The sequence below is a fragment of the Secundilactobacillus silagei JCM 19001 genome (genome assembly GCF_002217945.1).
Lineage (GTDB): Bacteria > Bacillota > Bacilli > Lactobacillales > Lactobacillaceae > Secundilactobacillus > Secundilactobacillus silagei.
This window is the reverse complement of record NZ_BCMG01000004.1, coordinates 115,344-173,014: the sequence shown is the minus strand read 5'-3', so window position 1 is coordinate 173,014 and position 57,671 is coordinate 115,344. Positions and strand designations below refer to the sequence as shown.

The window sequence follows — 57,671 nt, the reverse complement described above, 5'->3', positions numbered from 1 at the left end:
GATTACCGTGAAGTCTGGGTCACCACCAGCCATTTAAAACAGCAAAATCTGTACCTGTTAGACCTTTCTTTTGAATAACACCAAAAATCCCATGATCAGTCGCAAATGACTAATCATGGGATTTTGTAATTTCATTAATGATTTGAGAAAGCCCCAAACAGCCAGCTTCCCAGTAGTACCACGGCCACGATGGCAAAAATACCAATAAAAGAAGACGCGAAGGCAACAATCAGGCCACCGACGATCAGAATTCCCAAAATGCGAAAAAGCCACCCGAACAGGCCAAGAAAAATCCGTAAACCAAAAAAGATAATGAGGCCTAACACGATCATTGTCATCATTTAACGTTCTTCCCTTCTCAATTATTATGCTGCTGCCAAGTCCTGATCAGCTGCTTTGACATCACCGGTGTTTTTTTAACGATCTTTTGCGCAACTGGTGAAGTCTGATACTGCGTCTGGATCCACTGGTTAGGAAACAGTAGCAAGATGTTCAGAACTAAAAACAGTAACAGGTAACGCACGATAAAGTTGATGGCAGCGCCAGCCAAAGCATTGACAGTATGAATCACCGGTAACCGGGTAATGAGATTTAGATCCCGGCCCAAATGACGAATCACTGAATACGTGAGGCCAAACAGCACCGTAAACACGATTCCTGACAGCATTCTTGGCATCGGCACTGCTGTATTAACAGAGGTAAACGTGTGGAACAGAAACTGTGCCAGTGTCTGACTAAAGATAGCGGCAACGATCCACGCCAAAATGTAAGCAATCAAAGACATCAAAACGGATACGAATCCTCTGCGATATCCTGAGATCAAGCCCAGCGCTAAGATAATAATAATGCCCCAAGTAAAAACCATAAAAATCCTCCATTTACCAAAAAACTGTTTAAACTATACTAGCAAACTATCAATCAAAACCGTCATTCACGAGCCAAAAAATATAAAAAATTAACTAATCGCAGTCCGTTGATTAGTTTCAATATCCAGAAAACAAAAAAGCCGTCATCATTGATTAACTAAAATCAATAATAACGGACTAACTATAAGATTGGGTATACTGGGCTCGAACCAGTAACTTACGGATTCAGAGTCCGTTGCCTTACCATTTGGCGAATACCCAATAAGTATCTGACAAGATAATAGTTTAACGGTTTTTAAAAATATTGTCAATAAGAATTGGAAAAATTACGGAGAAAATGCATAGTTAACGTGAACTAACGAATATTCAATCAGATATATTGACTTTTAGCGTGAAACCGTGTAAATTAGTATATTGTGTTAAGCCATTTAAATAGGTCAGATTCATAACCATTGCCCGCTGGTCAAATTGGTTAAGACATCGCCCTCTCAAGGCGGAGTTACGGGTTCGATCCCCGTGCGGGTGATATTGAAACAATCTGGAAGAATGAGCAAGCTCTTAAATGCTGTTATATCAGTGTTTGAGGGCTTTTCTTATATTCTCAAATAGCACAAATTCTCAAGAGTTTTGCATTTATTTTGCACCTTTAGAATTTAAGCCTCATTTCAGTGCAAAATATAGTTAAAAAATGCAAAATAAAAGTACACTCCGAACAATCTGATTCCATCAGTCAAAATGCACTTTTTGTGCACCGGCAAAATGAAACTAACCGTTCGAAGCGTACTTATTTTTTTAATGATTAATTATAAACGTTGAATTAAAGACGCTTGTTAAGCTTCTTGCCTAATTCTTCGTAGCCAGGCTTGCCAAGTAAGGCAAACATGTTGGTCTTGTAAGCTTCCACACCAGGTTGGTTGAATGGGTTGATCCCGTTTAAGTAACCTGAAATAGCAACTGCGACTTCAAAGAAGTAGATCAAGTAGCCTAACGTATAGGCAGACTGATCAGGAATATGGATATCCATGTTTGGCACGTTCCCATCAGTATGAGCCAACGTTACACCTTGAAAGGCCTTGGTGTTAGCAAAGTGCATGGTCTCGCCTTCAAGATACTTCAAGCCGTCAAGATTTTCAGCTTCCTTAGGAATATCAATATCATGGTTTGGCTTGTCAATGAAGACAACGGTTTCCATTAAGTTACGGAGACCTTCTTGAATGTATTGACCCAATGAATGCAAGTCAGTTGAGAAGTTAGCTGATGAAGGATAAATCCCCTTTTCGTTCTTCCCTTCTGATTCACCCATTAATTGCTTCCACCATTCGGCGAAGTACTGCATGTTAGGTTCGTAGTTTTCCAGCAGTTCAGTTGTGAAGCCCTTCCGGTATAAAATGTTCCGGTAAGCAGCGTACTGATAAGCTTCGTTCTTGGTCAGATCAGGATCAGTATAAGCATCCATTGCATCGGCAGCACCGGTCATCAATTGATCGATATCTGCGCCAGAAGCAGCAATTGGTAACAACCCAACAGCAGTTAAGACTGAGTAACGGCCACCAACGCCATCGGGAATAACAAAGGTTTCGTATCCAGCAGCATCCGCTTCCTGCTTCAAAGCACCGCGTTTCTTGTCAGTTGTAGCGTAGATCCGGGATTTAGCGCCGTCTGCACCATACTTCTTAACTAACAATTCCTTAAAGATTCGGAAGGCAATTGACGGTTCAGTAGTTGTTCCTGATTTAGAAATAACGTTCACTGAAAAGTCACGGTCACCGATCACTTTAATCAAATCATGCACGTACGATGGGCTCAGTGAATTGCCGGCAAATAAGATTTGCGGATTTTCACGTTGGTCATCTGGCAAGTAGTTATAGAACGTTTCATGCAGAAAATCAGTTGCCATTTTGGCACCTAAGTATGAACCGCCAATCCCAATAACAACTAAGACTTTGGAATCTGATTGAATCTTTTTGGCAGCTGCCTTGATCCGTGCAAATTCTTCTTTGTCGTAATCCTTAGGCAACGTTAACCAATCTCTAAAGTCACTGCCAGCGCCGGAACCCGTTCTGAGTTCTTCATCCGCTGCATTAACTAACGCCTGCATTTCTCCAAGTTCATTATCGTGAACAAACTTATCGAGCTTTGAAACATCAAACGAAATGTGTGCCATCTAACTGTACCTCACTTTTATTTTGATAACTCCATTATAAACGACTTGGTCGCAAAAATAAATGGCCTATACCGAAATTTTACTGAAGTTTATTATTTTAACATGCCCAAAAGAACGCTGCCGACGATAACAAAAATCGACCCAATTGTAATGTACACCATCTCGCGGCCGGTCTTTTTCTCGCCTAAGAGTAAAATACTCCCAAAAGTCGAGATGATGATCCCGCTTTGTGCCAATGAGTAACTGATGGCTAACCCAACGGCTGGAATCGACATAAACATGAAGAAGTTACCAACACCCCAAACTAAACCAGTCCCGATGTTTTTAACCATTGGTTTACCAAACGGTTTATTACGGGCGGCGAAGAGCAGGGCCCCGATCACCATACCAACTGATTGTGGCAGAAAAACCGCCTTGGAGTTCACGCCGGATGAATTAACGATAACCGTGTATAACGTGTACCCAATCGTGGAGAAGATCAACGCCCGCACACCGGCACCAGTGTTGAAGCCTTCTCTAGAAACATTAGCGCGGTCCCGTAGTGAAGTGAATACGATCCCGACAATTAAAACGATCATGGCAGTCGTTCCCACAACTAACATTCTGGTAGTTGTCCATTCGTGGAACAAGAGGACACCTGCCAACGTTGTACATACTAATTGCATCCCAGTTGAAACGGGCACGGTAACAGAAATACCAATGGCTTTCATTGACTGAAATTGCTGAAATTGACCAACGGCCCAAAACAACCCAGAAGCAATCCCAACTATCCAAACAAAACTTGTCAAATGCGGGTGGAAGTAGAACACACTAAAAATTCCAAAAAGCAGGGCACCAACCGTCATCCCAAGGGTTTGCTGGTATGAAGTACCACCCAGCTTACCACTAATTAATCCAATACTCCCCCAACAAACTGCGGGAATCAAAGCTAAAAGTATTGCCATGAAATTCACTCCGTTCTCTTTTCATAATCCAAAGCGTTTTTGAAAGCGCTTTATTCTCTTTTCATCTTTACTAGTGTACTAGAATTTTGTCAAAAAAAAAAGGATTATCTACAAAATCCTTCATTCTTAATCATTTTCTAAATTAGCTTTCATTATTATTCGGTTTCTTTTGTCGGAAAAATAACGGTAAAAGTCGTGCCTTGACCAGGTTTACTAGTCACTTCAATTTTTCCGTTATGCAGTAACACTAATTGATGAACAATGGCTAGACCCAGACCTGATTCCCCATACTTAGTGTTCGTCCGCGATGGATCCGCCTTATAGAAGCGCTCCCAGATATTTGCGAGCTGCTTTTTAGTCATGCCGATCCCCGTATCTGAAATCTTAAAGATCGTTTCGTGATAACCACGTTGCGCTAAGATCGTAATTTGACCATTTTCAGTGAACTGAATCGCGTTTTGGGTAATGTTGAACATGATCTGCACAAACCGGTCATAGTCCGCGTATACCTTAATGTCATCCCCACCCTGAATACTGATCTGGTCGTTTTTAGCCGTCGCTTTTTGCGCCAGCTGTTCTGCCAGGCGCTTCAACGTGTCAATCGCGTTAAACTGCTGCTTATTCAAACTGATCTGGTTATTGCGAATCTTTTCATAGTCCAAATTTTCATTAACTAAACGAATTAAGCGTTTTGTCTCATTTCTCATCAAATCGATACTTTGCGCCTTACTGTCTTCAGGAATCGCATCGTAAGCCAATCCTTCAAGCAACCCGTTAATGGTCGTCAGCGGGGTGCGCATTTCGTGTGCCGCATCCGCCATAAATTCCTTCCGGCGCTCCTCTTGGCGCTGAATCTCTTCCTTTGACTCCTGCAAAGAACGCGCCATGTTGTTAAAGTCGTTAGCGAGGTCGTCCACTTCATCACGATTTTTACTTGGTACCTGAACCTCGTAATTACCGCTGGCAACCTGATTAGTCGCCTTACGCAGCCGGTTGATCCGCAACGTTAAGTAACGGGCAATCAGAAAGGCTAACAAAATGGCGACAAAGCTGGCCGTTAACAGGGCTTTGGTTAAGTTGGAATTGATCTTAGCAATGTTGGAATTGATATTGGAAACGTAAGCTCCGACCTTGACGATTGCGACCAGGTGCTTGTGATGAGCTTGATCCGTATAAAAATAAGGTTTCAAAATATCGGTCATGGCTGGTTCAACCTGTCCGTTAGCTGGATGAGCCTGCTGATCAGTCACCTTTTGCACAATTTTTCCCTGCTGCAGTTTGTGCCAGTCGTTCGCTTTGATTTTAGGAATGTAGACATTATCGGGGAAGATCGCGGTATTATCACGGTTATAAATGGTAAAGTGCACGGATTGATTGCGCAGTAACACCTCACTGTTCAGCAATGATTCCGAATCAAAATTAACGTGCTGCGGATTGCTGGAAGAAACCCGCACAGATTGTTCAACTAAACTATTCGCGTATTTTTCCAGACTCGTCCACGTACTTTGATAAACGTACTGCTTGGTCATGCTGCTGAACGAAAGTCCCAGCAACACCAACACAATGGCAATCATTGACAATAAAGCGAGTAGTTGCTGGTAGACCAGTTTCATGACTCATCAGCTCCCGTATCGTCAAACTTATAGCCGACCCCCCAGACCGTTTGAATAATTTGCGGCCCGACTTTTTCAATCTTTTGCCGTAATTTTTTAATGTGAGCATCGACTGTGCGTTCGTCACCGTAGTATTCATAGTCCCAGACCAGCTGCAGTAGTTGTTCACGTGAGAACACCTGGCGGGGCTTTTGCGCTAGTGTCCGTAACAGGTCGAACTCTTTAGGCGTTAAATCATTGATCTGCTTGCCATTCAAATAAGCTTCCCGTGTCTTGCTGTTTAACTGAAATTTGCCCGTATCAATATCGAATTTTTCTTCCTCTTTAGTTGCCGAATCAGAAACGGTTTCGTGATCGGTGATTTTTCCACCAATTTTAGCACGCCGATCCAACGCCTTAATACGTGCGATCAACGTGATCGGACTAAAGGGTTTAGTGACGTAATCATCAGCTCCCATTTCTAGCCCCAGCACTTGGTCACTTTCAGAATCACGCGCCGTCAGCATAATAATGGGCACGGTTGGTGAGATTTTGCGGATCTCGGCACTGACCTGCATGCCATCCAGTTTCGGCAGATTCAGATCCAGCGTGATCATATCCCACTCATCCGGACTTTCATTAAACAGCTGAACCGCCTGCTCACCATCATACGCAAAGTGAGCGTCCCAGCCTTCTTTTTTAAAAAACATTTGCATCATTTCAGATACCGATTTGTTATCTTCAATCATTAATATTTTCATTTTGAATCCCCCATCAATAGATGATATTTCACTTTAATGTTCATGCAGCTGTTCGCATTTTAGTAACCGTTATCATTGTTAGTTGTATCGATTATCTGATTCATTATTTTCTACTTAATTAGTATCGTTCTTATTATACTCGAAGTGCACTATTCTTCACAAATCTAATATAAGAATGTGCTACAATCAACATAACAAAGTAACTGGAAAGGTGAACTGATTCATGACAAAAGCAATCGTCTTTTTTGACCTAGATGGTACCTTACTCAACGATAAAACCCAATTAGATCCTGAAGTGATCAAAGCAGTAGCACAGCTAAAAGCCAACGATGTTTTACCAGTTATCGCAACTGGCCGCAACATTTTCGAAATTAAAAATGTGATCCAGCAGACTCAAATCGATACTTTAGTTTCTGCGAACGGCGCCTACATCGTCTTACGTGGTAAGCCAGTCGATGTTACCGAAATCCCTAAGGACGTCATTAAGCGCTTGACTGCACTGGTTAAAAACCACGATGATGCTTACGCGACCCTGAATAACCAGACTGATCGCATCAACCGGATGATTGATAACGTCAAAAAAGTTTATCACTACATCAATAGCCCCATCCCCATTATTGACCCTACTTTCTGGCAGCTCTATCCCGTTCATATGATGCTGATCATTGCCACGGATGAAAATGACCAGGACTACAGAGATAGCTTTAAAGACGAACTGACCTTCTTTAGACAAACCCCGTACAGTATTGACGTTATCGGACCCGGTGTCTCCAAAAAAGCGGGGATTCGCACGCTGCTGTCCCGGCCAGAATTTAAGGACATTCCCACCTATGCCTTTGGTGACGGTAATAACGATTTGCCAATGTTTGACGTCGTCGACCACACGGTGGCCATGGGTAATGGCCTGCAGCCCGTTAAAGACGCCGCTGAATTTGTCACTACCGCTAACATTGACCACGGCATCGTCAACGGTCTCAAGCATTTCCAATTACTCTAATTATATAAACGCGATTAAAAAAACACCATGATCTCCAACGAATTGGAAATCATGGTGTTTTTATTTAGTGGAGATGGCGGGAGTAGTAACCCCACCTTTCTGGAATGCCTATACAGCAAGGGTTTAACACATATAAACGGATGCTTTTTAGAAATTGAATGCCATATTGAATGCCATCCGTTGTTTAATCAATAAAATATGCCAGTGGCGGTAGGTTGTGAGCTAGAGATATTCTAGCTCTTTTTTATGCTCAAAACATCCGCCTAATTTAAGTAACGCCTGCCGCTTCAATTCAAAGTAATACCCTCGTGATAGATGAAACTGTTGCGCAATGGTCGTGGCATCACATGATTGCAATTGAATGACCGCCTGCTCACGCTTGCTTAACTGTCTAAGACTGGCTTCAACTGTATCTGCGATCTGCTTAGCAGCGCAATACATCGGATTGTTTACCAGTTCTGCTGCCGGATAGCCTGCCCCTGCTCGCAATACTCGTAACGCTCGCTGATTATCTGCTAACACCCGTTTAACATCTTTAGCCTGCATCTTTTTCACCACCTACATGGCTTTATCCGATCAATATACTTGTATTATACAACTAATTTACCCGAATAATGACCATCTTTAGCTGTCTGAGGTGAAAAACGTTATCATTTGTTAGCAACCATCTGCGTACCTGAATCAAGTACGCTGTAATCAGCCACGGTACCAATGCCCTCACTTGCTTTGCTCTAGTGCCTTGATCTGCTGCTTAAGCCATAACTGGCGGTACTCTTTTACAGTAAACTCATCCGTCACCCCTGACGTTATCGCCATCATGGTACAGTTAGCAAAATACTCGTCTGCTAACCGTTTATAGGTATGCCAGTGCATTCTGCTTGGTCTATCAGGAAATATCTGCCGATACCCTTGCACAAAGTCGATCAGGCAGGGATTAAACTTCGTGTCTAACTTACGGGCTATCCGTACCGCCTTGTAAAAGTATTTTGTGTACGCATGATATGGTAGCTCCTGTAACTGGCAACCATACACTAAATGCTGACATTTACGACACGCCCAACGATCATCTTTAAAATACAGTACACCGTAACGCTTACCACATTGCGGACACACTAACCAATAGCGACAGCCACCGTAGTTACACGGCGTGCTTGCTACCTTGATTGTTTGCCCACTTGTGGGCATAGGCAATTCAGTTACTCCGTTCTGGCGGATGAGTGTTATTAGGTCTTTGATATTTAACTGCTGGTAGTTATTCAGGTTACGTTCGCTATCATGGTTCACAGTAATCACCTCACACTGAGTAGTAAATCATTAGGCAACTGCAACGGTAAACGCAACAAAACGCAACACTGTTGCAACGTAACTGCTGCGCTATCCGTTTAACCTCATCATGCTTCGACAACTACCTTTATAATGTGGACAAAAGTAGACAACCAAGAAACTTTATAATCGCTTCAATACAGTTATATATCGCATCACAATAGCATTTGTAATGTATTGCTCACGGTTACTACTCCCTGCCCTTGTTAAACCTTAGCAATCCTTAGCAACCAAGAAACATTTACCATCATTTCTATTACACCTTAACCTATCCTTTTTAGGGTGTCTGATTTGTCTGGATATAGCATGATTGGAAATTAAAAACGCCCTCCAATTAGGAGAACGCTCAATGATTATTGCCGTTCCATCTTCTTTGCTTCTTTCAGCACGATATGCGCCATCTCTTTCACCTCATCCGTAGCCATAGGGCTGTTCAAGGCTTCGTTGACAAGGGTATGGAAAACATAGCCATCAATTCCCCAACCTTTAGCCGTCCTCGTGAAATGACTATCAGCAAACGGGGCATACATCGGGTTCGCTTGCTTGAACGCTGCCAATGATGCCTGCTCAGTTACCTTACTGCCCTGCTGGTCGATCCAGCCATTATCCATTGCGGTTTGCGTTGGCTGACCGTTCTCATCAATCATATTAGCTGCTATCATATCACGAAAGATTTTATCCTTGCTGGCGTTGATCCCTTGCCTGCGCATAACAAAATACATCTGTTCAACTAACACTGGATAAGCCATCTTCATTTATCATTCTCCGTTCTGTTTAAGATTGAGTTTAATTCATCCGTTTGCTATTAAAGTGACTATCATTCATATCTATAATGTTTCTTTTAGCTGAATAACTGCCCCGTCACTTGTTGGGGTTACATCCAAAAGCTGGGTACCAAGCTCATGCCATAGCACCGGATCATTGACCGCCTTTAGCATATAGCTGTTAATATCTGCCCGTTCCAATTGGCTTAGGCTATGCTGCTCAGTGGCAATCTGCTTCTTATACTGGGCAATGCCCGCCTGCTTTTCCTCTGGCGTTTCCGCTATGAAGTAGCCAGCGTCCCGATTGTTTCGGCTTGCCATGATAGGAATGCCAATATTGCGTAAGGCTTCGATTGAATCAAATACACTGCGGTCACTTAATCCCGTAACGGCAATAATGTGCTTCTTAGTCGTTTTACTAGCCTGTCCTTTATGCAGGCAGCGCAATACGTTAATATCCTGCTCAATTAGCTTTCTCATGGCTAGTCCTCCATTTCATCCGCTAATAAAATGCCATTTAATCCGTCTGTGTTGATGTGATACCAATTGGTCGGATCATAATGCCCGTTACCGAAATGAGTAATCATCAAGTATTTGCGGGCTTCCAGTTTATCTAAATTATCCCGTACCGTTGATAAATTCCAGAAAGGCAGCCAAGTATGTAACTCCTGATTACTGATCCGTAGCCAGCTCTCATCATCTATCGTCTCGCCTTGTGTCTGCGTAAGGGTCGATAGTGTCTGCAATAGCATCGCCTGACTGACACCGATCTTCATTGCCAGTGATGGCAACACTAGTAATGGTCGTTCTTTAATTAATAAATCTGGTAGTTCATCAAACATATTGCACCTCTATTTTCTTTCTTTAGCGGAAGTTTCTTTCTTATCTGTCTTTGACTGCTACATAACTGGTTAATGCTTAATCTGTGCTTCCCTTTAGTTATCCTTACTAGCGGTTCAAGAAGATTGCTCTCTGTATTAGCAATGAAGTTAATTAGTCTTATCCACTCACTAGCTAGTAATCATTAAGAAGTCGTCTGTTGCTCACATGGTTCAAAAGGTAATTTTGAACGTAGTAATTGCTACGCTGGTTCTTTTATATCTGGTAATTTTAAACACTGGTTCTTTTAGCTTACCCAAAAACCATTTACCCAAAAACCGTTTACCCAAAAACCGTTTACCCAAATTTAACCCTCCCGCTGAATTTAAATAGGTAGGAATTTCCACAACGCCTACTAAGTTAAACTTAGGAGATATCACCAATCACCTTTAGATAAGGCAGAATAGAAGCTATCATCATTGGCTTTAATTTCCTCGACTGTTTCAAGTTGAAGCAAGTCCCAACGATTTAAAATACCAATGATGTAATTGAACGGTTTCTTATGCCGTCTAGCTTTCCATATCGCAAGGTTGACCACATCCCAATCATGAAGATCACTGTAGTTCTGCAATTTAAAAATTTGTTCGTTAGTCAATTCAATATTGTCATATGCCAATTTATAGTAGTCTATTGGTTTCAATCCTGATTGAGTATAGAAACGATCATTAAGTTGCTGATGGCTACCAAGTATCCGCTGGTTCTCAATCAAGATATACACGTTATTGAAATATTTTTGACTGTCGCTGGCTTTACTTTTACTGACAGTAATCAGGTCGTGTTCGCTTAGCTCTTTACGGCATCCGTACAACGTATCTAAGTTCATGCCTAGTTCACTCTTGATTAGTTCAATGCTGGGATGTGCTTTCCCCTGCATTCCGGCAAAACTGGCGAGGTAGGCATATAACACCCGTGTATTGCGTGACAATTTAGCATTTAACATCACTGACTTAGGCAAGTAGCCATAGCCACCGCCCTGCTCAATGAAGTTATTAGCGGTCAAGGTGTAGATCGGTGTAACGTGCTGATATTCTAGCCTGATTACGTCTGCTGCCAGTAGTTGCTTGCGATTATTGCGAAAGGTCTGTGAGGTCACACCTACGATTGAGTGAATGAACTTGGTTGACGGATGTGCCTGCAAGCTATCGGGATCAGCGAATACTGCCAGTAACCCGTAGATGGCTTTAGCAACCTTCGAGAGTTTAGGATCACGCATGACGGACTGAGCGACATAGCCATACCCGTTATTAGCTGGTGGCGTTCTTTCTGGCATACAACTGCCCCACTTTACTTACAGATCATATTGAATAACGGCATCATGGTATTGCCTGCATTCATGTGTTTCAACGTCTGCAAACTGCGATCCAGATTACTAATCTCTGTCTGCATTGACCGCTGTATCTGGCTCATATCGGCGCTGACATCACCGGTTAGCTTAGTCTTATCAACTAGCCTATCAAGCGTCTGTAATTGCTCACGCAAGCCGTTTAATGAATCATGTGCGCTTATAACAAGTTCTGTTTGTTTGTTCATACGTTGCCTCCTAAAAGCTGCCCTTGATTGCTGACAATCGCTGTCAGATTGTTAATCATCCGTTGATTATCAGTAACTGTCGCCTGAACCGTCTTACTGGGCTTTGAACTCAGTAACTCAATAAGAAACGAGCTGTTTTTCAAGGCTCCAATTTGTTTGTTATACATTGTTAGAAATTCAGCTAGTGTAAGCTGTGGCTCGATAGCCTGCTCTAATACCGTCTGTAAGCCTTTGAGTTCTGGTAGTACAATCCGGTATAGTTTAAGATACTGTGCTTGTGTCAATTCCATGTGTTAACTCCAATCTGAAATGGTTGTCGTATCATGCTATAATTGAACACGCAAAAAGGCATTGATCTGAATGCCCGTTGTTTAGTCCGTACTGAGGTCGCCAAACTTCTTAAGTACGGGCTTTTTTGTGCGCTCAATTGCATCATGCTTAGTCCTTTCTGTCGCCAAATTTGATTGCCATGCCGGTAAATGCACCAAATGCAAAACTAGCCAGCATACCAATCAACACCCAACTAAATACTGCGTCTGTCATGCTCTCACGTTCTTTCTATATTGAGATACCCAATAGCATTTAAACTGTCTGAAACCGCTGAAATATGTGTCATGAAGCTATAACCTACCGCCCACTGGTGAGTTATTTGCTTAAAGTTGTTTCAAAAATTCAGACATCTCATGCTTATTAGCTGTCCAAATATCGGGATCTCCCAAATAATGAATAGGCATATTATGAGCAATGAGCTGGTTCAATGAAGCCTGCGAAATGTGTAACCACTTTGCAATGTTCTTTTTCCCTGTGATCCAAGGGCTGTCGATGTTCGTTTGCTGGCGAGCGTCTGCTACTGCGTCTGTAATGGTCGCCATTACCGCCTGTCTTAGTTCATCCGTATATTGCGGATCGAGTACGACCTTTAGAGCTGGTGCTTCATCCATTGATAACGTCCCCTTTCTTAACTGGCAGGGTGACTTGATATAGAATGCCTTGCTTATCAAGTGCCTGTTTAATGCTGGCGTGATCCAAGTTCATTTGCAGCATAGTCACAACTTGAAACTTAACCTTTTGATACGCCTGCGCTTCATCCGTTGCCAGATACTCTGTAAGACTGTGACCGATTTTTACATGACGTTCACGTTTGAGCTTCGTGCTGCTGACACCTAACGCATATTGATAGATCAGCTTGTTCATATTGATGTAATCAAACGGCGGATGAGTGAAGTTAGAATTGTCATAGATCGCCTGATTTAAATCTTTAGAGATCGTCTTACCAGCATCAAATAGTACCTGCTGCCGGATCAGCTCACGCCTAATCTCAAAGAATTGCTGTACTAAGGCTTCTTTGAAGTCGGCAACTCGTGGCGTATTCTTTAAAAACGTAATCAGTAAGGTGGCTTGCTGTTCTGTTAGTAGAAATACTTTTAACTTCTGCCCACTTGGTGAAGGCTTCATTTTAAATGACGCCTTGCCGTGTCCTGCCCGCTTAATCCGATCAAAATGCTTTTTAACCTCAACATTAATTCCATGATGTGAAATGCCTGCATATTCTGCAATGACATCACTAGTCGTATAAGGCTGTTCATTTACCTGCTGCGAATCAATAAACACTAACTTCTCTGGCATTGTGATACCTCCTCGCCTGACGGATGCACATACTACTGAGTAACAGGATCAGAAATTATTAAATCATTTGGCGTTACTTCCAAGAAACTGCACAGCTTGGTAAGCGTATCAAGTTGAATGCCTTTAGAACGTCCGTAATAGATATTTGTTAGCGTTGCTCGACTAATCCCTGTGTACTTGTGTACTGTTTCAATATTCCAATGACGGGCATCTAACACTTGTTTAAGTTCAATTTGCATAAAATCACCTCACATTCATAAGCATATCTTTCTATAAACAGAAAGACTGCTTTCGATACTCTAAGAATACTCGCTCTTAAAAAATAAATCAAGAAGTGTATTCATTTTTGAAAAGTATCCTTGCTAAAAATGCTTCTCATGGTAGAATATCCATAGAAAGCGAGGTGATTATATTGATAAAGTTCGCACTTGATAAAGTTATGAAAGAACGAAATTTGACAATACAAGAAGTCATGAATGCTACTGGCATAACGAGACCAACTATTTCTCAATTATCTAGTGGAAAAGCAAAAGGCATTCAGTTTGATACCTTAAATAAATTGGTATCAGGTCTCAGACTAGAAACTTATGAATTATTTGATGAAATATATCCACAAGAACAATTAAGCTATAAAATCAATTGGATTGATTTAGACATGAGCGCTGATAAAATTGATGAAAATTTTACGTTTGATGAAAACGAACCACTTTTTGAAGTCAACTTTTTTAGTCCTGAAAATATACATGATGAATATTCAATATCATCTTTTCGTTTGCCTATATCTGTTTCTTTCGAGTCCACAATTAACACTTCCGATAACCAAGATGAAAATAAAATAGATACAATAATTTTTTCTTGCCTCTATGATTTTGTTGCTGATACAGATCTTCCGACACGTAACGACATGGCTTTAAAGGACTATTTCTCCACAACAAATAAAGCTCAGTTTGAAACCACTATCGGTTCAATCTGCTTTGACTGCATAAAAAAATTAAACCTAGCCAATAAACAAAAATTTGTGGTTTTTAGAAGTGATATTAATAATCTGATGAACGATGAATGGAGTACCAATTTTTCATGGAATGAATCATTACTAGCTGATCCTCCAACTTTTGAAAAATTCATAGATATTAAATACCATTAATTCAAATTTTTCCTACATACCTACCGCCCACTGGTACGAAAGGGAATGAATCACATGGCTACATTTAAGAAGTATGAAGATCGGCACGGCAATGAGCGCTGGTCATTTCAAGCCTATTTAGGCATTGATCCAGCTACCGGTAAAAGCGTTAAGACTACTCGCCGTGGCTTTAAGTATAAAAAAGAAGCCCAACTAGCCATGAACCGGCTACAAGTGAGCTTCGATCAAAAAGGTTTGCAGCATCCGCAACACATGACCTATCAGCAGGCTTATGACGGATGGCTGACTGAATACGTGAATACCGTCCGTGAAAGTACACTGGTTAAGACTACCGGCTACTTTAAGAACCATATTCTGCCTGCTTTCGGCAAACGCCGCATAGATAAGATCACTATTCCTTACACGCAGTCAGTCGTTAATGGCTGGGCTAAGGATATGACCAAGTATAAAACGATCCTGAACTATGCCGGTGCGGTGTTCCAGTATGCTATCAAACTGGATGTAATCGAAAAAGACCCAACTAAACTTGTTGTCCGTCCTGCCATCAAGCAAACAGTCAACAAGGATAATTGGGTCAATTTCTATGATAAGAATGAATTGAATCGCTTTCTAGCCTGCCTAGCCAATGAAGATGAACAGCACGGCAATCACCAAGCTAATACGCTCTTTAGATTACTCGCCTTTACTGGCATCCGCAAGGGTGAAGCATTAGCCCTAACGTGGCAGGATATTGATTTTACTAAGCACACGTTAAACATTAACAAGGCACTGACACGGGGCAAAAACTCCCGTCTGTACGTTCACTTCCCTAAGACAGTAAACAGTGTTCGTCTGCTAGACATTGACGCTGAAACGTGCAAAATACTGCGTAAGTGGCAACTGTATCAACGGGAGTATTTGTTAATGCTGGGCTACAACGCCAAGAGCAATGCTGAACAGCTTATCTTCTCGAACAGCAAGAATACTTTCCTGCAACCGTCTAAGATACGCATCTGGCTGATGCACGTTATCAACAAGTATCATCTCAAGTACATCACCGTTCACGGCTTACGTCATACGCACGCTTCACTGCTCTTTGAAGCTGGTGCCACGATCAAGGAAGTGCAGGATCGTTTAGGTCATTCAGATGTTAAAACTACGATGGATATTTACACGCACGTTTCTAAGTACGCTCGTAAGGAAACGGCTTCTAAGTTCTCACAATATATCAATGCTAAACAGTGAGTTTCTCAAAAGTGAATGCCATATTGAATGCCATTTGAATGCCATTGAGCGTTTTAGGGTAAAACAAAAGCCTGACAGAAATGCTGCTCTATCAGGCTTTGCAAGGCTTTATAGCACTTGCTGAATTTCTACAATGGAGATGGCGGGAGTCGAACCCGCGTCCAAGCATATCGCCACCCAGACCTCTACGTTTATATTCAGACTATTTAAAGTTCGCTGATCAATTCGCCGCCTGTCAGGGCCAAACATGAACAGCTAACCTGATTGATCTCTTCTGACGACTTCAGATGGGAGCCGCAAGCGTAAGCCCACTTAATTTGAGACCCGTATCAGACCCATGGGCGAGATCAGGCGGATCCTTACTTAGCGCTTATTAGGCAGCTAATGCAAGAGATTTTGAACTGTTATTTGCAGTTAAAAATTAGGTGAGGGTTTTAACGTAGAACCTCGCTACGAAACGCAGTCCAGACTCAACCTATACCTGTCGAATCCTTAACATCCCCATAAAACTACAGTATCTAGTTTAGCATACTAACTTCAACTTAGAAAGCTAAACGACTGCAGCTTAAACGATTAAAACTCCGTAATGGTCTCATCTTCTGATAATTCGAGCCACAGTGTCAGCGGCAGCGGATTAAAGTTCGACCACGATGACATGTCGTTGTAGGCACGTTCTAATAAAGTACACTTTTTATGTTTCTTAATCTCATCAAATACCGACAGAGCAAAAGTATTCTCTTCCAGATCCGAAATAACGGTTGGCATATGGTGTTGCCATTCAGCAATTAAATCTTGAAAAATGAGCAACTTACGAGCGTTTTTGATGGTGTAGTCCACCCCTTGAGTTCGCAACTCCGAAACAAAGTCTTGATACTCTTGCATCACAGCATCGCGGGCTTCTTCCCACTGCTGTGAATTATACGTTGGAAGCTTTGACATGTTATCCCTTCTTACCTGAAAATAAGAATCTTGTATATAAACTAATCAAGGCCCGTCAAACACTGACGGGCTTCTTAGCGCCTATGTTTCAGACTAATGAGTTTCACTGCATTTGTCAACACACTTATTTAGGTAGGAAAAATTAATCGCCGTTTAATTTCACGACCGTTACAATCAAGTGACCACAACTACACAGTTTAATTACAATTCAGGTTACCCCGTTGTCAGATACCCCCCTATCATGCTAAGTTGAAAGTAAAGAAAAGGGAGGAAGATTATGACATCAACAACAGATCATCGTTTTACGCGGATCGTCTTAATAACGATTGCCGCGCTATTAAGCCTATTTAGCCTAATGGCACTCAAACCGGCTGCAGCCTCTGCCGCCAGTTACAGTGTCGTTAGCAGTTCCAACATGGCTAAAACTGCCTACCACCGCTCATCGAGTAAGGGGGCTGTTTATAACATTAGCCACACCAGAAAAATCTCTAATTTGAGCAGCCATCCTAACACCACTTGGTACGCCACTAAAAAAGTCACCTTAAAGCATGGTGCTACTAAAGCCGTTTACTATGCGGTTAAGAATGGTGCCGGTAACATTTCCGGTTATGTTTGGCACAGTTATTTAAGTAAGGGCCAAGCCCCGGTTTACCTTAAGTACGCTAAATCAGCCGTTGCAATGAACGCTAAGACTGATAAAGTTTTATATTCTAAAAACGCCAATACACCACGGCCAATTGCCAGTATTTCGAAGTTAATGACGCTTTACTTAGTTGAACAAAAGGTCGCTAATACCGGTTCGACTTGGGATTCTAAGGTCACCACTTCCTATTCTGGTCTGAAACGCATGGGTGCTTCCAGCACCTATGGCGGTTTCAAGTTTAACCACAACACTTACACTGTTAAGCAGCTCTACCAAGCCGCTTTGATCGAATCTTCAAATAACGCTGCCATTGCGCTTGGCCAGTGGGTCGCCGGTGGTTCAACACCATCAGCTAACCACCATTTTATCGGTATGATGAACGCCCAAGCTAAGAAATGGAACTTAGGCCACGCTTCCTTTGTTTCCGCTAACGGTATGGAACAATCTGCTCTGCGCGGTTACGGCTACTCAGTCAGCGGACGCGATGCGAACATGGTTTCAGCCAAAGACGTGGCCCTGATCGCCAAGCACCTGATCACTGACTACCCAGCCGTTTTATCTGACAGCAGCCGTGGCAGCATGCGCGTTGACGGTCAGCTGCTTTACAACTATAACAACTTGTTACCGGGACGTCGGTACTACGATTCATCCTTAAAAGTGGATGGCCTCAAAACCGGGTTTACTAACCTGGCCGGCTACTGCTTTGTTGGGACTGGTCAAAAGTCCGGTCATGATCGTCTGATCACGGTTGTCTTACACGATGAAGACGAATTTACTGAAACGCGGTCATTGATGCAATATGTTTATGCTCGAAACCTGATTTAAATTTATTAGTCAACTAACAGCCTGTCCACTAGTTATTTTAGCGGACAGGCTGTTTTATTTTTACAGCTCAGAAACCATATCAGGTCGTGGTATGATTGAGCTGTTTAATAAATGGCAACTTCCCAGGTTCATTGATTGCTTGTTGCTCAAATAAGACGCATTTGAAAGGAACCTTCCTATGAAACAGATTTTAGTTGAACTCTTTGTTCTGCTGCTCACCATCCTGCTATTTTTATTTGGCATGAACCAGTTCCATCAGCCCAGCAAATCCCGGTCGGCGCTCCCAAGCAATATTCAAATTAATGTATATTCAAGAGTCCATATTAACAGTATATAGCTTAATTTTAACAATATAGGTAAATCAATATGTATATTAAACGTATTAATATCAAAATAATGAATCCTTTTTTATAGCTTTTAACTGCCTTTCTGGTATAATGATGGCAACTTAAAACAAGGAAGTGTTTGACGTGAAAATCGCATCAATCAATGACTTTAAAACACCGCACTTTGACTTTGACCATCTGCGGCCAATTGCCCAAAAAGATCTGCAGCCATTTGATCTTGCCGAACGCAGCTATCTGCAAGCGCACCACTATGCTGTTGCACTGCAAACCAACAGGTTAATTTAACCTGTAGCCACATATAGCCAGATAACCCCGCACATCAAAGCGTGAGTTATCTGGCTATTTTAGTTTAAATGCGATCTTACAAATTGAAGTATGACTTTATTCAGGATCATCAAGATCACGTTCAATATCAATGCCGTACAGCTTATTGACCGCGGCCTCTCTAGGTGCCTGGTGGACAACCAGAATCGTTGTCGCACCCTTGCTGCTCACGTAACCAGCAAAAGTCGTGACCTCTTCAACCACGTAGGCCAGACCATCTGAATGAATGATGTATTGACCAGCAACCGGCATCGTCTCAAAGTAGACCTTATTCATGCGGATGTAGTCATCACCATCGTGCAAGACTACCATAACTTTGTACAAACAAATCGCCCCTCTCTCAGCTTATTGTCATTAAACCACGATTAACGACATGATGGCAACCGATACAAGACGTAAAAACGCCCAGTTAGCTACTTTTAAACAATAATAAGCGAGATGACAAGTCGCCATCTCGCTTATTTTAACTGTCCCAATCAACATCATTAAATATCCGTTTGTTCCCGCGTACTGCTCTGTTCCCCAAACAGTTCAGTATCGGCTCGTACCAACGACCGAAAGCGTGTCATCGTCTCAGCATCAACTAGCTTAGCCTGTTGATCGAATTGCTTTACCAAGGCTCTTTGCACCACGGGGTGGCCTGAAAAATTTATCACATTCATCGTGATACCTCCAAAGCTTCAGGACTTACAAAACCTCTCCAACATCACAATTATTATAGCTCACCGTCACTGATTGGTCTAGTTATAACATCATGATTTTATTAAGTTAGAATTAATTTTAAAAAAGTTTTGCTGGCACGTTATTGAGTACATGACTAGTCAATCAATGATTCTTTAAAACGTCGCTCAGAAGCTTTTAATTAAAAATATCATAATTGGTATAGTTAGGTAAACAACGTTGCACTTTTGTCACCAATCCTATAGAATAATGAACAAGGGGGCGTTCAAATGGCAGAAGCCAAACATTATCTTCATCAATATGAAACCGAAGCCATCAATAACGATGGTGTCAACGGGGTGGCCTACATTCCTAATGGCTTAGCTGTCGCTGTTAGTCATCCGCTAAAAGACGCTCCTGGTACCAATCCAGAACAATTACTCGGTTTATCGCTGAGCACTTGCCTGTCAGCCACACTCGAAGCCATTGAAAAAGAAAACGGGCTTCCCCACTTAGCAGAAGTCCACGTTCACGTCAGCATGGTCAAGGGAACTGCTGGCTTAGAATTTTTGGTAACTGCCCGCATCCATATTCCGCATATCTCCCATACTCTGGCAGTCGACTTGGTTCAGCAAGCTGAACGTCGCTGCCCAGTTTCTAAACTCTTAAGTAATAGTGATAACTATACCGTTGAAGTAGTCGCTGGTTTTGACCAGTAACCAAATAAGCACCATTTGAACCGCCGTTAACCGGACGTCCAAATGGTGCTTTTACATGGGCTTTTTTCTTATAGCGTTTGAGATTTATTCTCCAAGTTAGCAGCATTACTGAACTCACGAATAAACTCTAGTAGATCCATAGCCCGGTCTTCACCAAAAATATCTAGCCAGCCACCAAACCGTTTCACAGCCACTTTAGCTAATATCGCTTCAATCTGCTGACCACGTGGTGTTAAACGCAAAAACTGCCGCCGGTGATCCGTTTCATCCCGTTGCTGATAAATATAGTCTAGCTTCAACAAAACTTTGATCTGCCGTGAAATGGCACTGCGGGTAACCCCTCTTTTATCAGCAATCCGCGCTAAAGTCACATTCGACTGCTGTGCAATATCATGCATGATCAAATACTGTTCGAACGACAATTTATACTTCATTGCTGGTTCAGACACAAAAGAATCCAGATATTTAAGCGACTTCATGTACACATCAATATATTCATCTAATAGCTGTGCTCGTTCCATTTTTCTCACCCTAATCATAATAAGCTTCTTATCATTAGCTTATCATTAACCCCAATAAATTACCACAGGTAAGCAACAACTCAAGGTCCATCAATACTTTAATCTAACATTCATGCTCAATATAGTATTAAAAAATTCATTAGTTATACCTAAATTTAATAGCCATCTAAGTTTAATCAGATTCCAAAAGAGTGTAAAATTAACGTGAACTCAAAACAAGGGGGCGAAACACATCAATTTAGTTGAAAAAATCCACCAAGTTGAATTGGGCAATTTAGCCAAAATCATTTCGCTATGTAAGGCGTTATCCCTAGATTACTTCTTGATTGGCGGATCCCTATTAGGGGCCATCCGCCATCAGGGCTTTATTCCCTGGGATGACGACATGGACGTTGGAATGACCCGACACGATTATGAGCAGTTCGCTAAGTATGCACCGGCAAAATTACAAGGTGATCACTACTTTTTGCAAACGGCCTATTCGGATGAAAACTATGGCTTTAGTTATATGAAATTGCTGGACCGTTACACATACATTGACGAAAAAGGGAATGCCAATAACGCACGTAAAGGCGTTTTTATTGATATTTTTCCTTTCGACCGGATTCCTGATGACCCGTCGCAAAGGCGCAGTCAGATCACCCGCTTCAAACTGCTTGAGAGCCGAATTATTTTAAAGGCTGGTTACGGGTTGATCGATACACCGTTACGACGGCTTAAGCCAGACCCAGGGCCCGATAAGCTTGAAAGTCTAAGCGAGCTAAAACGGCAGCGCGAAAACATCATGCGCCAATACGAACAGACCAATTCTAAGTACTATAAAAACTTAGCGTCTCAGTACAGCTATGACCGGGAGATCCTCTCTGGTACTGAGATCAGTAATTTGACCCAGGTGCCATTTGAATATCTACAGGTCAATGTCCCAACCGCTTACGACGATATCTTAACGCGGATGTACGGCGACTATATGACGCTGCCACCGAAAAACCAGCGAACGGAGAAACACATCAGCCGGTTAATCATGGATAATCAAGTTTTTTATTAAATTTTATTTTGGAGGCGATTTTTCTTGGCAAATACAACCCACTACTTTGGCACAATGATCATCTCGGTACAGGGCTTAGAGCTTCTCATCGTTGATCTCAAAACACTCAAAACAATCGAACGAGTCCACAAAGAGTTGCCGGTTGGAGATGATTTGTATCGGCATCAGCCCATTCGTTTTGAATTGGTCGATCAAATGACGACGGCGCTGCGTGGCTTTTCGCAGCTCCTGAACGATTATCAGGTGACCGATTTCCAGCTTTGGGGAAGCGAAGCCCTTTCCAAAGCCATTAATGCCGATTTTATCGCTGATCAGATCTTTTTAAAAACCGGCATTAAGTTAAACTGGCTGTCGATCAGCGAAGAAACTTATTATCGCAATCAGGCGGTACTAGTTGATCAGCATCAAAAGAAGCTGCAACCCAAGCAAGGTTTAAAGTATCTCGTTGGTATCAATTCTGGTAATACCACGATTACCGAATTCAATCAGCAATCATTTCTGTATTCCACCTATTATTCTCTGGGACCAGTCCGAATCGCTGAAGATCTGCAAAGTTTGCGTCAAAGTGCACCGAATTCGGTTGAAGTTCTTAGCGATTATATTGATAGCAAGCTTTCTGATTATAAGCGGCTACTCCCCAAAGAAGCCATTGACGGCCCAAGTGATCTCATCTTACTGAGTTCGATGCCTTTAAGTCAGATGACGTTTAAAGAAGCTCACCACCACACACTAACAGCAGAACAGTTTGAGACCATTTTTGATCAAGTCATCGATGCTTCAGATCAGTTTTTGACCGAACAGTACGGTGTGACAGAAGCCGATATTCCATTACTACTGCCAGAGATCCTATTAATTCGTAAATTAATTCACCTGACCCAGGCTACCACCCTGCATTTTTCTCATAATACCGTACTAGATGGGCTAGCAATCAACCAAGCGGTGCGTGAAGGCTACAGCAAGTCTGATTTCTCTGCGCAAACGATCACGGCTGCCACCAACATGGCTGACCATTACCGGGTAGAGCCCGTTCACTGTCAGTTAGTGACGAAATTTGCTCTGCACCTGTTTGACCAGTTAAAGCCGGTTCATCAACTGACTTCGCGGGATCGCTTGTTACTGCAAGTCGCTACGATTCTCCACGATGTCGGCGCCTACATCGATGCCCACGAACATTACCTGCATTCCGACTACATTATCCGTCATACCAGTATCATTGGTTTATCGGTTCACGAACGGCAGATCATCGCGGCAATTGCGCGCTACCATAGTGCCACGACCCCCAGTGAGGACTTAAGTCATTTTCAGCAACTAGATACCAGTGAACGACTCTTGGTTGCTAAGCTGGCTGCTATCCTGCGTCTAGCGGATGCATTAGACGATGACCGTCAGCAAAAGATCGGTCAAATTTCCGTTTCCATTAAAAGTCCGGAATTAATTATTACCGTTTACAGCAATGAGAATTTATCGTTTGAAAACTGGGAGTTTGCCTACAAGAGCCAGTTTTTTGAAGAAACGTTTGGTTTGAAACCACGATTAAAACAAAGGAGTGTGACTGCAAAATGAGTGATAAGAAAAACTACAGTAATCCAAAGTATTTTACCAACCGGGAACTCAGTTGGATCGATTTTAATGATCGCGTACTAGAGGAGTCACGGGATAAGGGCAATCCGCTCCTTGAACGCTTAAAGTTCTTAGGCATTACCCAAAGTAATCTCGACGAATTCTTCATGGTCAGAGTGGCTTCATTGGCAAAGCTGGCCGCGGTCAATTATCCCCAGCCTGATGCTTCTGGCCTGACCGCCGAAGAACAGTTACGGGCCGTCAACGTTCGGGCTCATGAAATGCTAATTAAACAGTACACGACGTTAAACCGGTCGTTGGTCCCGGCCGTTCAACAGATCGGTGTACACATCAAACGGGCCACCAATTTAACGGCCGAACAATTTCAGTTTATTAAAAGCTACTTCCACGATGAACTTTATCCGGTATTGACCCCGATGGCAGACGATAGTTCCAGACCGTTTCCCTTTATCGCTAACGATACGCTTAACCTGGCAATTCAGCTGACACCAAGCGATGGCGGTGACCATCTGTATGCTACCTTACAGATTCCCGACGTCTTTCCCCGGGTGGTTCGGCTGCCAGGCGAAGAAAATACCTTCATCCTGATTGAAGAAATCATTAAAACCTTCGTTGGTCAATTATTCGTGAACTATAACGTCAAGGAAAGCGTCGTCTTTCGGGTCATCCGGGACATGGATCTCGATGTTGCTGAAGAAGATACGTCAGACCTGTTAAAGGAAGTCCAACAGCAGTTAAAGCTGCGTGAACACGGTAAAGTGATCCGTCTAGAAGTTGAAAACACCATCAGTAAGAAACTGTTAAAACGCTTAAACAAAGAACTGGGGACCCCTGACTTCGCCGTTTATGAAACCAACGGTCCAGTTGATCTCACTTTCTTAGGTAAGCTGACCAGCCAGATCATCAATCATGATGATTTAAAGTATGGTAAGTTTACCGCCTATCAGCCAAAAGAACTCGATTCAAATCATGACATTTTTGCGGCAATCCGCAGCCATGATTGGCTGATGCAGCACCCTTACGATAAATTCGATTCAGTGGTCGAATTTATTCGGCAAGCTGCCAGTGACCCCGATACTTTAGCCATTAAAATGACGCTTTACCGGGTATCCGGTGATTCACCGATCATTCGCTACCTTGGCCGCGCTGCCCAAAATGGTAAACAAGTCACCGTCTTAGTGGAAGTCAAAGCCCGCTTTGATGAACAAAACAACGTGCATTGGGCGAAACAGCTGGAAAAAATGGGCTGTCACGTCATTTACGGTCTGATTGGGCTTAAGACCCACTGTAAGCTGTCCCTCGTTGTCCGTCGCGAACAGGGCGGTATTCGGCGCTATATGCATATGGGAACCGGTAACTATAACGATGTTACCGCCCACTTCTACACCGACATGGGTCTCTTCACGGTGAACAATGACATGGGCATCGACGCTACTAACATCTTTAACATGCTCTCCGGCTACTCCAAGCCACCCTACTTCCACCTCTTACACATCAGCCCTAACGGTATCCGTGACTTCATTTCCGATAAGTTAGCTCAAGCCGGTGCTGAAGCCAAAAAGGGCACCCCGGTCACCGTCCGGATGAAAATGAACTCTCTGTCAGACCAAAAAATGATTGAAGCGCTATACAAAGCGTCACACTGCGGCGTTCAGATTCATCTGATCGTACGCGGCATCTGCTGCCTTAAGACCGGCATTCCGGATGTGAGCGATAATATTACCGTGCACTCCATCGTGGGCCGCTTCTTGGAACACAGCCGCATCTATAGCTTTGATATTGACGGTCAAAGAAGCGTCTACCTCTCAAGTGCTGATTTAATGACGCGTAACCTCAACCGGCGCGTGGAATTACTGTTCCCAATTTTGCAGCCAGACCTAGCGGATCGCGTATTTCAAATCTATGACACGATGTGGCAAGATAACGTTAAAACGCGGGTCCTGCAGGCGGATGGCTCCTACAAGCATATCGATCGGCGCGGGCTGGTGCCACTGGAATCCCAGACGGCTTTTGCCGCGGATGCTACCCAGCGTGCCAAGCGTGCGCAAGCGGATGCTAAGCCAGCTACTCCAACCGAATTTCAACCGATGCTAAGTCCTGAAAACCAACCGAATCCTTTGAACTACGATGATGGGAGTGAATCAGACTAATGGAAAATTTTGCGGTGATTGACCTTGGTTCCAACTCGGCGCGCATGACGATTACTGAGATTGATGATGATGGCAGTTACGCCACCGTCAAACAAATGAAGGAATACGTTCGCTTATCTGAAAATATGGGTGAAGAAAAACTCCTGCAGCCGGAAGCCATCGAAAGAACCATGGCTGCCCTGCACGAGTTTAAGGATGTTTATTCCAAAATGAACAATGTCCGGCTTAAAGCGGTTGCTACAGCGGCAACTCGCCAAGCCGTCAATCAAAAAAAATTTCTTAAACGAGTCGAAACGGAATTGGACATCAAATTAGACGTTCTACCAGGCACTATGGAAGCCTACTATGACTATCTAGGGGTCAGTGAAACCCTTCCTGCAACGAACACGGTTATTTTGGATACTGGCGGTGGCAGTTCGGAAATTGTGCTGGTTCAAAACAGCGCCATCAGCCACCTCATCAGTATTCCCCTAGGCAGTGTTAATTTAACTCAGGAATACCTGCCGACCGATCAAATTCCCGCTGCTAGCCTATTTAAAGTCATGACGTTTGTTAACGATGTCTACAACAGCATCTGGTGGCTGCGTAACGGGCTAAATTTGCCCGTTATTGGTCTTGGCGGCAGCAACCGGACAATGGCCAAGATCAACCGGCGTTCGGACAATATCCTCGATTTTGAGGACATTCACGGCTATCGTTTGAGCCGGCACTCCGTTGATGAAACCTTTGCCAAAATTGTTAGTCAGGACTTAGAGGGCCGAAAAGCGATTCCTGGGCTGAGTAAAGAGCGGGCCGACATCATTGTCGGGGGATTAACGCCATTGACCTTACTGATGCGTTATCTCGATTCTGACCGCATTACCTTTTCTAACAGCGGTTTACGTGAAGGCATTTTATTCGAACACTTAAAAGAACTGCAGTTACAAAACGTTCACGAAAAGTCTGAGATCACTTTGAACCGCATTACACCTAATGAAGATTAAGCTGCACCCGTTCAGGATCCCGCAACGTCAATCAGTGATTAATTAAAAAAAGCTGATTACCAGTAAGTTATACTGGTAATCAGCTTTTTAATATACGGGCTAGATCAATCTTACCCATTTCGTTTATTGAACTAACTGCCCCGGCTGGGATCGAACCAGCGACCTCTTGATTAACAGTCAATTATTCTACCGCTGAACTACGGGGCAATAAATACGCCATGAGTTATTTATACCATAAATTCTCACAACGTGCAATTGTTTTTTCCTCAAATTTTAACCAATATGGTTTTCTTTTAAGACCATATCAACTTCGTGCTGAATCTTTTCTGGCTTGGCCCACTCCTCAAAGTGATCCATAGCCTCCGTTGGCATCTCATAGTTTTCGTTAATGTATTTCTCATATGCTTCAACGTGTGGAGAATGCGGAATATTCAATTGTAAAATGCGGACCTGTTTAATAAATCCACGTTCAGCTGCCAATTCAGCCCGGCCATTTTGCACCATGTTACTGATTTCCATGTACTTGGTGCCATCCAGACGGGTAATTTCTTCAATAAGTGTAAACGTTTCGTGACTCTTCAAAATCGGACTCTCCCTCCACTTTTAACTGTTATATTATAGCATAAAACCGTTGGACACAAAAAAGCCACTATCTAAGATAGTGGCGGCATAAGAGAGAAAGAGAATTGATTAGAAGGTAATTAATTCATACCTTACAAAGAACACTATAAAGCACAATGAAAGCGCTGTCAACCTTTTCCGGATTAATTCTATGCCGATCTGCTGATTAAATGAGTCAAAAAAAGGGCTTCAACTGTTTCACTGAACAGTTAAGACCCTAAATGCCACTAAATGTGAGATATCCCTGTTCGTCCAAGAACTAATCAGGAGGTAAATAAATGGTTATTGTTATAATAACACACTTAATTAGACTTTTTCACATTTTTTAATTAAAAACTCATTTATTTACGTAAACTCCCGGTATGATCAACGTGGCTCGTGATATGAACCAGTGATGACGGATTCGAAACCACTTCTGACAATGAATGTCCAGACACATTAGTCCAACACGTCAAAGCCAGCAACAGCAGGACTAATAAGGTTAACAATCGACTGCCTAAAGACATTTTTTCACTGATGACCGACCCATAAAATTCCTTTTTCACTTTGGCCGCCACGTTTTGTTCAGCCGGATTTTGCTGCTTGCGGTCTTCGACAACCGAAGCTTGGTAGGCATCAATATCGAACGCCTTTTGTGCTTCTTTCATCTTGAGCTGGAACTGCTTCTTTTCTTTCTTAGTGAGATCTTTAAACCACTTGACGAACGCGCGGTAATCTTTAACCACCGTTTCGGTATCGCCAAGTTCTTTAAGGTTACCGTAGTGAATCCAAGCGACCCGGTCACAGAGCATCTCAATTTGTTTTAAAGAGTGACTGACAAAGATAATGGTCTTGCCTTCAGTTTTAAATTCAGCAATTTTGTCCACACATTTTTGATAAAAAGTATCATCACCAACTGATAAGGCTTCATCAATGATCAAAATGTCTGGGTTAACGTGAACCGCAATGGAGAACCCCAACCGAGATTTCATACCACTGGAATAACTCTTAACGGGCTGATACAAGAAATCGCCAATATCAGCAAAGCTGACGATATCATCCATCAGACCATCAATTTCCTCATTGGTTAAACCTTGCATCAGCGCCTTTAAGCGAATGTTTTCAAGGCCGGTTAGATTACCCCGTAAGCCCGCACCAATCGCAATAATTGACGTATCCCCACGAACATCCACATAACCGGTAGTTTGGGGAATAATACCAGAAATAATGTTGGACAAGGTTGATTTACCAGAGCCGTTGACCCCGATTAAACCTAACGTTTCGCCAGGCATGATCTTAAGTGAGATCCCCATGAGTGACCAAAAATGCGGTACTGGCTTCCGGTTCAGCGCAAAGAAAGCCCGCAATTTTTCCGATTGTGTTTTAAATAAATCATATTCTTTGGTGACGTTTTGCACCATAATTTTATAATCAGTTGCCATTTTTTAAATTCTTCCTAACATCTATTTTCGGTTTCTGCCGCCATGCACGTCATTATATCAGAGAACCTGACCGCTGTCTTGTTCGGTTATTATTAGCTATTCTTTAAACCTAAAATATCGGTAATTTGAATCCAGCCAGTGATCGAACCGCTTTTGACCTGATACCAGATTGTCTGATCCTTAGTGACGATGCCACGCGACATGACTTTGACCTTTTTATTGGCCAGCTGCTTAGTGCGAATGACCTTCGCCTTATCAGACGCCGTTGGCACACTATTGTAAAACTTGATCGTGCCAGGCTTAACGGTTGCCGTTCCGTCGTAACTCGCATAATCCACGCCGGGTGTCAATCGCGTACTGGTATCCGCATCCGTACTATTCGCAGTTGAACGGTCAAACCGGTCATGCAGATCGTATTCCAGGATGATTCGATTCAGTTTGTCAGCGTAATTCTTATCAGTCGCATAGTTTTCGGCAACAATGTTAGTCGCTGCCATGTACGAACTGGCATTTTCCCGCCAAGCGCCTTCATACAGAAATGGGTTCCAGGTCGTTCCGCCACGTAAAACCTTCGCATAATCCTTCAATGAAGCCTGAGCAGAAGGATAGGCTTTAAACTGGGCTAACGTATTATACATCGAGCCGCTGGCATTGGCTTCCGAAGTCGACATGGTGACCGAATGGCCATCATAGTTGCCTTTGACACCAAAGTAATTGTGCGCCTCAGCTGATAGCTGACTGGTTCCCCAATTACTCTCAAGTGCGGCCTGAGCCATCATCACCGAGCCATACAGATGATTCTGGCGGCTTACTTTTAATACCGGCTGGCTCATCTGATCGATAAAATCAGTATGGGTATCTGCCCGCACAGTTCCCGTGGTCAATGCACTAAGTCCAAGTGCAGATACTAGCACGATCGTCAGTTTTTTCCAGAACTTCATCTCACTAAATCTCCCATCTAAAATACTAAACCGTAAAACATTATACTGGTTCCTGAAGAATTCACAAGTTAATTTTTAATAACAAATTGAAATCTTAATCTTTAAAAAAAAGCCCCTCACCAAAAGTGGTTTCAAGGCCTTTAAACAAACGATTAAGTTATTTTTTCACGGCTAGTGAAGTGACCCAGCCACTCGTCGAACCCCCGTGGATCCGGTACCAAGTAGTGGTCATCCCGTTTTGAATGTGGATCGCTTTTTTGTCAATTGCTACTGAATGGTTAGCTAACGCCTTAGTTGTTGTCAGCTGTTCGGCAATGTACGCTGAATTAAACACGTGATCATAAACCGGGTAACTGCCATCGACTAAATTAGCACTTTTTTTGTAGGCAGTATACGTTGTTTTGGGGAAACGCAGTGCTTTTGAGTAAAGCCAGTATTTCTTGGAGGTCGTTTGCTTACTAAACCGAACGCGATACCAGTTCGTTTTAGTGCTGGTTTTATAACCGCGAGCATCGATCCAAACGGGCCGGGCTTGCCAGCCGCCCACTTTAGACCAGCTAAACTTAGTTGCCGCATGCTTGCTGCCCTTAACGTGATCATAAATACTGTAATGCTTATAGTTCGACCCTAATGCTGCCGTTTGGCTATCGGCGCCATAATAGTAATCGACCTTAGCTGAAGCGCTGGCCTGAGCCGAAGCGCTGCTGCTCCCCTTTGTTGATGCGCTTGAATTGTCCAAAGCATTAAAATTATAGGTTTGAATTAAATTAATCAGTGACGCCCCGTAATTCGGTGCCGTCGCGTAAGTTCCGTTCAAAGCATCCGCGGCAGCCGTATAGGTCGGCGCGTTTTCCCGCCAAGTCCCCGAATAATAATTCGGATCCCAGGCCGTGCCATTGCGTAACAGCTCCGCATTATCCGTCATTGAAGCCGTCACGCTGGGATATTTCTTAAAGGCTGCATCCGTATAATAAAGCTGCCCATCAGCGTTATATTCTGCGGTATTCATGGTCACTGAAGCCCCATTATAAGCACCCTTAATCCCGAAATAATTATTAGCACTGGTAGAAAGCTGACTCGTTCCCCAACCACTTTCCAACGCTGCTTGAGCCATCATCACAGACGGGTACAGCTTGTACTTAGTTGCCACTTTCTTTACCGGCGAAGACATCCTACTAATAAATTGATCCGTTGTCGCACTTGCTTCGACCTTGGTGTGCCCCGCACCAGTTAGTCCGCATACGACGAGACCAACAGTGAGCAATCCCACTAGCCATTGTTTTCGCATGTGTACGTCCCCCTCACATCCAACAATTTAGTCCTATTATAATGGGAATAAGATGTGAACACAAGCGCTATCAAGGCTATCGGTTAAGCTGAACCGGCAAAACTCAGGGTTGAGCTGAACTCCATTATTAAACTACTAGAGATTGTGGCTATATAAAAAAAGAAGACCGACATCTCGCCGTCCTTCTCTCTCATGCTTGATTCAATTCTCTCTAAAGTTAAATTAGTATTTTTCGCTTAATTGACTTGCCGCCGCTTCATCAATAATAATCGTTACTTGATCATGACGTTGTAAGAAACTGGCAGGAACATCCGTGGTAACTGGACCTTCGATCATTGCCTTAACGGCAGCTGCCTTTTCAGGGCCATAGGCTTCCAACAGGATGTGCTTGCTCTTTAAGATCGATGCAATGCCCATTGAGTAAGCGTAACGTGGCACTTCATCTTCATTGTCAAAGAAACGTGAGTTAGCTTTGATCGTTGATTCGGTTAAAGCCACTTTATGGGTGCCAAGTGCCGGATCAGTGCCAGGTTCGTTAAACCCAATGTGGCCATTTTGACCTAAACCTAAGATCTGCAGATCAATCGGGTTGTCAGCAATTATTTGATCATAACGCTTCATTTCAGCTGCCGCATCGCTATTCAAGCCATCTGGAACGTATGAATGGGCAAACGGCTTCTGGTCAAACAGGTGCTGTTGCATGAAGTAATGGTAGCTCTGTGGATGATCGGGGGCTAAACCAACGTATTCGTCCAAGTTAACCGATGTCATTTGACTGAAATCAAGGTCACTCTGAGTTAATTCCTCATACGTCGTTACTGGTGTACTCCCAGTTGCTAAACCGAAAACCTGAGCGCCATTCCGGTAGGCATTTTCGAAAACTTCGAAACCCTTTTTGCCGCCTTCAGCACGATTCTTAACGATAATCACATTCATTTTTGCTTCAATAGATTCTGACATGATCGCCACTCCTTTTGTTGGTATAGTCCAATAATAAGTCATCTAGACCAATATTGCAAGAAAAATGACTGAATTAGCTTAATAATTAACTTTACGGCCGCTATGGCGCCGGTCACCGCGTTTGTTAGCCGCTAATTCATTCTGCTGGGCTTTAAACTTTTTCCAGGTTGCGTCCCGTTTTTCCTCTGCTTGCTTATTTTGACTGCGTTTTTTTGTGAATTTCATGTGTCTCTCCTCTTTCCCTACTGCGAGATTGTATCACGCTATGCCGGTAACGTCCACGGATGTGCTTGATATTTACTGAGGCCAGTCCATAGTCTAATGCGCTATAATGTAGAAAAATTCTTCATGGGAGGTTTCTAATGTATCACTATACGCGTGAATCACTGACACCCGCTAAATGCTATAAACTGCTGTCCGGCAGTATCGTTCCCCGGCCAATTGCCTGGATCACTACGCTAGGACCTCAGCCAAATCAAATTCTCAACATAGCACCGTTCAGCTTCTTTTCAGCACTGGCTAGTGAGCTGCCCCTGCTTAGTCTGTCGATTGGCCGTAAACAGCAGCAGCCAAAAGATACCGCAACTAATCTTTTGACTAACCAAGAAGCCGTCGTTCACCTGGTCGGCCAACCCTTAGCCGCCGACATGAATAAAACGGCTGCCAGCTTACCTGCTGACCAAAGTGAACTGGCGCTAACTTCATTAACCACTACCCCTAGTCGAACGGTTTCAGTCCCGGCATTAGCTGCACCCAAAGTTAGGTTTGAAACCACCTTATACCAGTACGTGCCGATCACTGGCAAGAACGATCAGATCATCACCGACCTGTTCATCCTTGAAGTCACGGACTTTTACTTTGCGGATGATGTTTTAGACCCCCAGTCCCTTCACGTTAATATCCAGCACCTGGACCCGCTGGCCCGGCTAGCTGGTGCAACTTACGGTACGGTGGATGATTTGTTTGAAATGAAACGGCCGTTGTAATAATATCAGAGAACACAAAAACGCAGCTTGACTGATGATCAAGCTGCGTTTTGACATTAATTTTAACGTTTATTCAACCGTAACACTCTTCGCTAAGTTACGTGGCTTATCAACATCCAAGCCCTTGTTGAGACTTGTATAATAAGCAATCAGCTGAGTTGGTACCACGCTAAGCAGTGGTGACATTAACGGGTCAACGTCTGGCAGAATCAAGGTATCGCCAGGCTTAGCTAAACTTTCGGAAACGATCGTCAGGATCTGCGCACCGCGCGCCATGGTTTCCTGTAAGTTTGACCGGGTCAAGCCAGCCGTCTTTTCCTGGGTAATGATTCCAATGACCGGGGTCCCCTTTTCAATCAAGGCAATGGTTCCGTGCTTTAATTCACCGGATGCGAACCCTTCTGCTTGAACGTATGAGATTTCCTTCAGCTTCAAGGCCGCTTCCAGAGAAACGCTCCAGTCGATGCCCCGACCAATGTAAAAGGCGTTAGGCGTCTTTAAGAAGGAGGCCTTGGCTAATTTTTCAATCTTGCTCTTCTCATCAACCAGCGCCTGCATTCCCGTTGCCACTAATCCTAACTGGTGACGCACGTCAAAGCGCTGTGCCACGATCTGGTTATCAGCTTCGCCCAAAGCCTTGGCTAAAATGGCTTCGATAGCAATTTGTGCGGTATAAGCCTTAGTTGAGGCCACCGCAATTTCTGGACCGGCATGCAGCAACAGGGTATACGTTGCTTCACGTGACAGCGTGGAATTTTGCACGTTCGTGATGGTCAGACTCTCGTAGCCACCGGCGTTCACATTCACTAGCACTTCCCGTGAATCAGCCGTTTCACCACTTTGTGATAGGAAGATAAAGAACGGCTTTTTAGATAAAATCGGCTGTTCGTAAGCAAACTCTGATGAAATATGCACTTCCGTTGGTGTTTGAGTGAGGTTTTCAAATAATCGCTTACCCACTAATCCGGCATGATAACTGGTACCGGCACCCACGATGTAGATGCGGTCAGCTTGTTTCATGGAGTTCAGTAATTTGTCACTGATCACTGGTTCGCCAGTCTCAGACAAATAAACTTGTGCCAGCCGACGCATGACATTAGGCTGTTCATCGATTTCTTTGAGCATGTAAAATGGGTAAGTCCCCTTATCGGTTTCGCTGGCATCCATGTCAACGTGGAAGGTCTTCCGTTCAACTGGGTTGCCCTTTTGATCTTCAATCTTAACTTCGTTTGGTTTGATCGTCACAACTTCGCCATCCATTAATTCAAGGAAATCGTGGGTCTCGCGTAACATGGCTAAAGCATCGGAACAAACGACGTTAAACCCATCGCCGACACCGATCAGCAAGGGACTCTTGTTTTTAGCAACGTATAACGTCTCTGGGTCTTCACGATCCATCAGTAAGAAGGCGTATGACGAACCCTTTAGTAAGCTTAAAGCCTTAATAAAGGCATCGTGGGCGTTCAAACCGTCTTTAACCGCAAACTTGTCGACCAACTGAACCATCACTTCGGTATCAGTCTGGCTGGTAAATGGCACGTCGCTCAGGTAATCGCTCTTGAGTTCTTGGAAGTTATCGATCACACCGTTGTGAACGAGGTAGAACCGGTTATCTTGTGAAACTTGTGGGTGGGCGTTAGCAACACTGACCACACCATGAGTTGCCCAACGCGTATGACCAATACCAGTTGACCCGTGAACATCGGGACCAACCTCACGGCGTAAGTCAGCGATCCGACCCTTTTCTTTCACGAGGTAATCCTGACCATTTTGGTCGTTTACATAAATACCAGCTGAATCGTAACCACGATATTCAAGCTTTTGTAGACCATCAAGTAAGATTTTTACTGCATTATCACTGCCTGTAACACCGACAATTCCACACATAAGATTTCATCCTCTAATTTTCATAATATTTTAATTGGTATAGACATAAAATCAGTCCATATATTTATTGACGTGTATACTCTACAGTCTTTTAAGCCAGATGTCAATATTTAAGTATAAAGTGGTATAGATTGAAAACTAACCTTAACTCGCATGAAATCCAAAAAACCGGTTTTCAAACGGATTTGTTTGAAAACCGGTTTTTTATTTTCATAGATTACTCAATGCCAACTTCTTTTTTCACAACTTCCACAATGCGGTTAACGTAACCATCCACTGCTTCTTGCGTTGGTGCTTCTGCCATGACCCGCAGTAGCGGTTCAGTCCCACTAGGGCGAACTAACACGCGGCCGTCACCGGACATTTCCTTTTCAACGGTATCAATAATCCCCTTGATTGCTGGATTATTGAGAGCTGCCTTCTTATCAGCAACCTTAACGTTGATCAGCTGTTGTGGGTAATCCTGCACGTCAGCAGCCAATTCGGAGAGCTTCTTGCCCGTTTCCTTCATAATGTGAAGTAACTGCAAACTCGTCAGCATCCCGTCACCAGTGGTATTGAAATCTAGGAAGACGATGTGACCAGATTGCTCGCCGCCAAGGTTATAGCCGTTAGCCAGCATTTCTTCAACCACGTAACGGTCACCCACCTTGGTCTTAACACTGGTTAAGCCGTGAGCTTCCATGGCCTTATACATGCCCAGGTTACTCATGACGGTGGTCACGATGGTATCCTTTTTAAGCCGGCCGTGTTCTGACATGTATTTCCCACAAATATACATGATCTTATCACCGTTGATCAGGTTGCCGTTTTCATCAACCGCGATGCAGCGGTCGCCGTCACCGTCAAAGGCCAAGCCAATTGAGGCACCCTTTTCAACCGTAAATTTCTGCAGCTGCTCTGGATGGGTCGAACCAACTTGATCGTTAATGTTTAACCCATTAGGCGTCGTAGCAATCGTGTCAAATTCAGCACCGAGATCAGCGTATAATCGAGAAACCAGGTTGCTGGTGGCACCATCAGCGGAATCCACCGCGATGTGCATGCCAGTCAGATCATCATCAATGGTCTGTTCCAAGAACTGGATGTACTTTTGACTGCCTTCCTGGTAGTCTTCAACGGTTCCTAGACCCTTAGCAGCTGGTCTTGGCAGTGTATCTTTTTGGTCCAGCAACTTTTCAATTTCATCTTCCAAATCATCAGAGAGCTTGTAGCCATCAGCCCCGAAGAACTTGATCCCGTTATCTGCAACCGGGTTGTGAGAAGCCGTCAACATAACACCGGCATCCGCACCCTGAGTACGAACCAAATAGGCAACGGCTGGTGTTGTAATGACGCCTAAGCGTAAAACTTCGATCCCAACTGATAATAGTCCGGCCACAATGGCTTCTTCCAACATCTGGCCCGAGATTCGGGTGTCGCGCGCAACTAATACTTGTGGCTGCTCACGGTCAGTCGCGTGTTCGGTCAGTACATAACCGCCTGCTCGGCCAAGCCGAAAAGCGAGTTCTGGGGTTAATTCTTGATTTGCAATACCACGTACACCATCAGTTCCAAAATACTTCATGTTTAATTTTCCTCATTTCCAATTATTTATTTAGATTCAGTTGCAACCGTTACGGTAACACTCGCGGGATCCGTTCCCGTGACTTTATTGCTACCAGCATCCAAACTAATTGTTTTTGTTTTTTGATTTTTAACATCACTCACATCTACATCTGCGTCAAATTCCGAAATGGCTTTCAGCTGTGACTCAGATCCAAACACCTGAATGGTTTTGGTACGACTCTTAAAACTATATTCCTGATTACTATTGGCGTTTTTAGCCTTAAAACTCAATGGTACTTTCTTGGAATGGCCCTTAGCCGTAATCGGGAGGTTGACCTGCGTCGTTGCTGGCGTCAAGATCACGTTCACCGTCTGGCCATTTCGATCAAGGGCTTCGATCACTGCTTCACCGTTGATCGACTTCTTGGTATTCTGGGCCAAATTCAGTTGCGCGACCACCTTACTGATCCGGTCGATCTCACCTTCAGCACCAGTGGCTTTGACGCTTGTCACGTCACTCGTGGCGCTGCCGGCAACGTAGTTTTTAGCAATCCGTGATTTATCATACTGGACACTCACGGGAAAGCTAACGGTCTGCCGCGGCTGAATGTTCACCTTAATGCTGGCCGGCACGATCTGGTAACTAATATCCCGGTTCAAACCGTCCTGTTTCAGCCTAACCGTATGTTCACCGGCCTTAAGATCGGTTAAATTAGCAAAGACCCGAAAGTTCTGCGTATTCGCAGTAGCCGTAACTAACGCCGCCGGGCCACGCAAGCGAACCTTAACCTTTTCAGGATACCCCGTCACGAAATACTTATCGGAGTCCACGTTCAACCTGAGCTGAACCGAAACGGTTTTGTGTTCTGTGGCGGTTAACGTCGTGGAATTAGTCCCACTCGTATTATTCATTTGCTGATTCGTCGTATTCTTGGAACTATTCACGTACAGGAACAAGCAAACCGCTAAGAAAAGAGAAATCAGTCGGTAAGTCCAACGACTGTTGAAAATTTTCTTCATTGCCGATTACCTCCCTTAAAGAATTGGCTAAGTTCATCAATTAGCCAATTCAGTGGATTTCTCGGTTGTTCCGGTTCCTGGTCCTTGATCAATTCATTATTCAAGAATTTCAAATAATCATTTTGATCCATGTTACGCAGTAATTCATTATTCTTGGTAATTGAAACTTCACCAGTTTCCTCAGAAATAACGATTGTCAAAGCATCCGTCACTTCAGAAATACCAACTGCCGCCCGGTGCCTAGTCCCTAACTCTTTAGGAATCAGGTTACTGTCGGACAGCGGCAGGTAAGCGGCGGCCACCGCAACCTTATTATTGCGAATGATCACCGCACCATCATGCAGCGGCGTATTCGGAATAAAAATATTGATCAGTAGCTCACCGGTAATCTTGGCGTCCAACTCAATTCCCGTTTCGATATAGTCTTCCAGCCCGGTATCCATTTGAATCGTCATCAAAGCACCGATTCGGCGTTTGGACATATACTGAATGGCCTTATCCAAAGCGGCAATCATTTGCTTCTCAGCTTCATTGACCTGCCGATTACGGACAAACACTGACCCTCGGCCAAGGTGTTCCAACCCACGCCGAATTTCTGGTTGGAAAATAATGATCATGGCAATGACACCCCAATTGATCACTTGGTCCATTAGCCACGAAACCGTCCCGAACCCGACGTAGACCGCAATGATCTTGACCACAACGATCACGATGATACCACGTAAGAGTTGAACAGCTTTGGTTCCTCGCAGTAGCATAATCAGCTCGTAAAAAACAAACCAGACGACGAGAATATCGAGGAGGTTTACGATGTTATGCCACGTCAAAAAGCTACTCCAATCAAGATTCATTTAAAATTTCCCTCCAAAAATCTATTCAGATAATATTATAGCACGCCAACCGCTATTTTTTGGGCGTCACCAACATATTTCTAACCCGCCGTAAACTCAATTTTCAAGAATTTTGTAAACCGCTTGAAAATTCATGCGACTACTCAAGGAATCTGTTATTATTTGAGTAGTAGTATTTTTAATGGGGAGATGATTTCTTGGCGGGTCACGCACGCTGGCAAATCCGGCTTTTCGTTGTGCTGTGGCTGTTATTTCTGTGGCAGTTCGCACATGAACCTTTTACATTTTTAATTTTAAATACCTTTCTGGGTTATTTACCCATCGAAATCAGTTTCCACCTCAGCCCGGAACGGCCCAAGAGTGGCGTCGTCTTCTGGTTAGTGGTCCTGTTATGGTTAGTCTTTTACCCTAACGCACCCTATCTATTAACCGACCTCTTCCACCTTTCACTGCTTAATCCCTACGGTGTTGACGGCCTATTACAGCTTAACTTACACGTGTGGATCTATTTTACCTATTTACTGATCAGTGTGTTATTCTGTGTCATCCTGGGGTTCTGGAGTCTTAACTACGTGGCCAATACCATTACCCAGCGCTACTTAAAGGGTAATTCCTGGTTGCAGATGGTTTTAGTCCTCTTCTTAACCTTTCTGTCATCCGTTGGTATCTACGTGGGCCGGTTTATGCGGATTCACACCGTCTACCTCTTTATTTCTCCTGAATTAATTACCAATCGTCTGTTACATATGTGGACACCAACCATGCTCGTATTTGTCGGTTTAATGACGCTGATCCAACTCATTGCCTACTGGTTAGTGTACTTGGCGTATCACAGTCAAATGGCTAATGAACAGGATATTAACCGGGTTAAATCAATTAAAGACAGCTTAAAACAACACGATCAGCAAAAATGATCATCTCAAATTTAAAGGGGTCTCATTAGCAAGCAAACTGCTAATGAGACCCTTTTCACGTCCCTTTTAAATTTTTTCAACTAATCTAATTCATCGTTAACGGCCATCATCAACACGTTTTCTGAATAGTTAATGTACTGCCGTAGACGACCGGCCATCTGCCAAGTCACATTTCCTGACTCAAGCAGTGACTGGACCCCGGTGCGTTCTGCACCCAGGGCAATCACCCGTAATTGATTGAGCTGCTTAGCATAACCTGAACGCGACACCTGCTGATGCTTACGTGCCCGTTCAATTCGGTTGCGGTAAAAAACCACTAAATGATAAATCGCCTGCTTATCTAAGGATTGCGGATCGACTTCATCTTTTGCCAGGTATTTGGATAATGCCTTAATAGCAGCTTTAGCGCTCTCACGGTCGATCAGCTGCCACTCATTATCAGTGGACTTTCCCTGCGAGCCGTGAATGGCGGCCTTGATCCATTGCCGCGTGCGGTGAAACGTCGATGACCAGCTTCTGAAAACCACCACGTTCAAATGACTATTGGGATGCATGACCCGGCGTAGTGTCCGTTCGACTGCTCGACTAGCCGCCCGGTAAGCCTGTGGCGAAATCTGCTGATGAGCAGACAGACGATCTAGCGCTGACTGTTCACCCTTTAACCCCACTTGGCGCAGCGCAATTTCATCCGCCATCACCTGCTGTCGCTCCGCATCATCGCGGGTGGTCAGCTCTAGTCTACGAATAATAAATTGATAATCCAAGATCAGATCATAAGCGGCGCGCTGATTTTCAATTCGCCGATGTTCCTCAATGGCGTTGATTGCCAGTCGCATAATGTAGATCCGCGCTTCGGCTTCACTCATTGAATGGGGCTGCCCGCCGCTTTGATCGTCCGTTTCAGTCTCTTCATCCTCTTCATCACTAAAGCTGGCTCGCGTCTGCAGCGGTACCGGATTATCTGGCGCCACCAGCGGTAACGTGACCACGGCAGCCACCAGACTAATGATAATCACACCAGCCGCCACAAACAGGACTAACGACCGCTGCGGGAAGGGTTGACCAGTTGTAATCACGGCCGGCAATGACAATACCCCGGCCATAGTGACGGCACCGCGAACACCGGAAAGTCCGGCCAACAAGGCCACTCGGAAACTCGGCTTGCGCGGTTTGCTGACCATTTGGTAAAGGTAGATCCAGATCACCCGGATCAGCAGCAGAATCGCCCACGCGCCAAAGGAATAGGCCACCGCTTGAAACGTGTTGAAATGAACGTTGTGGATGATCGTCGTGGTGGCAATGGGCAGTTCATCACCTAAGATCAAGAACACCACCCCATTTAAGAGGTAGACAATGATATCCCAGGTCTTTTCACTGACCAGTTTTAGTTCCGGAGAATCTTCAACTAAGCGGTTTTCCTGCGCGTGTGAAACGGCACCGGCTGTAACCACCGCAATCACCCCGGAAGCATGGAACCACTCTTCAGTGATCACGTAGACCACAAACGGCGTCATGATCTGTAAAACCGTGTTAAATACGACATCGCTGATTCCTTGGCGCCTTAAAAAGTCGCGCATGAATTCAATGACCCACATCAAAGCGAAACCGGCTAAAAATCCCACGATACTAATGTAGAAGAAATCGCCAACCGCATTACCAAATGAGAAAACACCCGTCACGGTTGCGGCTACGGCGTATTTAAAAGCGATCAATCCTGAAGCATCGTTGATCAAGCTTTCACCGCTCACCAGGTGCAAAATCCGGTCCGGTAATTTTACTCGTTTGGAAATTGATTGCACCGCCACCGGATCAGTGGGCGATAGGATTGCTGCCAGCGCAAAGCTGACTGACAGTGATAATCGCGGAATCATCAGGTAGATGAGATAGCCGCCCACAATCGTGGTTAAAAAGACCAGCCAAATGGAATTGGCAAAAATCGGTCCCCGAAGCTGCCACAGTTCCCGTTTAGGAAACCGCCGGCCATCGTTAAATAGCAACGGTGCAATAAATAGCAGTAAGAACCAATCGGTATCCAGCGGAATTTTAATTTCCCAAAACAGGGCGATGACCAACCCCAAAGCAATTTGAATCAAACTAACGGGAATAAAGGTTAGGTAGTGGCTGATGACATTTGAAATTAAAACCAGGACAACTAATAAAATAACTGCTTCAACTATCAGCAACTAGGTAACTCCTTTCGTTAATTCGAAACCGGATCTTCACCAATAATGCGGACTTCTGTCTCCAAGTGAACGCCCGCCTGGGTCAAAACCGTTGCCTGAACGTGGGCGATAACAGCGAGATAGTCCGTCGCCGTAGCATGGCCAACGTTCACGATGAACCCAGCGTGCTTCATGGAGACCTGGGCGCCACCAGACTGATACCCTTGCAGGCCGGCATCGTGAATCAGCTTACCGGCAAAATAACCCGTGGGCCGTTTAAAGACGCTGCCACAGGAAGGTAAATCCAGTGGCTGTTTGGCTGCGCGACGGGCGTTTAGCTCATCCATTTTAGCTTGAATCTGAGCTGGATCACCGGTCTGCAATTTAAAGGTCGCGGCGATCACAATATCGCCTTCATCCTGAACGCGGCTATGGCGATAAGCAAAATCCAGATCAGTACGTGGAATGGTTTTGAGCTGGGCTTCAGGTGTTAAAACGGTTACTGAGTCAGCCACCAGACTGATTTCTCCACCGTAAGCTCCGGCGTTCATAAAGATCGCACCGCCGACACTGCCCGGAATTCCAGCAGCAAATTCCAAGCCGCTCAAGCTGGCACGTTGCGCAACCTTGGTCACTTCAATCAACGAAGCACCCGATTCAGCAGTAATGTCATTATCCTTAACGGTAATCTGGTTCATCTCCGTCAAGATCATAACTAAGCCGCGAATACCGCCATCCTTAACGATCAAGTTACTGGCGTTGCCGATCACGGTTACGGGCAAGCCTTGTTTTTGCGCGTAAAGCATTAATTCTTGAATTTCATCTAAATTCTTTGGGAAAGCGAGGTAGTCCGCCTTACCCCCCGTTTTAGTATTGGTATAGTTTGATAAAGGTTCGTTTTGCAGCAACTTTACCTGGGGAAAAGTTGCCATGATGTTTGCCTTCATGGTTAGGTTCCTTTCGTGACACCCATATTTCGTTAAATGACATATTAATATCATACCATGCCAACCGGTACAAACAAAAGGTTAGCTCCATTAGTACCGTCTTTTCCCCGCTTGTAATCATGATCAGCAATCACCTAGCACCGCTTAAAAATGCTAAAATAAAACTAAACGATGTATCAAGAAAGGATGTTGACTGCCGTGAAATTTGTCAGTTGGAACGTCAACGGTCTGCGGGCCGCTGTTAAACATGATTTTATGACTACTTTTAACACCTTAGACGCGGACTTCTTCTGCGTTCAAGAAACGAAAATGCAACCCGATCAGCTCACGCTAGAGTTGCCCGGATATCACCAATACTTTAATTCTGCCGACCGGAAGGGTTATTCAGGCACCGCTATTTTTACCAAACATGATCCACTTAACGTCACCTATGATATTGGCACCGATGAATTTGACCATGAGGGCCGTGTGATCACCTTGGAATACACGGATTTTTACCTGGTCACCTGTTACACGCCTAATTCGGGTACGGGCCTTAAACGGCTTGAGTTTCGGATGGGCTGGGAAGATGCCTTTCAAGATTACCTCGACCAGTTAAACCAAAAGAAACCGGTCATTTTATGCGGTGACCTAAACGTGGCACACGAAGAAATTGATATTCGTAATCCGAAAACTAACCATAAAAGTGCTGGCTTTACGGATCAGGAACGGGAAGCCTTTACGCGTTTACTTGGACGTGGCTATACCGATACTTTCCGCTATTTCTATCCCGATGTTACCGACCGTTACTCGTGGTGGAGCTACCGGTTCAAAGCCCGTGATCGTAACGCTGGCTGGCGAATCGACTACTTTGTTACCAGTAATGCCCTCCAGCCTAAGCTAGCATCCGCTGACATTAAAGACACCATTTTCGGTTCGGACCACTGTCCAATTACCTTGACAACCACTGGCCTTCACGTATAATTTGGATAACTTGAAAGGAGTGGCACTATTGAACTTTGTCGCAATGGATTTTGAAACCGCCAACGGCAAGCGCTATTCTGCTTGTTCCTTGGCACTGACTATCGTTCGTAACAGTCAGGTAGCAGATGAGTTTTACACGCTGATCAAACCTGACACTGACTTTTTCTGGCGCAACGTCCAGATCCATGGCATTCACGAAGCTGACGTTGCTGATGCGCCGGATTTTCCAACGGTCTGGCCGCACATTCAATCCCTATTCACGCCAGAACAGCTGGTAATTGCCCACAACGCGCAATTTGATAACAGCGTACTGCGCCAAACCTTAAACCATTACGGAATGACCTCACCAGCCTACCTCACACTGGACACGGTAAAAACCAGCCGGCAATTTTTACCCACGCTGGCAGACCATAAGCTCAACACCGTAGCTGACGCGCTGGGAATTTCACTGGAACACCACCACAATGCGCTGGATGATAGTTTAGCCTGCGCCAACATTTTACTATCAGAAACTAACACTTTTGGCCAGGAAGCTATTAAGCCGTTTATTAAACTGGCCTGATGAGTTGAATAATTAACACCAAAAATAAGCCTAGTTACCAGACAGCTGGTAATTAGGCTTATTTATGTTCATTAAAATTCAAAAAACTACTTCACCGCTAACTGCATTTCATAGGCTGCAACTACTTCACCAGCTGAGGTGGTCACCCGTAATTTTTGCGTGGTCTGAAACCCAATATCTTGATAGAGTTTTACGGCCCGTTGATTACGTGCCTGCACGGTCAGTGAAATAATTTCGTAGGAACTGTCTAAAGCTGCCCAATCAAGACCGCTTAACATGAGTTCCCGACCAATGCCCTTTCGCCAATACTGCTTCAGGACCGCGACACCAATTTCACCGGTTCCGTCTGTCGAAGTCGGCAAGATGGTGACTAATCCAACTGGGTTTCCATCTAAGATAGCTAACAGCAATAGCTGCTGATTGGACTTGCTAATTTGTTTGATCTGTTCGCTTTCGGTCGCTGGATCAACGTCATCGCTGGTATCTTCAAAAGTGGTCGATTCCGTTTTAAGGCTTTTGAGTAACTTTAACGTGGCCTGCGTATCCGTTGGCAGTGCTTTTCGAAGCGTTAACTCCGGCTCATTTGCCATGACGTTTTTCCTGTAATTGTTTGACCATGGTAACAAACCTTGCGCCATGGGGCTCAAACGTTAATTCACGCTGATTTTCGCCCAGATCATCTAACCGCTTAAAGGCAATCCGTAAATAATCAGCGGGCAGCTCATCGGCTACAAACTTTGACCATTCCACAACGCTGACACCGTCACCATTGAAGTATTCCTCTAGCCCCAGTTCATCGCCGCTGCCATCTTCTAATCGGTAAACGTCCATATGGTACAGCGGGATTCGGCCGTCTTGATATTCGCGAATAATGGTGAAGGTAGGACTCTTAACGTTGCGTTTAATGCCTAATCCGGCCGCTAGACCCTTAGTAAAGGTCGTTTTACCGGCACCCAGGTCACCATCCAATAAAATAATGTCTTTTGGCGCCAATAACGGTGCAATTTGCTGGCCAATCGTCATGGTCTCTTCTGGTGTTGAAACTTTAACTGTAACTGTCATGATTACTCCTTAACTCAAAAGGAGCTGGGGCAACGACGCTGCCGACAGCTCCAAGATTTTTTAATTTAAAAATTCAATTTAAACAGCTTGTGCGGCAGTGACGATAGCGACTTTATAAACGTCTTCTTCGTTGCAGCCACGTGACAAGTCTGACACTGGTGCGTTCATCCCTTGCAGCAGCGGACCAACGGCTTCATAGCCGCCTAACCGTTGCGCAATCTTGTAACCAATGTTGCCGGCTTCAAGTTCTGGGAAGACAAACACGTTAGCGTGCCCAGCGACCTTTGAACCCGGTGCCTTGCTGGCAGCCACTTCTGGAACAACTGCGGCATCAAATTGCAGTTCACCGTCGATTGCAATGTCCGGTGCCTGTTCTTGAGCTAACTTGGTTGCTTCTTGAACTTTAGTAACTTGGTCAGCTTTAGCAGAACCCTTAGTTGAGAAGCTTAACATGGCAACTTTCGGGTCAATGTCGTACTTCTTAGCCGTTTGCGCACTTTCCACAGCCACTTCAGCCATGCCGGCAGCATCCAAGTCAATGTTGATGGCACAATCAGCAAAGATCAAGCGTTCGTCACCTTTCAGCAAGATGAAGTAACCGCTGATCCGCTTAACGCCTGGCTTGGTCTTAATGATCTGCAGTGCTGGCCGAACCGTATCACCAGTTGGGTGAATGGCACCTGAAACCATGGCATCCGCTTCACCGAGATAAACCAGCATAGTGCCCCAATAGTTAGGATCTTCCAGCATTTTAGCTGCCTGTTCTGGGGTATTCTTACCCTTACGGCGTGCAACTAAAGCATCCAGCATCTTCTTTTTTTCATCGTCAGATGCCTTGGTTGGGTCGGCCAGCTTAACGCCAGCTAGATCAAAGCCCTTTTCCTTGGCAGTGGCTTTGATCTTATCAACGTCACCAAGTAAAATCGGCTGCAGTAATTTTTCCGATGCTAATCGGCTGGCGGCACCAATAATTCTGATGTCCTCACCTTCAGGCAAGACAACTGTCTTGTTCAAACCACTAATCTTTTGCTTCAAACTATCAAAAAGTTCCAAAATATAGACCTCCAGATTTTGAGATTCCGACTAGTCAATTCTCTTTTGACGCCTCTTGCTGTGGTGTTGGTTCCTCAGCAGTAACGTGCTCAGGTAACTGCCAGTCAATGGGTGTTTCTCCAAGTGATTTTAGTGCGATGTTGGTTTTAGAAAACGGCTTTGACCCAAAGAAGCCCCGATTAGCTGATAACGGACTTGGATGAGCTGATTGAATCACAATATTGGCTTTCGTGTCGATCAGACTGATCTTACTTTGCGCCGCTCGCCCCCATAAAATGAAAATTACGGGAGTTGGTCGCTCTGACAATTTATGAATCGCCGCGTCCGTTAACTGTTCCCAGCCCTTTCCTTTGTGGGAAAAAGCGTGGCCATTACGAACGGTCAAAACTGAGTTCAACAGGAGAACCCCCTGTTTCGCCCACTTCTCCAGATAACCATGGTTAACGGGCTTAATGCCTAAATCAGACTGCAATTCCTTATAAATATTTCTCAGACTCGGTGGGATCTGAACCCCAGGCAAGACTGAAAAACTCAGCCCGTGCGCCTGATTGGGTTCATGATAGGGATCCTGCCCTAAAATCACGACCTTGACCTTCGAAAAGGGCGTCCATTCAAATGCTTCAAAAATATGAAACATGTCCGGATGGATATTTTGCGTCTGATACTCATGAACCAGAAAAGCGCGTAAGTTTTGGTAATATGCCTTTTTGAACTCAGGCTCCAAAACGGGCCACCAATCATTATGAATAAACGGTTTCATTCCCAACACCTCAACGTTCATTCTATCATAGATTTTCACAAATTATTAGTGAAAACGCTGAAAAATAGTTTGAACGGTCAACCTTTACTTTTGACTGATACCACTCCAGTCCAATCAGTGACCACCTGCCAATTCGAAAATTAATTGGGCTTTGACAATCTAAAAATAGCCAGTTGATTAAGCTCAATTTATCGTCTATCCATGTTAGAATGAATGTTAAATAATGTAAATTAAATTTGACAAAAATGATTGGAGGGGCTTCCATGCGCACACTGTACATTCGACAAGACAGTTTAGCCGCTAAGGGGGCCAGCGTCGTTCGTGATGAAGATCGACGCTCAATTTACCTATTAGTTGGTAAATGGGGACGTCATCAAGACGCCCTTTCACTGTACCAAATTGATGGCGACCTGCTCGCAGAACTGCACCAAACTTCACTGGGCCTGCTCCCCCACTTTGATATTTACTATCAGGGTGAAAAAGTGGGTGCCATTTCAAAACGCCTGGGTTTCTTTAACCAAATGATCTACATCAGCAATCTGCACTGGATCATCGTTGGTAATTTAGTCTCTGGTAATTATAAAATTTATCACGGCACCACCATGATCATGAATTCTCGTGGCGATGGTGACCTGCGGGAAATGAAAATTGCGACTCAAGAGCTGGAACCGATCTGTATCTGTATCGCGGCTACCCTAGATCACTGGGCAAGCGGCCACAGCCAGTTGAAAACGCCCGCTCAAGCTTGGCACGCGACACTCAATCGGCAATTGGGCCTACACGGCAGCAACGCTTGGCACTATGCCAATCACCAAGTTTGGCACCGAATGTTACATTAAAAGAAGCACCTGTTAATCAGTTTACAAACTGATTAACAGGTGCTCTTTTTGATTAATAGTGTTTCATCACACGTGCGATTTGACGATCCTGATCACGACGCTTGATGGTTTCACGTTTATCATATTCGTGTTTCCCTTTGGCAACGCCAAGTAACACTTTGGCAAAACCATTTTTGAGGTAGATGCGCAAAGGAACGATTGTAATTCCCTTATCCTGCGTTTCGCCGGCCAGTCGAGCAATTTCTTTCTTATGCAGGAGCAGCTTGCGGTTACGCAGCGGATCATGGTTAAAGCGATTACCTTGGGTATATTCACTAATATGAATGTTCATGAGCCAAGCTTCGCCATTGCGGACCTGAGCAAACCCATCGGTCAGGTTCACCCGTTTAGCGCGAATCGATTTGATCTCGGTCCCGGTTAGTACCAGACCTGCTTCATAGGTATTGAGGATCGCATAATCATGCCGCGCCTTTTTATTTTGAGCCATGACATTCTTGCTAGTTGGTTTATTTTTTCTTTTGGCCAACAGTCCTCACCTCATTTCTAAAGATTAATGACTTGGTTTGTGATTTGAACGGTTACCAGATTGGGTCTGGTTTCTCGTATGGTGGACGTTATTATTGCGGCCACCATTGCGATTACCGTTCTTATTGTTACGGTTACCATTATTTTGAGAATGGCGATGATCGTTTGGCCGACCATTACGATTGCGGTTGCCAGAATAACTGTGGTGTTCGCGCTTTGGCAGCAAGTCAGAAACTGGTGCTGCTTTCGGATCAACTAGCGCAAAGTCAATTTGTGATTGTTCCTTGTCTACGTTAACGACCTTGACCTTGACCGGCTGGCCGATTCGGTAAGTCCGGTGAGTTTTACGCCCAACCAGTGCCAGATACTTTTCAACGTATTCATAATAATCATCCGTTAAGCGGCTAATGTGAATCAAACCTTCAACCGTGTTCGGTAATTCAATGAACATCCCAAACTTCATCACAGAACTGACAGTGGCGTCAAATTCTTCACCAAGATGGTCAGCCATGTATTCGGCTTTCTTCATGGAATCAGTATCCCGTTCGGCATCGACCGCACGACGTTCCATTTCTGATGAATGGATTCCAATCTCTTCTAGCAGATCTGCGTAGCGTTCCTTACTCTTAGCATTAATGCCGTTTTCTTCGTAAAAATGAATCAGACGGTGAACCATGGTGTCAGGATAACGTCGAATTGGTGACGTAAAGTGGGTGTAGTATTTCGCAGCTAACCCAAAGTGACCCAAGGATTGATCGGTGTATCGAGCCTGTTTTAGACTTCTCAGCATCATCACTGAAACAACTGCTTCTTCAGGCTTACCAGCAACTGATTTCAGCACGCTTTGCAGCGTCTTTGGTCGCAAATGATCAGGATCACCCTTAACGTTGATCCCAAAGGCCGTTAAGAATTCGAAGAAACTCTTGACCCGTTCACCATCTGGGGTTTCGTGAACCCGGTAGATAAACGGTGCTTTTGCTTTATTATAGTGTTCAGCAACGGTTTCGTTAGCAGCCAGCATAAATGATTCAATCATTTTTTCAGCTAAGCCACGAACCCGCAACTTAATGTCAATGGCGTGACCGGTTTCGTCCACAATGATTTCTGCTTCTTGATCATCAAAGTCAATGGCACCACGGCGCTTACGCTGCTTGTATAACACTTTATGCAGTTCGCCCATGGCTTCAAACATTGGCACTAACTTGGCATACTTTTCACGGGTGGCATCATCGTGTGCTTCCAAGATCTTATTCACATCGGTATAGGTCATCCGTGCTGCTGATTTCATGACACTTGGATGAATCCGGTGCTTAACGACGTTCCCTTGCGGATCGATTTCCATTTCACAGCTCATACATAGCCGCAAAACGCCCTCGTTTAGAGAACAGATCCCGTTTGATAACCGCCGTGGCAGCATTGGGATAACCCGGTCAGTCAGGTAGACACTGGTTCCACGCTTGTAGGCTTCCTGATCAATCAGTGAGCCTTCCTTAACGTAGTGCGACACATCGGCAATGTGCACCCCTAAATGATAGTTACCATTGTCTAACTTCCAAACGGTAACCGCATCATCCAAGTCTTTTGATGATTCACCATCAATCGTGACTAAGTCTTGATCAGTAATGTCTTCACGACCCGCCATTTCGGCTTCCGTAACGTGATCTGGAATAGCGTCAGCTTCCTGTAAAACGTCCTCAGGAAATTCAGCTGGAATGTCATGCGCGTACACGATCTGCAGGATATCGATCCCAGGATCATCCACACTACCGATGACTTTCTTGGCAATTCCGACCATCGCTAATGGGTGATCAGAGTTAGGATATTCCGTGATTTCTGCGGTCACAACTTCACCGGGCGTTGGCTTTAAGCCGGTATCTACCACATAAAACTTGTACCGGTTCAACTTTTTATCGGTTAACCGAACTTGACCGAAATAGCCAGCATCGTCATCGGTTTGCTGGAAGGCACCTACCACGTGTGTGTAGTGATGTTCTTCGATGCCCGTGACTTTACCTTCTGGACCGCGATCTGAATGCGGGTCAGCAGCACGGACAATTTCCATGTTGACCGTGTCACCGTTTAACGCCAGCATGGTGTTATCAGGTGCGATGTAAGCATCCGGTAATTCGTCGTCATAAGCGACGAACCCGAAGCCCTTATCATTGGCGTGAAATACACCAGTGAGTGTCCGGGCCTTTTCATTTAATTGAAATTCACCTTCACTAGTGACCACGGCGATTTCTTCGCGTTCCAGCCGCGCAAATTCTTGCACGATCAGTTTAAACGCTGCCGAGCCATGATACCCAAGGGCATCGGAAACGTCTTCAACCCGGAATCGTTTTGTGGGATTTGCACGAAGCAAATCCGTTATCTGTTGCTTTAAATTGTTATCTTCCACGATTTATTCCTCATTAATTTAGTATTTGTTTTTGTGGTACTTAGTTAAATATCCGTTTTAAATAAACTGTTAAATCTTGTTCAAGTTGCTGATGAGCATTATTGACCGTAATAACGTGCCCGGCATCTTGATAGTAGTGAAAGCTGACCTCACTATGGGTCAAGGCGTTCCGCAATGCATACGCTTTTTGCGCGTCGATCAGCTCATCTTGACCACCCTGAGCAACAAACGTCGGTTGCTGGATACTGCCCAGTCTATCGGCTACCCGACCAGAAAACTGCCTAATCTGGACTAATTGGTCTGGCAGATGCGCTGTTATCCAGTCTAAACGTCGCTGCTGTTCCTCATCGCCAACTTTCAGGTACTGATACGTGGCTTTGGCCAGCTTGATAAATTCTGGTACGAGGTTATTTTTCTCAGACGCGATGACGGGGGAACTAAACGATCCGCCGCCCAGTAAATGGGCGTCTTCTTCTAACGCCCGCATCGCAAAAATACCGCCCAAGGATAGACCAAAAATACTGATGCGCGTAAATTGGCGATCACGCAGAAATTGAATGGCCTGCTTCGTATCTCGCCACCATGCATCCGGCGACCCCTGCGTTAAAATATCAGCCGGCTCAGCCGTCCCGTGACCGGTGAACATCGGGGCATAGATCGTATAGCCCAGCCGTTGCAGGTACCGACCAAGCATCCGCACGTCGTTGGAATTGCTAGCATAGGCGTGCATTAAAATGACTGCTTGGGGCCCACCTTCAAAAAAGAAGGATCTTGGCAGCTGAATCATCTCTATTCACCTCCGGTCAGTGGTGGTAAAAAGTTAAAAATCCCCCTGTGGTCATCACAGGAGGATCTATTGCTAGTGTGAAGATAGATAGGCTAATACTAACGCCAGCGCAAAGAAAATTACTCCCAAAACAACAGTTGCTTTTTGCATGAATGCTTCAAAGCCCCGAGCCTTTTGATGGGAAAATAAATCTGTACCGCCACCACTTAAGGCAGACATTGCATCGTCTTGCTTAGCGGGTTGCATTAACACTGCAATTATAATAAGTACACTATCGATCATCAGTAATGTTAACAGTAAATTGTACAAGAAATTGCCTCCTATTACACCTTTTGTCTCCGACAATACCTCTATACAATTTATCATAAAAAGCGAAAGATTACTACCCTGTGGCTCAAATTCCGATTGTTAGCAACCTCAAAACTGGCTATTCTCCGGTTAGCTGTTTCATTTTTCGCCGAACGTGTGACAGTCTTTTTTGCGGTACGTTTAATAATAGCGTATCCCCTAAGCGAATCACCGTATCGCCATGGGGCACGATCACGCGTTCACCACGTTTGATCTCAGTTAACAGCGTGCCCTCTGGCCAGTTCACATCACGGGTCTGCTGACCGTCGATAATGGCGTTCTCAAACACCGGGAACTCTAACTGGGTCACTGGCTGCGACTGTCCGTGATGCGCCTTCTGAAGTGACTGTTCCAACATAGCTGCGTACACGGGCGTCCCACCCAGTACGTCAACGGTCAAGTAAGCAATCAAGGAAACCACGGCTAACGGCATGAGATGCTGCAGCGTCCCCACCATCTCAGTAATCAGTAAGATTGCCGTAAACGGCGCCTTACTGATACCCGCAAAGTAGCCGGCCATGGCCGTGATCGTAAAGATCGGCACCACCGCTGGACTGGCTAAATGCCAAGCTACCAGTACCTGTCCAAATAAAGCCCCTAAAACTGCGCCTAAGGTTAAAATCGGCAGAAAAATACCACCAGGCAAGCCCGTTCCATACGCCATCATGGAATAAATGAACCGGACGACAAAAACGATCAGTAAGATCATAATACCGGGAGCCCGGCCACCGATGGAAACGATCAGCTGATTCCCACCGCCTAAGATCTGCGGTAGAAATAGGCCAACCGGAATCAGGAGAATAAAGGCAATTAAACTATTATATTCATCCGGCAGCCATTTCAACTTGTGATACCAAGCACCGACTCTTAATACGACTAACTGATAAAGCCGGCCAAACAAGCCTAATAATAACCCCAGCAAGATCAGCCAGCCGTACTGTTCCAGCGGTAAAGCGTGCACATAGCTAATGTGCAAGACCGGTGTTAGGCCAAAGAAGAACGTTGACACAAAATCAGCGGCAATCGCACTGGCAAGTGCCGTGATCCACACCATCGTGGAAAAATTATGATAAACTTCCTCTAAAATAAACAAAGAACTAGCAATGGGCGCATTAAACGCCGCCGACAATCCAGCTGAAGCACCGCTGGCAATCAAAATTCGGCGCTTATTACCCGAAATCTTCCGGCCGGCAGCAAATCCTTGCCCCACCGTGGCACCCAACTGAATGGAAGGCCCTTCACGCCCCAGAAACAGACCGCTACCGATAGCCAGCACACCCCCAACGAATTTTTTCCACAGCACCGGCCACCATTGATATTCCACTTCGCCCATCAGTTGACCTTCAACCTGAGGAATCCCAGAGCCCTTGATTTCTGGTGTTTGCTTTAGCCAGTGGCCAATCAGTAACGTCAATAAAACGCTAATAACGACCCAAACGCCAAGTAGCCAGTAATGCTGATTAGCTTGGCGAAAGAACCATTGGACTAATAGCAGCCCATGGCTGATCAATAAGCGAAAAACGCTCACGACCACGCCAGCAATGAGTCCAATCAAGATTCCTTGGGCTACCGCATTGATCCGCGAGAAATCAATTTTTTTACGTTGTCTATCGTTCATGTCATACTCCTAACATTTTCGTTCGGCTATTATTTTAGCATATGTAAGCAAAAGCCCGATGTAAAATCGGGCTTTTGGTTTAATTCGTGTCGCTTTAAGCGTGCTTTTTAGGGTGTGAACGATGATTATTTTTGGAATGGTGCTTGTGTTTTGATTGACGGTGTTTCAGACGCTGACCATGTTTTTTAGCTTTACTGCTTTTAGAATGATGTTTTCGCTGTTTAACTTGACGTTTTTTATGTTTTGTGTGAACAAGTTTACGCCGAGTCTTTTTATGCTGGGATGTTGGTTGTTTCTCCAATAATTTAGTATACCGATCCAGCAGTTGGTTAAACTGGTCTAGCAACCTTTTAAATTCTGGTGACTGGGTCAACGTTGCATTGTTATCTAAGTGATTGGTGTTCCCGTTTGCTTCAGGCTGGGCTATGGGGTTAGAACTGTTATTATTGGGGTTCTCAATTGGTAATGGTTGAGGAGTTGGTGCAGGTATTGGTTTTGAACCTGGTTTTGAACCTGGTTTTGAACCTGGTTTTGAACCTGGTTTTGAACCTGGTTTTGAACCTGTATCTGGTTGTTCTGGCTGATTTGACCCTATATCCGATTGCCCTGGTTGTGGAGCCGGTTTTTCCGGTTGCTTATCTGAATTCTTTTTAATTTCAAACTGGATATTACCATTACCTGCTTCATCATAACTGACTTTACGCGATTGAATTTGATAACCTGCAGTCTTGACCTGATCAGAAAGCTGATTTAATTTTTCAGTCACCTGATTATAGGTAGCTGTACTATCCGTATCCAGGCCTTCATGAGCCACCTTTTCCCCATCAACAGTCTCATAGGTAATCTGATAATCAATATTTTGACGATGAATGGTAGTCTCAATCGGTGCCATGTTCCGGGTAATCACGACATCTTTATTAGTCACTAAAGAATAGTCATCTTCTAGCGGTTTTACCAGAATTGGCCGACAAATACCATCAACTGAACCATAATCATACTGATAATCAGTAAATTGCTTAGTACTTCTGGTTGCATCAGGATTCTCAAGCACATACCTTAATTTCGGCTTTTCGCTGTTTGCAAACAGCTTCATACTGACCAAAGGCGGATTTGTTTCACCTTTCAGAATCTTAACAACCATGGTATTCCCATCAGAATTATAATAATTTGGGAAAATGGATTGCAGATTATAAGTCCTCGTTCCGTTAGCTAAAGTTCCGGTAACCCCATGAATTGATTTTTCCACTGAAATAGTATCAGTTTCCTTAGGTAAATTTCGTCTTATTTGTGATGATCCTGCATCTAAAACACTCCTCGTCACCTCATACGTTAATTTATAGGGCTCAAATGCACCCTGAGCAGCACTCGCCTTAGTGCCAGTCAGCCCGACTCCCATTGCCACTGCTATTCCGAGTAATAATCGACTATACTTCATTGCGTGTTGTTCTCCTTTCTCGTTATGCCATTAACTACGCAAGAACAGTCGATTAAAATTAGAAATAAAAAAGGGTTCTCAAATGATGTTAGTCATCATTTGAGAACCCTTAATTTATGGGATCGAGACAAGCTGCCTCAATTCATTTATTACTTGTTTTGGATAGCTTCGCGAGCTTGTTCGCTCAAGTTGTAGAATGAGTGAATGCCCTTGTAGTCTGAAACTTCGCCAAGTTGATCTTCGATACGCATCAATTGGTTGTACTTAGCGATCCGTTCGCCACGGCTCATTGAACCAGTCTTGATTTGACCAGCGTTCAATGCAACAACTAAGTCAGCAATGGTGGTGTCTTCAGTTTCACCTGAACGGTGTGAAATGATAGCAGTGTAACCTGCTTCTTTGGCCATTTCAACGGCTTCAACAGTTTCAGTTAAAGTACCGATTTGGTTAAGCTTGATTAAGATTGAGTTAGCAACGCCCATCTTGATACCCTTTGCAAGGTAATCAGTGTTCGTAACGAACAAGTCATCACCGACGATTTGAACCTTCTTGCCTAAGCGAGAAGTAGCCATCTGCCAGTCTTCCCATTCGTTTTCGTCCAATGGGTCTTCGATTGAAACAACTGGGTACTTGTCAACGATGCTTTCAAGTAAGCTGACAAATTCTTCAGCAGTGTATGACTTACCGTCACCCTTAAGGTCGTAAGTCTTAGTTTCAGTGTTGTAGAATTCTGATGAGGCACAGTCAAAGGCAATTGCGACATCCTTGCCTGGCTTGTAACCAGCCTTCTTGATAGCTTCAACTAAGATTTCGAATGGTTCTTCGTTGTTCTTCAAGTCAGGAGCAAATCCACCTTCGTCACCAACGGCAGTAGAGTAGCCACGGTCGTTTAAGATAGCTTTCAAAGCATGGAAGGTTTCTGAACCCATCCGAACAGCTTCCTTAATAGAAGGTGCACCAACAGGCATGATCATGAATTCTTGGAAGTCAACCTTGTTGTTAGCATGCTTCCCACCGTTGATAACGTTCATCATTGGAGTAGGAAGAAGGTGACCATTGAAGCCGCCTAAGTAGTTGTATAGCGGAACTTCAAGTTCGTCAGCAGCAGCACGAGCAGCAGCTAATGAAACACCTAAGATAGCGTTAGCACCAAGCTTGCCCTTGTTAGGCGTACCATCTAACTTGATCATAGCCTTGTCGATAGAAATTTGGTCAGTTACATCGTAACCAACGATTTCCTTAGCGATAATGTTGTTTACGTTGTCAACGGCTTTAGTAACACCCTTGCCACCGTAACGAGACTTGTCACCATCACGTAATTCAACGGCTTCATGTTCACCAGTAGAAGCACCTGAAGGTACGATTCCACGGCCAACTGCACCGGCTTCTGTGTAGACTTCAACTTCAACAGTTGGGTTACCACGTGAGTCTAAGACTTCGCGGGCGTAAATATCAGAAATAATTGACATTATATTCTCTCCTTATGAAAGTTTATCCTAGCGGGAAACAATTCCCCGCAGTCTATTCTATTAGTTTACCTTTGAACTTGCAATTACTATTTGAGTTTATTTTTGGTAGTGGACCAATTGCAGAAATGTTTCTGGGTCCAGACTAGCGCCACCAGCCAAAACACCATCGATATTTTGCTTCGCCATAATCTGAGAAATATTTTCTGGGTTGACGCTACCGCCATATAAAACCCGCATCTGGTTAGCGACATCGTCACCATATAAATCAGCAACCGTCTGACGAATAAGATAACAGCCCTCTTCAGCCTGATCAGCCGAAGCGGATTTGCCACTGCCAATGGCCCAGCTGGGTTCGTAGGCAATCACTAGCTGGCGCGCCTGGGCATCGGTGATGTCTTTTAAAGCACCAGTTACTTGACTGACCACCCAGTGAATTTTTTCGCCGGCTTCTAAGCGCCCCATCGTTTCATCACAGCACAAAATCGGTGTCATGTGATTGCGATAAACCGCGTGGACTTTCCGGTTAATAATATCATCGGTTTCGTTAAAGTAACTTCGCCGTTCAGAATGACCGACGATGACGTAGGGAATGCCCATTTGGTCTAGTGCCTGCGGTGAAGTTTCACCAGTGAAGGCACCAGCATCCTCATAGTAGCAATTTTCAGCACCAATTCTTAATCGATCTGCTCCATTAGCTTCAATCATCGTTTCTAATAAAATAGCCGGTGCTGCAATCGCCGTTTCAACTTGATCCGGTTCAGGCAGCTGATCTGACACAATTTGCATAAACGAGCGGGCGTCATCGACAGACTTATTCATCTTCCAATTACCCGCAATCAGTGGTATCCGCACAGTTAACGCTCCTTTGTTCAGTCATTTAAACACAACACCATTCTATCGAAATGAAACCGTTTTAGCTAGTGAAGTTAATCGCCATTTTTAGAAATCAGCTTAACAACTAAAAACTAGCAAAGAAGCCGGGACAGTCATCCCAGCTTCTTTAGTTGATTTACTTTTCACTGATAGCAGCAATACCAGGTAAAGTCTTACCTTCAAGGTATTCCAATGAAGCACCACCACCGGTAGAAATATGGGTCAGCTTGTCGCCAACACCAAGTTGTTGAACAGCAGCAGTTGAATCACCACCACCGACAATGGTTGTGGCATCAGTCAAGGTACCTAAGTACTTACCGATTTCAAGGGTACCTTCAGCGTAGTTACTCATTTCGAACACACCCATAGGTCCGTTCCAAACAACTAACTTAGCTGACTTCAAAACGTCTTCAAATTGAGCAATTGACTTAGGGCCGATATCTAAGGCCATGTAGCCATCAGGAATGTCGCCTTCGACAGTCTTGTGAGCAGCATCGTTATCGAACTTCTCAGCAACAACGGAATCAACAGGCAATACTAACTTGTCGCCAGCCTTGTCCATGATTTCTTTAGCTAAATCGATCTTGTCTTTTTCAACTAATGAGTTACCGATCTTCATACCCTTTGCAGCGTAGAAAGTATAAGTCATACCACCACCGATGATGACCTTGTCGGCTTTGTCTAATAAGTTGTCAATAACACCGATCTTATCAGAAACCTTAGCACCACCTAAGATAGCAACGAATGGGTGGGCCGGGTGAGAAACGGCACCACCGATAAACTTGATTTCCTTTTCCATCAAGAAACCAGCAGCGGTTTGTGGCATGTTAGAAGCGATACCAACGTTAGAAGCATGTTGACGGTGAGCAGTACCGAAAGCGT

The 57,671-nt window shown here is 44.3% G+C and carries 62 protein-coding genes, 3 tRNA genes and 1 other RNA gene (2 of these 66 cut by a window edge); 17 read left to right on the top strand and 49 right to left on the bottom strand.

Going from position 1 to position 57,671, the window contains the following annotated elements:
• Positions 1-78: the end of a hypothetical protein gene (locus CES79_RS05200; protein ID WP_054654096.1), read on the top strand. 252 nt of this gene lie to the left of the window's left edge; 78 of the gene's 330 nt are visible here — the last part of the coding sequence; its start codon lies off the left edge, out of view; it ends in the stop codon at positions 76-78.
• Between the two features lie 56 nt (positions 79-134).
• On the opposite strand, the gene CES79_RS05195 is transcribed toward CES79_RS05200, so the two are convergent.
• The 3 genes from CES79_RS05195 to CES79_RS05185 form a co-directional block, all read right to left on the bottom strand.
• Positions 135-341 carry a hypothetical protein gene (locus CES79_RS05195; RefSeq protein WP_089136519.1) on the bottom strand — a complete coding sequence of 69 codons (207 nt, stop codon included), beginning with the start codon at positions 339-341 and terminating at the stop codon, positions 135-137.
• A 17-nt stretch (positions 342-358) separates the two neighbouring features.
• Entirely contained in the window at positions 359-865 is a 507-nt protein-coding gene (locus CES79_RS05190; RefSeq protein WP_089136518.1) for a CvpA family protein, read from the bottom strand.
• 190 nt (positions 866-1,055) lie between these two features.
• Positions 1,056-1,127, bottom strand: a tRNA-Gln gene (locus tag CES79_RS05185).
• A 192-nt stretch (positions 1,128-1,319) separates the two neighbouring features.
• On the opposite strand from CES79_RS05185, the gene CES79_RS05180 reads away from it, so the two are divergent.
• Positions 1,320-1,392, top strand: a tRNA-Glu gene (locus CES79_RS05180).
• 291 nt (positions 1,393-1,683) lie between these two features.
• On the opposite strand, the gene CES79_RS05175 is transcribed toward CES79_RS05180, so the two are convergent.
• The 4 genes from CES79_RS05175 to CES79_RS05160 all read right to left on the bottom strand — a co-directional run bounded on the left by CES79_RS05175 (position 1,684) and on the right by CES79_RS05160 (position 6,327).
• On the bottom strand, positions 1,684-3,030 hold the full coding sequence (locus CES79_RS05175; protein WP_054654098.1) for a glucose-6-phosphate isomerase: 1,347 nt from the start codon (positions 3,028-3,030) through the stop codon (positions 1,684-1,686).
• A gap of 92 nt (positions 3,031-3,122) precedes the next feature.
• Positions 3,123-3,974, bottom strand: a complete 852-nt coding sequence (locus tag CES79_RS05170) for a GRP family sugar transporter (protein WP_089136517.1) — start codon at positions 3,972-3,974, stop codon at positions 3,123-3,125.
• A gap of 155 nt (positions 3,975-4,129) precedes the next feature.
• Entirely contained in the window at positions 4,130-5,587 is a 1,458-nt protein-coding gene (locus CES79_RS05165; RefSeq protein WP_089136516.1) for an ATP-binding protein, read from the bottom strand.
• Positions 5,584-6,327, bottom strand: a complete 744-nt coding sequence (locus CES79_RS05160) for a winged helix-turn-helix domain-containing protein (RefSeq protein ID WP_089136515.1) — start codon at positions 6,325-6,327, stop codon at positions 5,584-5,586. Before CES79_RS05160 ends, CES79_RS05165 begins: the two co-directional genes overlap by 4 nt.
• 223 nt (positions 6,328-6,550) lie before the next feature.
• Between CES79_RS05160 and CES79_RS05155 the strand changes: the two genes are divergently transcribed.
• Positions 6,551-7,324: a Cof-type HAD-IIB family hydrolase gene (locus tag CES79_RS05155; RefSeq protein ID WP_089136514.1), complete on the top strand. Its 774-nt coding sequence runs from the start codon at positions 6,551-6,553 to the stop codon at positions 7,322-7,324.
• 222 nt (positions 7,325-7,546) lie between these two features.
• On the opposite strand, the gene CES79_RS05150 is transcribed toward CES79_RS05155, so the two are convergent.
• The 11 genes from CES79_RS05150 to CES79_RS05100 all read right to left on the bottom strand — a co-directional run bounded on the left by CES79_RS05150 (position 7,547) and on the right by CES79_RS05100 (position 13,685).
• Entirely contained in the window at positions 7,547-7,870 is a 324-nt protein-coding gene (locus CES79_RS05150; RefSeq protein ID WP_089136513.1) for a hypothetical protein, read from the bottom strand.
• A gap of 171 nt (positions 7,871-8,041) precedes the next feature.
• Positions 8,042-8,608 (bottom strand): hypothetical protein, encoded by a 567-nt coding sequence (locus tag CES79_RS05145; protein WP_054654100.1) that lies wholly within the window; start codon positions 8,606-8,608, stop codon positions 8,042-8,044.
• Between the two features lie 392 nt (positions 8,609-9,000).
• Positions 9,001-9,396 carry a hypothetical protein gene (locus tag CES79_RS05140; protein WP_143456345.1) on the bottom strand — a complete coding sequence of 132 codons (396 nt, stop codon included), beginning with the start codon at positions 9,394-9,396 and terminating at the stop codon, positions 9,001-9,003.
• 78 nt (positions 9,397-9,474) lie between these two features.
• The gene (locus tag CES79_RS05135; RefSeq protein ID WP_054654102.1) at positions 9,475-9,891 is read right to left on the bottom strand and encodes a hypothetical protein; all 417 of its coding nucleotides are present in this window, start codon (positions 9,889-9,891) and stop codon (positions 9,475-9,477) included.
• 2 nt (positions 9,892-9,893) lie between these two features.
• Complete coding sequence (locus CES79_RS05130; protein ID WP_054654103.1) at positions 9,894-10,253, bottom strand: hypothetical protein; 360 nt, start codon at positions 10,251-10,253, stop codon at positions 9,894-9,896.
• A gap of 413 nt (positions 10,254-10,666) precedes the next feature.
• On the bottom strand, positions 10,667-11,560 hold the full coding sequence (locus CES79_RS05125) for a DnaD domain protein (RefSeq protein WP_054654104.1): 894 nt from the start codon (positions 11,558-11,560) through the stop codon (positions 10,667-10,669).
• 14 nt (positions 11,561-11,574) lie between these two features.
• Positions 11,575-11,820, bottom strand: a complete 246-nt coding sequence (locus tag CES79_RS05120; protein WP_054654105.1) for a hypothetical protein — start codon at positions 11,818-11,820, stop codon at positions 11,575-11,577.
• Positions 11,817-12,110, bottom strand: coding sequence for a hypothetical protein (locus CES79_RS05115; protein WP_054654106.1), 294 nt, complete (start codon positions 12,108-12,110; stop codon positions 11,817-11,819). Before CES79_RS05115 ends, CES79_RS05120 begins: the two co-directional genes overlap by 4 nt.
• A 363-nt stretch (positions 12,111-12,473) precedes the next feature.
• Positions 12,474-12,761: a hypothetical protein gene (locus CES79_RS05110; RefSeq protein ID WP_054654107.1), complete on the bottom strand. Its 288-nt coding sequence runs from the start codon at positions 12,759-12,761 to the stop codon at positions 12,474-12,476.
• Positions 12,754-13,446: a Rha family transcriptional regulator gene (locus CES79_RS05105; protein ID WP_054654108.1), complete on the bottom strand. Its 693-nt coding sequence runs from the start codon at positions 13,444-13,446 to the stop codon at positions 12,754-12,756. The genes CES79_RS05110 and CES79_RS05105 overlap by 8 nt, the downstream gene beginning before the upstream one ends.
• Before the next feature lie 32 nt (positions 13,447-13,478).
• A complete protein-coding gene (locus CES79_RS05100; protein WP_089136511.1) occupies positions 13,479-13,685 on the bottom strand; it encodes a helix-turn-helix domain-containing protein in 207 nt (68 codons plus the stop codon).
• A 107-nt stretch (positions 13,686-13,792) separates the two neighbouring features.
• Here CES79_RS05100 and CES79_RS05095 point away from each other — a divergent pair, with 107 nt between their 5' ends.
• Complete coding sequence (locus tag CES79_RS05095) at positions 13,793-14,590, top strand: helix-turn-helix domain-containing protein (protein ID WP_204772912.1); 798 nt, start codon at positions 13,793-13,795, stop codon at positions 14,588-14,590.
• A gap of 54 nt (positions 14,591-14,644) precedes the next feature.
• The gene (locus tag CES79_RS05090; RefSeq protein ID WP_089136510.1) at positions 14,645-15,814 is read left to right on the top strand and encodes a site-specific integrase; all 1,170 of its coding nucleotides are present in this window, start codon (positions 14,645-14,647) and stop codon (positions 15,812-15,814) included.
• 131 nt (positions 15,815-15,945) lie between these two features.
• Here the strand turns inward: CES79_RS05090 and ssrA are convergent.
• Together ssrA and CES79_RS05080 are read right to left on the bottom strand one after the other, a co-directional pair.
• Positions 15,946-16,317: a transfer-messenger RNA gene (ssrA, locus tag CES79_RS05085) on the bottom strand.
• Between the two features lie 70 nt (positions 16,318-16,387).
• Positions 16,388-16,753, bottom strand: a complete 366-nt coding sequence (locus CES79_RS05080) for a hypothetical protein (protein WP_054654112.1) — start codon at positions 16,751-16,753, stop codon at positions 16,388-16,390.
• A gap of 277 nt (positions 16,754-17,030) precedes the next feature.
• Here CES79_RS05080 and CES79_RS05075 point away from each other — a divergent pair, with 277 nt between their 5' ends.
• Positions 17,031-18,221: a serine hydrolase gene (locus CES79_RS05075; RefSeq protein WP_089136509.1), complete on the top strand. Its 1,191-nt coding sequence runs from the start codon at positions 17,031-17,033 to the stop codon at positions 18,219-18,221.
• Positions 18,222-18,691: 470 nt separating this feature from the next.
• Positions 18,692-18,853, top strand: a complete 162-nt coding sequence (locus CES79_RS12825) for a hypothetical protein (protein WP_159459461.1) — start codon at positions 18,692-18,694, stop codon at positions 18,851-18,853.
• A 96-nt stretch (positions 18,854-18,949) separates the two neighbouring features.
• Here the strand turns inward: CES79_RS12825 and CES79_RS05070 are convergent, their stop codons facing one another.
• Positions 18,950-19,216 carry a hypothetical protein gene (locus CES79_RS05070; protein WP_054654113.1) on the bottom strand — a complete coding sequence of 89 codons (267 nt, stop codon included), beginning with the start codon at positions 19,214-19,216 and terminating at the stop codon, positions 18,950-18,952.
• Between the two features lie 161 nt (positions 19,217-19,377).
• A complete protein-coding gene (locus tag CES79_RS12820; protein ID WP_159459460.1) occupies positions 19,378-19,554 on the bottom strand; it encodes a hypothetical protein in 177 nt (58 codons plus the stop codon).
• A 288-nt stretch (positions 19,555-19,842) separates the two neighbouring features.
• On the opposite strand from CES79_RS12820, the gene CES79_RS05065 reads away from it, so the two are divergent.
• Entirely contained in the window at positions 19,843-20,271 is a 429-nt protein-coding gene (locus CES79_RS05065) for an OsmC family protein (RefSeq protein WP_054654114.1), read from the top strand.
• A gap of 68 nt (positions 20,272-20,339) precedes the next feature.
• Here CES79_RS05065 and CES79_RS05060 read toward each other — a convergent pair whose 3' ends face one another.
• A complete protein-coding gene (locus tag CES79_RS05060; protein WP_089136508.1) occupies positions 20,340-20,792 on the bottom strand; it encodes a MarR family winged helix-turn-helix transcriptional regulator in 453 nt (150 codons plus the stop codon).
• Between the two features lie 232 nt (positions 20,793-21,024).
• Here CES79_RS05060 and CES79_RS05055 point away from each other — a divergent pair, with 232 nt between their 5' ends.
• Genes CES79_RS05055 through CES79_RS05040 form a run of 4 tightly spaced genes read left to right on the top strand, consistent with a single transcriptional unit; the run spans position 21,025 to position 26,551 of the window.
• Positions 21,025-21,837 (top strand): LicD family protein, encoded by an 813-nt coding sequence (locus CES79_RS05055; RefSeq protein ID WP_089136507.1) that lies wholly within the window; start codon positions 21,025-21,027, stop codon positions 21,835-21,837.
• Between the two features lie 24 nt (positions 21,838-21,861).
• The gene (locus CES79_RS05050) at positions 21,862-23,400 is read left to right on the top strand and encodes a Ppx/GppA phosphatase family protein (RefSeq protein ID WP_439958909.1); all 1,539 of its coding nucleotides are present in this window, start codon (positions 21,862-21,864) and stop codon (positions 23,398-23,400) included.
• Positions 23,397-25,568, top strand: a complete 2,172-nt coding sequence (locus CES79_RS05045) for an RNA degradosome polyphosphate kinase (RefSeq protein WP_089136506.1) — start codon at positions 23,397-23,399, stop codon at positions 25,566-25,568. The genes CES79_RS05050 and CES79_RS05045 overlap by 4 nt, the downstream gene beginning before the upstream one ends.
• Positions 25,568-26,551 carry a Ppx/GppA family phosphatase gene (locus CES79_RS05040; RefSeq protein ID WP_054654116.1) on the top strand — a complete coding sequence of 328 codons (984 nt, stop codon included), beginning with the start codon at positions 25,568-25,570 and terminating at the stop codon, positions 26,549-26,551. The genes CES79_RS05045 and CES79_RS05040 overlap by 1 nt, the downstream gene beginning before the upstream one ends.
• Before the next feature lie 135 nt (positions 26,552-26,686).
• Here CES79_RS05040 and CES79_RS05035 read toward each other — a convergent pair.
• From CES79_RS05035 to CES79_RS13010, 7 genes are all read right to left on the bottom strand, one after another.
• A tRNA-Asn gene (locus CES79_RS05035) sits at positions 26,687-26,758 on the bottom strand.
• 66 nt (positions 26,759-26,824) lie between these two features.
• Positions 26,825-27,133: a hypothetical protein gene (locus tag CES79_RS05030; protein ID WP_054654117.1), complete on the bottom strand. Its 309-nt coding sequence runs from the start codon at positions 27,131-27,133 to the stop codon at positions 26,825-26,827.
• A gap of 380 nt (positions 27,134-27,513) precedes the next feature.
• Positions 27,514-28,593, bottom strand: a complete 1,080-nt coding sequence (locus tag CES79_RS05025; protein WP_089136505.1) for an ABC transporter ATP-binding protein — start codon at positions 28,591-28,593, stop codon at positions 27,514-27,516.
• 92 nt (positions 28,594-28,685) lie between these two features.
• Positions 28,686-29,534, bottom strand: a complete 849-nt coding sequence (locus CES79_RS05020) for a glucosaminidase domain-containing protein (RefSeq protein ID WP_089136504.1) — start codon at positions 29,532-29,534, stop codon at positions 28,686-28,688.
• Between the two features lie 157 nt (positions 29,535-29,691).
• The gene (locus tag CES79_RS05015) at positions 29,692-30,822 is read right to left on the bottom strand and encodes a glycoside hydrolase family 73 protein (protein WP_089136503.1); all 1,131 of its coding nucleotides are present in this window, start codon (positions 30,820-30,822) and stop codon (positions 29,692-29,694) included.
• A 222-nt stretch (positions 30,823-31,044) separates the two neighbouring features.
• Positions 31,045-31,758, bottom strand: coding sequence for a glucosamine-6-phosphate deaminase (locus CES79_RS05010; protein ID WP_054654195.1), 714 nt, complete (start codon positions 31,756-31,758; stop codon positions 31,045-31,047).
• A gap of 102 nt (positions 31,759-31,860) precedes the next feature.
• Complete coding sequence (locus CES79_RS13010; protein WP_089136502.1) at positions 31,861-32,007, bottom strand: hypothetical protein; 147 nt, start codon at positions 32,005-32,007, stop codon at positions 31,861-31,863.
• A 137-nt stretch (positions 32,008-32,144) separates the two neighbouring features.
• On the opposite strand from CES79_RS13010, the gene CES79_RS05000 reads away from it, so the two are divergent.
• Positions 32,145-32,768, top strand: a complete 624-nt coding sequence (locus CES79_RS05000) for a flavin reductase family protein (RefSeq protein ID WP_054654121.1) — start codon at positions 32,145-32,147, stop codon at positions 32,766-32,768.
• Positions 32,769-32,837: 69 nt separating this feature from the next.
• Here CES79_RS05000 and glmS read toward each other — a convergent pair whose 3' ends face one another.
• The 4 genes from glmS to cdaA form a co-directional block, all read right to left on the bottom strand.
• On the bottom strand, positions 32,838-34,655 hold the full coding sequence (gene glmS, locus CES79_RS04995; RefSeq protein WP_089136501.1) for a glutamine--fructose-6-phosphate transaminase (isomerizing): 1,818 nt from the start codon (positions 34,653-34,655) through the stop codon (positions 32,838-32,840).
• A 217-nt stretch (positions 34,656-34,872) separates the two neighbouring features.
• Positions 34,873-36,222, bottom strand: coding sequence for a phosphoglucosamine mutase (glmM, locus tag CES79_RS04990; protein WP_089136500.1), 1,350 nt, complete (start codon positions 36,220-36,222; stop codon positions 34,873-34,875).
• Between the two features lie 26 nt (positions 36,223-36,248).
• Positions 36,249-37,223 carry a CdaR family protein gene (locus CES79_RS04985; RefSeq protein ID WP_054654122.1) on the bottom strand — a complete coding sequence of 325 codons (975 nt, stop codon included), beginning with the start codon at positions 37,221-37,223 and terminating at the stop codon, positions 36,249-36,251.
• The gene (cdaA, locus tag CES79_RS04980; RefSeq protein WP_089136499.1) at positions 37,220-38,074 is read right to left on the bottom strand and encodes a diadenylate cyclase CdaA; all 855 of its coding nucleotides are present in this window, start codon (positions 38,072-38,074) and stop codon (positions 37,220-37,222) included. The genes CES79_RS04985 and cdaA overlap by 4 nt, the downstream gene beginning before the upstream one ends.
• 197 nt (positions 38,075-38,271) lie before the next feature.
• Between cdaA and CES79_RS04975 the strand changes: the two genes are divergently transcribed.
• Positions 38,272-38,988, top strand: a complete 717-nt coding sequence (locus CES79_RS04975; protein ID WP_089136498.1) for a DUF1361 domain-containing protein — start codon at positions 38,272-38,274, stop codon at positions 38,986-38,988.
• Positions 38,989-39,068: 80 nt separating this feature from the next.
• On the opposite strand, the gene CES79_RS04970 is transcribed toward CES79_RS04975, so the two are convergent.
• Both CES79_RS04970 and murB read right to left on the bottom strand, forming a co-directional pair.
• Positions 39,069-41,171 carry a cation:proton antiporter gene (locus CES79_RS04970; protein ID WP_054654123.1) on the bottom strand — a complete coding sequence of 701 codons (2,103 nt, stop codon included), beginning with the start codon at positions 41,169-41,171 and terminating at the stop codon, positions 39,069-39,071.
• A gap of 17 nt (positions 41,172-41,188) precedes the next feature.
• Positions 41,189-42,097 (bottom strand): UDP-N-acetylmuramate dehydrogenase, encoded by a 909-nt coding sequence (murB, locus tag CES79_RS04965; protein ID WP_089136497.1) that lies wholly within the window; start codon positions 42,095-42,097, stop codon positions 41,189-41,191.
• A 198-nt stretch (positions 42,098-42,295) separates the two neighbouring features.
• Here murB and CES79_RS04960 point away from each other — a divergent pair, with 198 nt between their 5' ends.
• Both CES79_RS04960 and CES79_RS04955 read left to right on the top strand, forming a co-directional pair.
• On the top strand, positions 42,296-43,060 hold the full coding sequence (locus CES79_RS04960; RefSeq protein ID WP_054654124.1) for an exodeoxyribonuclease III: 765 nt from the start codon (positions 42,296-42,298) through the stop codon (positions 43,058-43,060).
• Between the two features lie 28 nt (positions 43,061-43,088).
• Complete coding sequence (locus CES79_RS04955; RefSeq protein ID WP_054654125.1) at positions 43,089-43,622, top strand: 3'-5' exonuclease; 534 nt, start codon at positions 43,089-43,091, stop codon at positions 43,620-43,622.
• An 86-nt stretch (positions 43,623-43,708) separates the two neighbouring features.
• Here CES79_RS04955 and CES79_RS04950 read toward each other — a convergent pair whose 3' ends face one another.
• From CES79_RS04950 to CES79_RS04935, 4 genes are all read right to left on the bottom strand, one after another.
• Positions 43,709-44,212 (bottom strand): GNAT family N-acetyltransferase, encoded by a 504-nt coding sequence (locus tag CES79_RS04950; RefSeq protein ID WP_054654126.1) that lies wholly within the window; start codon positions 44,210-44,212, stop codon positions 43,709-43,711.
• The gene (gene tsaE, locus CES79_RS04945; protein ID WP_054654127.1) at positions 44,202-44,684 is read right to left on the bottom strand and encodes a tRNA (adenosine(37)-N6)-threonylcarbamoyltransferase complex ATPase subunit type 1 TsaE; all 483 of its coding nucleotides are present in this window, start codon (positions 44,682-44,684) and stop codon (positions 44,202-44,204) included. Before tsaE ends, CES79_RS04950 begins: the two co-directional genes overlap by 11 nt.
• A 78-nt stretch (positions 44,685-44,762) precedes the next feature.
• Positions 44,763-45,737, bottom strand: coding sequence for a phosphate acetyltransferase (gene pta / locus CES79_RS04940; RefSeq protein WP_054654128.1), 975 nt, complete (start codon positions 45,735-45,737; stop codon positions 44,763-44,765).
• A 34-nt stretch (positions 45,738-45,771) separates the two neighbouring features.
• Entirely contained in the window at positions 45,772-46,497 is a 726-nt protein-coding gene (locus CES79_RS04935; protein ID WP_054654129.1) for a uracil-DNA glycosylase, read from the bottom strand.
• 263 nt (positions 46,498-46,760) lie between these two features.
• On the opposite strand from CES79_RS04935, the gene CES79_RS04930 reads away from it, so the two are divergent.
• Positions 46,761-47,336 (top strand): LURP-one-related/scramblase family protein, encoded by a 576-nt coding sequence (locus CES79_RS04930; RefSeq protein ID WP_054654130.1) that lies wholly within the window; start codon positions 46,761-46,763, stop codon positions 47,334-47,336.
• Between the two features lie 52 nt (positions 47,337-47,388).
• Here the strand turns inward: CES79_RS04930 and smpB are convergent, their stop codons facing one another.
• The 9 genes from smpB to CES79_RS04885 all read right to left on the bottom strand — a co-directional run.
• Positions 47,389-47,862 (bottom strand): SsrA-binding protein SmpB, encoded by a 474-nt coding sequence (smpB, locus tag CES79_RS04925; RefSeq protein WP_089136495.1) that lies wholly within the window; start codon positions 47,860-47,862, stop codon positions 47,389-47,391.
• 24 nt (positions 47,863-47,886) lie between these two features.
• Positions 47,887-50,259, bottom strand: a complete 2,373-nt coding sequence (gene rnr / locus CES79_RS04920; protein ID WP_089136494.1) for a ribonuclease R — start codon at positions 50,257-50,259, stop codon at positions 47,887-47,889.
• Between the two features lie 40 nt (positions 50,260-50,299).
• Entirely contained in the window at positions 50,300-51,046 is a 747-nt protein-coding gene (locus CES79_RS04915; protein ID WP_089136493.1) for an alpha/beta hydrolase, read from the bottom strand.
• Between the two features lie 72 nt (positions 51,047-51,118).
• Positions 51,119-51,355 carry a preprotein translocase subunit SecG gene (gene secG, locus CES79_RS04910; protein WP_054654132.1) on the bottom strand — a complete coding sequence of 79 codons (237 nt, stop codon included), beginning with the start codon at positions 51,353-51,355 and terminating at the stop codon, positions 51,119-51,121.
• A 118-nt stretch (positions 51,356-51,473) separates the two neighbouring features.
• Entirely contained in the window at positions 51,474-53,012 is a 1,539-nt protein-coding gene (locus CES79_RS04905; protein WP_089136492.1) for a ClC family H(+)/Cl(-) exchange transporter, read from the bottom strand.
• Positions 53,013-53,106: 94 nt separating this feature from the next.
• Positions 53,107-54,447 carry a hypothetical protein gene (locus CES79_RS04900; protein ID WP_089136491.1) on the bottom strand — a complete coding sequence of 447 codons (1,341 nt, stop codon included), beginning with the start codon at positions 54,445-54,447 and terminating at the stop codon, positions 53,107-53,109.
• A 149-nt stretch (positions 54,448-54,596) separates the two neighbouring features.
• A complete protein-coding gene (gene eno, locus CES79_RS04895; protein ID WP_054654135.1) occupies positions 54,597-55,916 on the bottom strand; it encodes a phosphopyruvate hydratase in 1,320 nt (439 codons plus the stop codon).
• A 96-nt stretch (positions 55,917-56,012) separates the two neighbouring features.
• A complete protein-coding gene (tpiA, locus tag CES79_RS04890; protein ID WP_054654136.1) occupies positions 56,013-56,768 on the bottom strand; it encodes a triose-phosphate isomerase in 756 nt (251 codons plus the stop codon).
• 157 nt (positions 56,769-56,925) lie between these two features.
• A protein-coding gene (locus tag CES79_RS04885) for a phosphoglycerate kinase (RefSeq protein ID WP_089136490.1) crosses the window boundary here: on the bottom strand, positions 56,926-57,671 show its 3' portion. It continues 457 nt past the right edge of the window; only the last 746 of its 1,203 coding nucleotides appear in the window; the start codon falls outside the window, past its right edge; its stop codon occupies positions 56,926-56,928.

Coding starts and splice junctions, on each gene's coding strand:
- CES79_RS05000 (WP_054654121.1), top strand. CDS start 32,145: ATGTATCACTATACGCGTGAATCACTGACACCCGCTAAATGCTATAAA.
- CES79_RS05120 (WP_054654105.1), bottom strand. CDS start 11,820: ATGAACAAACAAACAGAACTTGTTATAAGCGCACATGATTCATTAAAC.
- cdaA (WP_089136499.1), bottom strand. CDS start 38,074: ATGAATCTTGATTGGAGTAGCTTTTTGACGTGGCATAACATCGTAAAC.
- CES79_RS05100 (WP_089136511.1), bottom strand. CDS start 13,685: ATGCAAATTGAACTTAAACAAGTGTTAGATGCCCGTCATTGGAATATT.
- CES79_RS05105 (WP_054654108.1), bottom strand. CDS start 13,446: ATGCCAGAGAAGTTAGTGTTTATTGATTCGCAGCAGGTAAATGAACAG.
- CES79_RS05025 (WP_089136505.1), bottom strand. CDS start 28,593: ATGGCAACTGATTATAAAATTATGGTGCAAAACGTCACCAAAGAATAT.
- CES79_RS05110 (WP_054654107.1), bottom strand. CDS start 12,761: ATGGATGAAGCACCAGCTCTAAAGGTCGTACTCGATCCGCAATATACG.
- CES79_RS05155 (WP_089136514.1), top strand. CDS start 6,551: ATGACAAAAGCAATCGTCTTTTTTGACCTAGATGGTACCTTACTCAAC.
- murB (WP_089136497.1), bottom strand. CDS start 42,097: ATGAAGGCAAACATCATGGCAACTTTTCCCCAGGTAAAGTTGCTGCAA.
- CES79_RS04930 (WP_054654130.1), top strand. CDS start 46,761: ATGCGCACACTGTACATTCGACAAGACAGTTTAGCCGCTAAGGGGGCC.
- CES79_RS05190 (WP_089136518.1), bottom strand. CDS start 865: ATGGTTTTTACTTGGGGCATTATTATTATCTTAGCGCTGGGCTTGATC.
- CES79_RS05125 (WP_054654104.1), bottom strand. CDS start 11,560: ATGCCAGAAAGAACGCCACCAGCTAATAACGGGTATGGCTATGTCGCT.
- CES79_RS05115 (WP_054654106.1), bottom strand. CDS start 12,110: ATGGAATTGACACAAGCACAGTATCTTAAACTATACCGGATTGTACTA.
- CES79_RS05170 (WP_089136517.1), bottom strand. CDS start 3,974: ATGGCAATACTTTTAGCTTTGATTCCCGCAGTTTGTTGGGGGAGTATT.
- CES79_RS05175 (WP_054654098.1), bottom strand. CDS start 3,030: ATGGCACACATTTCGTTTGATGTTTCAAAGCTCGATAAGTTTGTTCAC.
- CES79_RS05130 (WP_054654103.1), bottom strand. CDS start 10,253: ATGTTTGATGAACTACCAGATTTATTAATTAAAGAACGACCATTACTA.
- CES79_RS05150 (WP_089136513.1), bottom strand. CDS start 7,870: ATGCAGGCTAAAGATGTTAAACGGGTGTTAGCAGATAATCAGCGAGCG.
- glmS (WP_089136501.1), bottom strand. CDS start 34,655: ATGTGTGGAATTGTCGGTGTTACAGGCAGTGATAATGCAGTAAAAATC.
- CES79_RS04905 (WP_089136492.1), bottom strand. CDS start 53,012: ATGAACGATAGACAACGTAAAAAAATTGATTTCTCGCGGATCAATGCG.
- CES79_RS05165 (WP_089136516.1), bottom strand. CDS start 5,587: ATGAAACTGGTCTACCAGCAACTACTCGCTTTATTGTCAATGATTGCC.
- CES79_RS05160 (WP_089136515.1), bottom strand. CDS start 6,327: ATGAAAATATTAATGATTGAAGATAACAAATCGGTATCTGAAATGATG.
- CES79_RS05010 (WP_054654195.1), bottom strand. CDS start 31,758: ATGAATGTGATTATCGTTAAGAATCGTGCTGAAGGCGGCAAAAAGGGT.
- CES79_RS05140 (WP_143456345.1), bottom strand. CDS start 9,396: ATGGCTTATCCAGTGTTAGTTGAACAGATGTATTTTGTTATGCGCAGG.
- CES79_RS13010 (WP_089136502.1), bottom strand. CDS start 32,007: ATGAAATTCACAAAAAAACGCAGTCAAAATAAGCAAGCAGAGGAAAAA.
- CES79_RS04985 (WP_054654122.1), bottom strand. CDS start 37,223: ATGAAGAAAATTTTCAACAGTCGTTGGACTTACCGACTGATTTCTCTT.
- CES79_RS05080 (WP_054654112.1), bottom strand. CDS start 16,753: ATGTCAAAGCTTCCAACGTATAATTCACAGCAGTGGGAAGAAGCCCGC.
- CES79_RS04900 (WP_089136491.1), bottom strand. CDS start 54,447: ATGAAGTATAGTCGATTATTACTCGGAATAGCAGTGGCAATGGGAGTC.
- CES79_RS04915 (WP_089136493.1), bottom strand. CDS start 51,046: ATGATTCAGCTGCCAAGATCCTTCTTTTTTGAAGGTGGGCCCCAAGCA.
- CES79_RS12820 (WP_159459460.1), bottom strand. CDS start 19,554: ATGAATGTGATAAATTTTTCAGGCCACCCCGTGGTGCAAAGAGCCTTG.
- CES79_RS05020 (WP_089136504.1), bottom strand. CDS start 29,534: ATGAAGTTCTGGAAAAAACTGACGATCGTGCTAGTATCTGCACTTGGA.
- CES79_RS05195 (WP_089136519.1), bottom strand. CDS start 341: ATGATGACAATGATCGTGTTAGGCCTCATTATCTTTTTTGGTTTACGG.
- CES79_RS05015 (WP_089136503.1), bottom strand. CDS start 30,822: ATGCGAAAACAATGGCTAGTGGGATTGCTCACTGTTGGTCTCGTCGTA.
- CES79_RS05040 (WP_054654116.1), top strand. CDS start 25,568: ATGGAAAATTTTGCGGTGATTGACCTTGGTTCCAACTCGGCGCGCATG.
- CES79_RS05065 (WP_054654114.1), top strand. CDS start 19,843: ATGGCAGAAGCCAAACATTATCTTCATCAATATGAAACCGAAGCCATC.
- CES79_RS05135 (WP_054654102.1), bottom strand. CDS start 9,891: ATGAGAAAGCTAATTGAGCAGGATATTAACGTATTGCGCTGCCTGCAT.
- CES79_RS05075 (WP_089136509.1), top strand. CDS start 17,031: ATGACATCAACAACAGATCATCGTTTTACGCGGATCGTCTTAATAACG.
- tsaE (WP_054654127.1), bottom strand. CDS start 44,684: ATGACAGTTACAGTTAAAGTTTCAACACCAGAAGAGACCATGACGATT.
- eno (WP_054654135.1), bottom strand. CDS start 55,916: ATGTCAATTATTTCTGATATTTACGCCCGCGAAGTCTTAGACTCACGT.
- CES79_RS04950 (WP_054654126.1), bottom strand. CDS start 44,212: ATGGCAAATGAGCCGGAGTTAACGCTTCGAAAAGCACTGCCAACGGAT.
- CES79_RS05090 (WP_089136510.1), top strand. CDS start 14,645: ATGGCTACATTTAAGAAGTATGAAGATCGGCACGGCAATGAGCGCTGG.
- glmM (WP_089136500.1), bottom strand. CDS start 36,222: ATGAAGTATTTTGGAACTGATGGTGTACGTGGTATTGCAAATCAAGAA.
- CES79_RS05045 (WP_089136506.1), top strand. CDS start 23,397: ATGAGTGATAAGAAAAACTACAGTAATCCAAAGTATTTTACCAACCGG.
- CES79_RS05060 (WP_089136508.1), bottom strand. CDS start 20,792: ATGGAACGAGCACAGCTATTAGATGAATATATTGATGTGTACATGAAG.
- CES79_RS04935 (WP_054654129.1), bottom strand. CDS start 46,497: ATGAAACCGTTTATTCATAATGATTGGTGGCCCGTTTTGGAGCCTGAG.